This is a genomic window from Pseudomonas bijieensis, assembly GCF_013347965.1.
GTDB classification, from domain to species: Bacteria; Pseudomonadota; Gammaproteobacteria; order Pseudomonadales; family Pseudomonadaceae; genus Aquipseudomonas; species Aquipseudomonas bijieensis.
On sequence record NZ_CP048810.1, the window covers coordinates 1,557,132 to 1,612,330 of the forward strand.

Below are 55,199 nucleotides of genomic sequence, written 5' to 3' on the forward strand. Positions count from 1 at the left end.
GGACTTGGCACTGGTGGACGATTGTCGCGAATTTCTCGGTGCCTTCGCGCCAGGTACGATTACCCTGGTACTGGAGTTGACCGAGCGCGAACTGATCGAACCTACGCCCGTTACCCAGCAACTGTTTGGCCAACTGCGGGAACTGGGCGTCAAGATCGCCCTCGACGATTTCGGCACGGGTCATTCCAGCCTGGCGTACTTGCGTCAGTTCAATGTGGACTTCTTGAAGATCGACCAGAGTTTTGTCGCGATGATCGGTGCCGATACCCTGTCGCGGCACCTACTGGACAGCATTATCGAACTGTCGGGCAAGCTGGGCCTGGACATGGTTGCCGAGGGTGTCGAAACCGTCGAACAAAGCGACTACCTGAGCGCCCATGGGGTGAACTTTCTACAGGGTTACCTATTTGGTCGACCGATTAGCGGGCAGGCGTTCATTGAGACGTTGGCCGGCATTAATGGCAGTTAACCGCCGCCGATCTATTGACGACGATGCGCCAACTGGTAAAAACGTTTGCTGTTGTTACATAACGAAAAAGTTACGATTTACACTTTCCGGATTAACTACTACAATTTTTTCTACCTGTGCCAGATAGCAGGAGAGTCATTAACACTGAGTCGCTTCAAGGCGCTTAGCTTATAGCTTTGTTTGCGGTTGATATCAGCCAAATATTTTGATTGGAGTAACGATTTTGTCCAGACTCGCTGAATTTCGTGCAGCCGAAAAGGCCCTTCAAGAACAGCTCAAGCAGCTGGAGTCGCTGAAGAACGATGCCGGGCTCAAGAAGGAAATCGAATTCGAGGAAAAGCTCCAGGGACTGATGAAAACCTACGGCAAGAGCCTGCGCGACATCGTCGCGATCCTCGACCCGAACCCGTCCAAGGCAAGCCTGCAATCGACCAAACCCACCAAGACCCGCCGTGCGCGAGTGGTAAAGGTTTACCAGAACCCGCACACCGGCGAGTTGATCGAGACCAAAGGCGGCAATCACCGCGGCCTGAAAGCCTGGAAAGAACAATACGGTGCAGCGACCGTCGATTCCTGGTTGCGTGGTTGATAATGCGTGGCTGACAGCCTCCCTGCAAAAGCCCTGAATACACTCAGGGCTTTTTTATGGGCTAAACTTCTGGATTAAATCCCGGGTGTATTACGCTGACGGCGTTATAGTTTCAAACTGTTTCGCACCGACTGTATTTCATCCTGGCTTTCAACAAACACCTGCGCCTGCCCTGCATAGGACAGCACATAAGCCTTGCCCTCATTTAGTGCCGCGACGAGGGCCTGAGACAATACATGTCGCCCGTTTTGCGTGATCGTACAAGTGGTTTCCAATGCAGTTACGCCGCCCAACATGGAAGCATGGATCTTAGTGCACACACTCTGGTAACCGCCCTGGAAAAAATCCTTCTGGATTGATTTGCGCATTTCCAACAATACGCCCTGTAAGTTGACCTGATGATCGGGCTCGACGGTGGTCGTGGTCAGTTCCATGACCATCACGGCATTGCCTGCCGAATCACTCTTGGTTGCACGTTGTCGCTGGGGGGCCGGCGCCGCAGAGGCCGATACATCGGCGGGCAGCGGCTCGACAACCCAACCCTGGGGCCAAGCGACCTGCGGTTCGGCCGCCTGGACGCCACCAACACAGGCAAATAGCAGGACAAACAGCGAAAGGAACGGTCGAATCATTGCGTTGGCACCCAGGGACGAATCGTCAAGTCTGAAGCTCGAGGCAGGACCAGGCAAGAGCCACACGCGGTTTGGCGATGCCGCGCCCCTTGCGTATCATGGGCGCACCTGCAAGGACGCCGTTTGACGCAAGCCCAGGAACCGCCGCAGCAAGGTTGCGGCGTCGTTTGCCCCACTTATTTTCCGGAGGGCCCATGAGCCTGCACGAACTCAATACTTTCCCGGGCGTCACCGCCCAACCTGACGCCGCCACAGCCAAGTTCGTCTTCAACCACACCATGCTGCGGGTCAAGGACATCACCCAGTCGCTGGATTTCTACACCCGCGTGCTGGGTTTCTCGCTGGTGGAGAAACGCGACTTCCCGGAAGCCGAATTCAGCTTGTATTTCCTGGCTTTGGTGGATAAAAGCCAGATCCCAGCGGATGCCGCAGCACGTACCGAATGGATGAAGTCGATCCCTGGCATCCTCGAACTGACCCACAACCATGGCACCGAAAGCGACCCGGCGTTCGCCTACCATAATGGCAACAGCGACCCACGCGGCTTCGGCCACATCTGCATCTCTGTACCGGACATCGTCGCCGCCTGCGAGCGCTTCGAAGCACTGGGCTGCGATTTCCAGAAGCGCCTGAACGATGGCCGTATGAAAAGCCTGGCCTTCATCAAGGACCCGGATGGCTACTGGGTCGAAATCATCCAGCCTGCGCCGCTTTAACACTCACCAGCGCTCCCACATTTGATTGTCAGTGACGTGGACTTTTCGCCCCGCACAAATCCCCTGTGGGAGCGAGCCTGCTCGCGATGACGGCGGCACATTCAGCATTGATGCAGGCTGACCCACTGCTATCGCGAGCAGGCTCGCTCCCACATCGGTTAGTGGTGAGTGCGTGAAATAGCCAATAAAAAACCCCATGAGCCAGGCTCATGGGGTTTTGTTTTTGCTGCTATCGGTTGTTCAAGCCGGCGCAGAGGTACGGATCAGGTGATCGAAGGCGCTCAACGAGGCCTTGGCGCCCTCGCCCACGGCAATCACGATCTGCTTGTACGGCACGGTGGTCACGTCACCTGCGGCGAACACACCAGGGATCGAGGTTTCACCACGGGCATCGACAATGATCTCGCCCCGCGGCGACAGCTCGACGGTGCCTTTGAGCCAATCGGTGTTGGGCAACAGGCCGATCTGCACGAAGATCCCTTCCAGCGCCACATCCCGTACTTCACCGCTCGGGCGGTCCTTGTAGCGCAAGCCATTGACCTTCTGGCCATCCCCCGTCACTTCAGTGGTCTGGGCGTTGGTAATCACGGTGACGTTCGACAGGCTGTGCAGTTTGCGCTGCAACACCGCGTCGGCACGCAATTGCACATCGAACTCCAGCAAGGTGACATGGGCGACGATACCGGCCAGGTCGATAGCCGCTTCGACACCGGAGTTACCGCCACCAATCACCGCCACGCGCTTGCCTTTGAACAGCGGACCGTCGCAGTGCGGGCAGTACGCCACACCCTTGTTACGATACTGCTGCTCGCCCGGCACGTTCATTTCGCGCCAGCGGGCACCGGTCGCCAGGATCACGGTCTTGGCCTTGAGGTTCGCACCGCTGGCGAACTTGATTTCATGCAGCCCGCCGTCCTTGCCCGGCACCAGGGCGTCGGCGCGCTGCAGGTTCATGATGTCCACGTCGTACTGCTTGACGTGTTCTTCCAGGGCGACGGCCAGTTTCGGCCCTTCGGTCTCCTGGACCGAGATGAAGTTCTCGATGGCCATGGTGTCGAGCACCTGGCCGCCGAAACGTTCGGCCGCCACGCCAGTGCGGATGCCTTTACGGGCCGCGTAGATCGCCGCCGAAGCGCCAGCCGGGCCACCGCCGACCACCAGTACATCAAAGGCGTCCTTGGCACTGATTTTCTCGGCCTGGCGTTCGATACCGCTGGTGTCGATCTTGGCGAGAATTTCTTCCAGGCCCATGCGGCCCTGGCCGAAGTTCACGCCATTGAGGTAAATGCTTGGCACGGCCATGATCTGACGTTCATCGACTTCGGCCTGGAACAGCGCGCCGTCGATGGCGACGTGGTGAATGTTCGGGTTCAGCACCGCCATCAGGTTCAGCGCCTGGACCACGTCCGGGCAGTTCTGGCACGACAGCGAGAAATAGGTCTCGAAGTTGAACTCGCCCTTGAGGGAGCGGATCTGTTCGATGACTTCGACACTGGCCTTCGAAGGGTGGCCGCCGACTTGCAACAAGGCCAACACCAGCGAAGTGAATTCGTGGCCCATGGGAATGCCGGCAAAACGCAGGCTGATATCGGCTCCCGGGCGATTCAACGAGAACGAAGGCTTGCGCGCATCGCTGCCGTTGTCGAGCAAGGTAATCTGGTGGGAAAGACTGGCGACGTCTTGGAGTAACGCGAGCATTTCCTGGGATTTCGCACCGTCGTCGAGGGAGGCGACGATCTCGATCGGCTGGGTGACCCGTTCCAGGTATGACTTCAACTGAGCTTTAAGATTGGCGTCCAACATACGGGCGATTTCCATTTTTTGAATTTCAGAAAAAACAACGCCCGAGCGAATCTCGCCCGGGCGTTTTTTGGGGCGAAGCGGCTTACTTGATTAAGAGCGAATCGCCCTCGGATGACTCACAGACTCAGATCTTGCCGACCAGGTCCAGGGACGGAGCCAGGGTGGCCTCGCCTTCTTTCCACTTGGCTGGGCAGACTTCGCCCGGGTGAGCGGCAACGTACTGAGCGGCCTTGATCTTGCGCAGCAGCTCGGAAGCGTCACGGCCTACGCCGCCGTCGTTGAGTTCAACGATCTTGATCTGGCCTTCTGGGTTGATCACGAAAGTGCCGCGGTCAGCCAGGCCAACTTCTTCGATCAGCACGTCGAAGTTGCGGGAGATAACGTGGGTTGGGTCGCCGATCATGGTGTACTGGATCTTGCCGATGGCTGGCGAAGTGTTGTGCCAGGCCGCATGGGCAAAGTGGGTGTCGGTCGACACGCTGTAGATCTCGACGCCCAGTTTCTTGAACTCGGCGTAATTGTCGGCCAGGTCTTCCAGCTCGGTTGGGCAAACGAAGGTGAAGTCGGCTGGGTAGAAGAACACTACAGACCACTTGCCTTTCAGGTCGGCGTCCGATACCGGAACGAATTCGCCGTTTTTGAAAGCGGTAGCGTTGAACGGTTTAACTTGGCTGTTGATGATAGGCATCGATGTTTCTCCGTCAGGGTTGAAAGTTGATGGAGAGGATCTTAACCACTCATCCCCGGGCTGGCTCATTGGCAAACCTCATGTGAATGATTGGTTTTGGCTATCAGCAGCTAAATAGATAGAAGAAAACTTAATATGGCGAGCAGACTCGCTCGCCATCGGTTCGGCAGGGATCAGGAGGCCACGGGGGTACGCATCGTCACGAACTCTTCGGCGGCGGTCGGGTGCACGCCGATGGTTTCGTCGAAGTCGCGCTTGGTGGCGCCGGCCTTGAGGGCAATGGCCAGCCCCTGGACGATTTCCCCGGCATCCGGCCCGACCATGTGGCAACCCAGCACCTTGTCGGTCTTGGCATCCACCACCAGTTTCATCAGGGTGCGCTCCTGGCAGTCGGTCAAGCTCAGCTTCATCGGCCGGAAGCGGCTTTCGAAAATCTCTACCGTATAGCCCTCCTCCTCGGCCTGCTCCTGGGTCAAACCCACCGTACCAATGTTCGGCAGGCTGAACACGGCGGTGGGAATCATCCGGTAATCCACCAGGCGATACTGCTCGGGCTTGAACAGACGTCGCGCCACCGCCATGCCTTCGGCCAGGGCGACGGGGGTGAGCTGGACACGACCGGTCACGTCGCCAATGGCCAGGATCGACGGTTCAGTGGTCTCGTATTTTTCGTTGACCTGGACAAAGCCCTTCTCATCCAGCGTGACACCAGTATTTTCCAGCCCCAGATTGTCGAGCATCGGCCGTCGGCCGGTGGCGTAGAACACGCAATCGGTGATCAACGTCTTGCCATCCTTGAGCTCGACACTGAGGCTGCCATCGTCGAGTTTTTCGATGGATTTGATGTCGGCGTTGAACTGCAGGTCCAGGCCACGGCGGGTCAGCTCTTGCGCCAGGTGCATGCGCACCGCACCGTCAAAGCCGCGCAGGAACAGCTCACCGCGGTAGAGCAACGACGTCTGCGCGCCCATGCCGTGGAAAATCCCGGCGAACTCCACCGCGATGTAGCCACCGCCCACCACGATGACGCGCTTGGGCAGTTCCTTGAGGAAAAATGCCTCGTTGGAGCTGATGGCATGCTCGCGCCCCGGAATGTCCGGGATCACCGGCCAGCCGCCGGTGGCGATCATGATGTGCTTGGCGCTGTAACGCTGGCCGTTGATCTCGACCTCATGGGGCCCGGTGATCCTGGCGTGACCTTCGTGCAGCACCACGCCGCTGTTGACCAGCAGGTTGCGGTAGATGTCGTTGAGGCGATTGATCTCCCGGTTCTTGTTGGCGATCAGCGTGGCCCAGTCGAAACTCGGCTCCCCCGCCGTCCAGCCATAGGCCGACGCTTGTTCGAAGTCTTCGGCGTAATGCGCGCCGTAGACCAGCAGCTTCTTGGGCACGCAGCCCACGTTCACGCAGGTGCCGCCCAGGTAGCGGCTTTCCGCCACGGCAACCTTGGCCCCGAAACCAGCGGCAAACCGCGCCGCCCGTACACCACCGGAACCGGCGCCAATCACATACAAGTCAAAATCGTAGGCCATTTCTATCTCCTTCGGCAGTCCATCAGCATACCCGCTGTTTTCACCTGAGGCAGCGTTGCGATGGTTATGGGGGGCGGAACCTGAAAAGCCAAACGGCATCTTTCGCAGCTTGCCTTAGTGGCGAGGGAGCTTGCTCCCGCTCGGCTGCGAAGCAGTCGTAAAACCTGCTGGCGCGGTCTACCCGAAAGAACGCGTCAGTGAGTTTGGGTCGGCTTCGCCGCCCAGCGGGAGCAAGCTCCCTCGCCACGGGATCTTCAGTGCCTGCGATTTGTAGAAAAAAAACGCCCCGAACCAGTCGGGGCGTTTTTCAAGGCGCGGCGCAGGCTATCAGTAAGCCTTGCCGGTCTTGTAGAAGTTCTCGAAGCAGAAGTTGGTCGCGTCGATGTAGCCTTCGGCGCCACCGCAGTCGAAACGCTTGCCCTTGAACTTGTAGGCCATGACGCAGCCGTTCTGGGCCTGCTTCATCAGGGCGTCGGTGATCTGGATTTCACCGCCCTTGCCTGGCTCGGTCTGTTCGATCAGGTCGAAGATGTCCGGGGTCAGGATGTAGCGACCGATGATCGCCAGGTTCGACGGTGCGTCTTCAGGTTTTGGTTTTTCAACCATGCTGTGGACGCGGTAGATGTCGTCGCGGATCATTTCGCCGGCAATGACGCCGTACTTGTTGGTTTCCTGCGGATCGACTTCCTGGATCGCCACGATGGAGCAGCGGAACTGCTTGTACAGCTTGACCATCTGGGTCAGTACGCCGTCGCCTTCGAGGTTGACGCACAGGTCGTCCGCCAGGACCACGGCGAACGGTTCGTCACCGATCAGCGGGCGACCGGTCAGGATCGCGTGGCCCAGGCCTTTCATTTCGGTCTGGCGGGTGTAGGAGAACGAGCACTCATCCAGCAGTTTGCGGATGCCGACCAGGTATTTTTCCTTGTCGGTGCCCTTGATCTGGTTTTCCAGCTCGTAGCTGATGTCGAAATGGTCTTCCAGCGCGCGCTTGCCGCGGCCAGTCACGATGGAGATTTCAGTCAGGCCCGCATCGAGGGCTTCTTCGACGCCGTACTGGATCAGTGGCTTGTTCACCACCGGCAGCATTTCTTTGGGCATGGCTTTAGTCGCTGGCAGGAAGCGAGTACCGTAACCGGCTGCTGGGAACAAGCATTTCTTGATCATATAAGTCCTTGAAAAGGCGGTGTGTACGAGTTTCGGCGCAGTCTAATCAGGCGACGGGCACCTTACAATGCCCGCACTGGCCAACCGATGCCATCATAGAGAAATAAAAAACGACGGATAGTTCAATCGCCTTTCGTTTCGATGGCTGCAGCGGCCCCACTCTACGCCAGTGAGCGCTGTTTGCGAGCATTTGACGTATCATGGCGGCCTTGATCACGCCAATGAGGCAACTAGATGTCGGCAACAAGAAACGCAAACGGTTATTCGGTCAGCCAGGACAAGGACGGCCAATGGTGGATTATCAACTACCACGGTGAGCAGGTCGCCGGCCCCTTGCCCAGCAAGGCCATGGCCGTGGAAGTGGCCGCGGTTTTCCAGGACGAACGCGCCGCGCCTGCGGCGAAAGAACGCGACACCGCCCCCGCACGCAGCCCCCGCCGCAAGAAGTAAACAGACAAGCCTCAAGTAAATGACGCACGGCATTGAACGGGGCTTTGTTTATCTGTACCGGAATGGCCATTCGCTATATTCTCGCGCCTGCCCTCCCTTCCTGATGACGATTCCATGAAAACACTTTTGGCGCTGTTTGCCGTCCTGGCCTTGGCGGGCTGTGCCTCTGCCGAAAAAACCTACCTGGCAAATGGCGAGCAGGGACTGGCCATCGATTGCTCCGGCGAAGCCAATGACTGGGCCACCTGTTATGAAAAAGCCGATGCGTCCTGTGCCGGCACCGGCTACCGCATCGTCGGCACCGATGGCACACCGCAGGCCAAGGAAAGCGAAAAGACCCTGGGTGTCGACGTCGGCAACTACACCAGCCGCAGTGTCGTGGTGGTGTGCAAGTAAGAACTACATGTGGATCTCGGCGAACTTGATACCCAGGCCGCGTATGGTCTCGATCAGTTCGTCGAGGCTGCTGAAGGATTCGACTTCGTCCTGCTCATCCACCAGGAAAAAGCTGCGCCCGGCGCTTTTCTTGAAGAACACGATCCATTCGCCCGGGCTCGCCGGATTCTGGATCACATGAGTGGCAGATATAAGACCTTCTGCATGGCGCTCACGCACCTGCTCGCGCTTCATCGACTGACTCCATAAATGACAATGCCGCCAACGTTGACCGTGGCGGCATTTTTTGTCGAGGGCAACAGTTTATCCGATGCCCGGCCCGCTCGTCAGGCGCAGCCTGCGATCAGCCGGAAATGCAGGCGTTGGCCGCATCCTGCACGTCGCCCGGACGTACCGGTACGTTGGACATGCTTTCGTGCAACTTGATGCTGCTGCCACTGGAGCGCTCGTCAATGTCGAACACCGCAGCCGGCAGGGTCGACAGTTTGCCCGGGACGATCAGCCGCACACCACCATTCTTGTGCGGCTCCACTTGCAATGGACCACGGCTGCTGGCCAGTTTGTCAGAAACACACTTGGCATATTCGTGGGGTTTCTTTCCGGAAATGACGCTCATGGTGGGCGGCGTCTGGTTGATGTCCGATACCGATGCACATCCACTCATGGCCAATGCCAACACCCACACGCTGCGCTTCATATGATTCCTCCAATAAAGACCCTCCGACAGTGCAGATGCCGTTTTTCTCCGGTACCGCACCGCTTTTTTTATCCCGCTTCCTGCGATAAATGAACAAAGCCTGGAGCGCGGGCCGGATATTAACACTCGGGGCTGATAAACTGCGCATCATTGCCCTTGCTATCGTTTTGATTTGGTAGAAAAAGCCCTCTGGAGGCGCCCCATGAAATTCATTCACCAGCGCGAGCACCTGAACGAAGACGACATCGTCGTCATCGAATGCTCCCAAATGTGCAACATCCGTTTGATGAACGACGCCAACTTCCGCAGCTTCAAGAACGGCGGCCGGCACACTTATCACGGCGGCGCGTTCGACACCTTCCCGGCCAGGATCACCGCCCCTAGCACCGGTTTCTGGAACATCACCATCGACACCGTCAACCGCCGTGCAATCAGCGTCACGCGCAAGCCGAACCTGACTCACAAGATCAAAATCATCCGGCGTTCCAGCTCGAAACTGAGCTGAGCATCGCCCCTTCAAGAAAGGTAAAACCGTGGCCCAGACGACCAAATACGTCATCAAGTACAAGCTCAACGGCGAACGCCGCTTCGAATTCGCGCAACTGGAAAACGGCACCGAGGAAGAAGCCAGGGCCGCGTTGCAGAAACTGCATGGCGAAACCGACGATGTGATCAGCGAAATCGGTGTCAGCAAAGCGCTGTAACGACTCATCCCGATTGATTTCAGCTGATGGCCCCATGGCCAGTGAACGCCATGCTCTTGTGGCGAGGGAGCTTGCTCCCGCTCGGCTGCGCAGCAGTCGTAAAACCTGCTGGCGCGGTCTACCTGAAAGAATGCGTCAGTGAGTTTGGGTCGGCTTCGCCGCCCAGCGGGAGCAAGCTCCCTCGCCACAGGGAATGGCTGCGCACCGCAAGAATCGGAGTGCCCGGCAACGCAGCACTACGCAGACTGAACAGTCCTTCCCAACAGGATTGCTATCGTGCCCCCTACGCCTTCCCTGCCCCAACACCTCGCCGACCTTGACTGGCCCGCCCTGGAACAGAGCCTCGACCAGGACGGCTGTGCAATCATTCGCAACCTGCTGCTGCCAGCGCAATGCCGGCTGCTCAGTGATTTGTACGCCGAACCCGGGCTTTTTCGTTCCCGGGTGATCATGGCCCGCCATGGATTCGGGCGCGGCGAGTATCAGTATTTTCGCTATCCGCTGCCGGACCTCATCCAACAGCTGCGTCAGGCGTTGTATCCGATGCTGGTACCGCTGGCGAACCGCTGGAACGAATGCATGGGCCTTGAGGTGCGATACCCCGACGAGCACGCAGACTTTATTCAACGCTGCCATGTCGCCGGGCAGCAACGTCCTACGCCGTTGTTGCTGCAATACGGCCCCCAGGACTACAACTGCCTGCACCAGGATCTGTACGGCGAGCAGGTGTTCCCACTGCAAGTCGCGATCCTGTTGTCGGAACCGGGCCGGGACTTCAGCGGCGGTGAGTTCGTGCTGACCGAGCAACGCCCGCGCATGCAATCGCGGCCGCAGGTCATCGATCTGAAACAGGGCGATGCAGTGGTATTTGCCGTGCATCAACGGCCGGTCAAAGGCGTTCGCGGTTATTATCGGGTGAACATGCGTCATGGCGTCAGCTGCGTGCACAGCGGCAGGCGGCACACCTTGGGAATCATTTTTCATGATGCGCAGTAGTGACACACCGCTCACATTGGACCTGTTCGCCGACCAGGCGCCCACCACGCCCGGCCAGGTCGAACAGATCGGCCAACAATCCTTCGTGCTACGCGGGTTCGCCCTGCCCTGGCTGGAGCATTTGCTGCCGGCCCTGGAAAGCGTCTTGCAGGCCGCGCCGTTCCGGCAGATGGTCACGCCCGGCGGCTTTACCATGTCGGTGGCCCTGAGCAGTTGCGGCGCGCTGGGCTGGACCACCGACCGCAGCGGCTATCGCTACACCGCCCATGACCCGCAGACCGGCCAGCCCTGGCCCGAGATGCCGGCGGTGTTTCGCGAGCTGGCCCAGGCCGCCGCCCGGCAGGCACAGTTCGAGCATTTCGAGCCCGACAGCTGCCTGATCAACCGCTACGTGCCCGGCGCGCGGATGTCGCTGCATCAGGACAAGAACGAACGTTCCCTCGCCGCCCCCATCGTCTCGGTGTCCCTGGGCTTGCCAGCGGTGTTCCAGTTCGGCGGCTTCGAGCGCAGCGACAAGAGCCTGCGCATCCCGTTGCTGCACGGCGACATCGTGGTCTGGGGCGGCGTGGACCGCTTGCGTTACCACGGCGTGCTGCCCCTTAAGGAAGGACAGCATCCGCGCCTGGGCAGCCAGCGGATCAACCTGACGTTTCGCACCGCCGGATGACGGTGCAGAATTCAACCGCAAGACCCGGAGTGTTGCCACCCCACAGGCTCGCTACTGTAGACAAAACGGGCCAATGGACATAACGACCATGAACAGCACTTCGAACAATCTCGCCCCTGAACTAGATCCGCGCTGGGCCGCCGTGCTCGCCCGGGATCCGCGCGCCGATGGGCAATTCGTCTATGGCGTGAAAACCACCGGCATCTACTGCCACCCCAGCAGCCTGTCGCGGCTGCCCAACCCGCGTAACGTCGAGTTCTTCGACACCCCGGAACAAGCCCAGGCAGCCGGTTATCGCCCCAGCAAGCGCGCGGCCAGGGACCAGACCCAGGTCGCCGCCCAACAAGCGGCCCGGGTCGCGGCGGCCTGCCGGCAGATCGAGGCGGCCGAGGAGCTGCCGGGGCTGAATGAACTGGCAGCCAGCGCCGGCTTGAGCCCCTTCCATTTTCATCGGATCTTCAAGGCCATCACCGGCCTGACCCCCAAGGGTTACGCCGCCGCCCATCGCTCACGCAGGATGCGCGAGCGCCTGGCCGATGGTGGGACGATCACTGATGCGCTGTACGACGCCGGTTTCAATTCCAACAGCCGCTTCTATGAAGCCGCCGACAAAGTCCTCGGCATGAAACCCACCGACTACCGCGCCAAGGGCCAGAACACCGACATCCGTTTCGCCGTCGGCCAATGCTCCCTCGGGGCGATCCTGGTGGCGCAAAGCGAACGTGGCGTGTGCGCGATCCTGCTGGGAGACGACCCGGACACGCTGGTGCGGGACCTGCAAGACAAATTCCGTCGGGCCAATCTCATCGGTGCCGACCGCGAATTCGAGCAGTTGATCGCCCAAGTAGTGGGCTTTATCGAAGCCCCGGCGCTGGGCCTGGACCTGCCCCTGGACCTGCGCGGCACCGCGTTCCAGGAGCGGGTCTGGCAAGCCCTGCGGGACATTCCACCGGGCAGCACCGCCAGCTACGCCGAGATCGCCCAGCGCATCGGCATGCCCAAGGCCGTGCGCGCCGTGGCCCAGGCCTGCGGTGCCAACAGCCTGGCGGTGGCGATCCCTTGTCACCGGGTGGTGCGCAGCGACGGCAACCTGTCGGGCTATCGCTGGGGCGTGGAACGCAAGCGTCAGTTGCTGGCGCTGGAACGCTCGTCCGCGGACTGAACGCCAATGTAGATCGCCACGGATTCGTCGCCGCTGTAGACCTCGAAATCGGTGGTGAAGCGACGCAGTGTCTGCGGGTTATCGGCGAAGTACGCCCAGATCAGGCCCCAGGTCTGGATTACGCAATCGGGCATCGGCCCTTTGGCCGCAAACATCAGGTAGTCCCCGCCTTCGATGTCCACGGCGGGGTAGCCTGCGCTGGTCGCATCCACCTGCACCCCGGCCGTCACGTCGAAATAGCCGGTGGCGTCGGACTCGTAATTGGAATACACCCCGTAGACGAACGACTCCGACTGCCTGGCCGGAATCGTGTCGAACAGCTCTTCGGTGAAGAACTGCTGCCACATCGGACCGATCCTGGCCGTGTCGGGTTGCTGCTCGTCGGTGTTGCGGGTACGCACCTGCAGGCCGGCCACGGTGAAGGGTTCGACGGTCTTGAGTTTCACTTCCATGAGTCAGGCTCCTTGATGAATGAAGCCGCATGGTAACCCTCCCGTTGTGGGGATCAAGTTACGGTGCGCCATTGAAAAACTCGACTGGCCCTGGCCGGGGTACACCTGCTAAAAACGCTGTTTCCTTTCTGCCGTCGGAGACCCGCACATGAGCCAGTGGCCAGATACGCGCATTCTTGACCTGCTCGGAATCGAGCTGCCGATTATCCAGGGGCCGCTGGCCGGGGTGACCGGGCCGGACATGGTGGTGGCGACCTGCAATGCCGGCGGGCTGGGTTCGATGCCGGCGGCGATGCTGGATGTCGAGCAACTGCGCCAGGCACTGACGACCATCGGTGAACAGACCGACAAGCCATTCAATGTGAATTTTTTCTGTCACCAGCCGCCGGCGTTCGATGAACAGCGGGCCGAGGCCTGGAAGCAGCGGCTCAAGCCGTACTACCAGGAGCTGGGCGCGGACTTCGACACGCCGACGCCGGTGTCCAACCGCACGCCGTTCGATGATGCGGCCTGTCGCGTGCTGGAGGAGATGCGTCCGAAAGTGGTCAGTTTCCACTTCGGCCTACCGGAAAAATCCTTGCTGGATCGGGTGAAGGCCACTGGCGCGAAAATCCTTTCGTCGGCCACCACCGTCGAGGAAGCCATCTGGCTGGAACAGCACGGTTGCGACGCGATCATCGCCATGGGCTATGAAGCAGGCGGGCATCGCGGGATGTTTCTCAGTGACGACCTCAATACCCAGGTCGGGCTGTTCGCCTTGTTGCCCCAGGTGGTGGACGCGGTGAAGGTGCCGGTGATCGCTACCGGCGGCATTGGCGATGCGCGGGGGATCGTCGCGGCGTTTGCCCTTGGCGCCTCGGCGGTGCAACTGGGCAGCGCCTATCTGTTCACGCCCGAGGCCAAGATCAGCGCGTCCCATCACCGGGCGCTGCGCACAGCCAAGGAAAGCCAGACCGCCGTCACCAACCTGTTCACCGGCCGCCCGGCCCGGGGCATCGTCAACCGGGTGATGCGCGAAGTGGGCCCGATGAGCCCGCTGGCCCCGGCCTTTCCCCTGGCCGGTGGGGCCTTGATGCCGTTGCGCGCCAAGGATGAAGCGGACTTCAGCAACCTCTGGGCCGGCCAGGCGTTTCCCCTGGGTCGCGAGTTGTCGAGCGCCGAGCTGACCCGGCGGCTGGCCGAGGAGACATTGGCCCGATTGAACAGCCGTGGCAGTTCCTGACTCATCATCGCCTGTCAGGCCGCCATCGCGAGCAGGCTCGCTCCCACAGGGGTTCTGGTGTGGCTGCAAAAGGTATGTTCGCCATAGATTCAATGTGGGAGCGAGCCTGCTCGCGATGGCGGCAGTCCTCTCACACCAATGTCCCCGACAAATTGCCGCGTTCCGTTTGCCAGTCATTCGCTATATATTCTGGTATATAGCGAATATGACCCTATGGAGCCGTCCCCATGCCCTTTCCCCGCTTCGCGCCGTTGCTGCTGACCACACTGTTTACCGTTGGCACCGTCCAGGCCGATGAGGTGCAAGTGGCGGTTGCCGCCAATTTCACCGCCCCGCTCCAGGCCATCGCCGCCGATTTCGAAAAAGACACCGGGCACAAAGTGGTGGCCGCCTACGGTGCGACCGGACAGTTCTACACGCAGATCAAGAACGGCGCGCCGTTCGAGGTCTTCCTCGCTGCCGACGACAGCACCCCGGCCAGACTCGAAAGCGAAGGCGACACCGTCAAGGGCTCGCGCTTCACCTATGCCGTCGGCACGCTGGCGCTGTGGTCGGCCAAGGACGGTTATGTCGACGGCCAGGGCCAGGTCCTCAAGGGCAACGCTTTCCAGCACCTGTCCATCGCCAACCCGAAGGCCGCGCCCTATGGCTTGGCCGCGACCCAGGTACTGGACAAGCTGGGGTTGGCCGCGCAGGTCAAGAGCAAGATTGTCGAAGGCCAGAACATCACCCAGGCCTATCAATTCGTTTCCACCGGCAACGCCGAGCTAGGCTTCGTTGCACTGTCCCAGGTGTACAAGGACGGCAAGGTAACGGGGGGGTCGGCCTGGATCGTCCCGGCCGAACTGCATGACCCGATCAAACAGGACGCGGTGATCCTTGGCAAAGGCCGTAACAATCCGGCCGCCGTGGCGCTGGTGGATTACCTCAAGGGACCGAAAGCCGCCGCCATCATCCAAGCCTACGGTTATCAACGCTAAATGCCACTGACCAGTGCCGACTTCGCAGCGATCTGGCTGACCCTGAAACTGGCGTCGTTGACCACGGTGATCCTGCTGCTCATCGGCACGCCCATCGCCTTATGGCTGTCGCGCACCCGCTCCTGGCTGCGCGGGCCAGTGGGTGCGGTGGTGGCGTTGCCGTTGGTATTGCCGCCCACGGTGATCGGCTTTTACCTGTTGCTGGCGTTGGGGCCTAACGGCTGGATCGGCCAGCTCACCCAGACCCTCGGGTTGGGCACCCTCACCTTCAGCTTCACCGGGTTGGTGATCGGCTCGGTGATCTATTCCATGCCGTTTGTGGTGCAGCCATTGCAGAACGCCTTTTCCGCCATCGGTAACCGCCCCCTTGAAGTCGCCGCCACCCTGCGGGCCAGTCCCTGGGATACTTTCTTCAGCGTCATCCTGCCCCTGGCTCGCCCCGGTTTTATCACCGCGGCGATTCTCGGTTTCGCCCATACCGTCGGCGAATTCGGCGTGGTACTGATGATCGGCGGCAACATCCCGGAGAAAACCCGGGTGGTGTCAGTACAGATCTACGACCATGTCGAAGCCCTGGAATATGCCCAGGCCCACTGGCTGGCGGCGGCGATGCTGGTGTTTTCATTCGTTGTGCTGCTGGCGCTGTACTCCAGCCGCAGAACCCGTGCCGGTTGGAGCTGATCGATGATTCACGCGCGTTTGCAGCTCGACCATGGGGCTTTTTCAATGGACCTGGATGTGCAACTGCCAGGCCGTGGCGTGACCGCACTGTATGGGCCTTCCGGTTCCGGCAAAACCACCTGCCTGCGCTGCATCGCCGGACTGGAGCGGCCGCCCCGTGGTTTTATCGAGGTCAATGGCGACGTGTGGCAGGACAGTGAACACGGTGTATTCGTGCCGCCCCATAAACGGCCAGTGGGGTATGTGTTCCAGGAGGCGAGCCTGTTCGCCCATTTGTCGGTGCGGGCCAACCTGGCGTTCGGCCTCAAGCGCATTGCGCCGGCTCAACGACGGGTGGATATGGACCAGGCGACCGACTTGCTGGGCATCGGCCCCTTGCTCGATCGGCCGCCGCACAACCTGTCCGGCGGCGAACGCCAGCGGGTGGGCATCGCCCGCGCCTTGCTCACCAGCCCGCGGCTGTTGTTGATGGATGAGCCGCTGGCGGCCCTCGATACCCGGCGCAAAAACGAAATCCTGCCGTATCTGCAACGGCTCCACGATGAGCTGGATATCCCGGTGCTGTACGTCAGCCATTCCCAGGACGAAGTGGCGCGCCTGGCCGACCACATCGTGCTGCTCGATGCTGGCCGCGCTCAGGCCAGCGGCCCCATCGGTGAGACCCTGGCCCGGCTCGACCTGCCATTGGCCCTGGGGGATGACGCTGGGGTGGTGATCGAGGGCAAGGTCAGCGGTTATGACCCGACTTATCAATTGCTGACCCTGAACCTGCCCGGCAGCCAACTGAACGTACGTGTGGCCCACACGTCCCTGGCCCTCGGCCAACCGCTGCGCTTCAAGGTCCAGGCCCGGGACGTCAGCCTGAGCCTGGCAAACGACGCCCAGACCAGCATCCTCAATCGCCTGCCAGTGACCGTGGTCAGCGAACAGGCCGCCGACAACGCCGCCCATGTGCTGATCCGTCTGGAAGCCGCCGGCACGCCACTGTTGGCGCGTATCACCCGGTATTCGCGCGACCAGTTGAAGCTGCATCCGGGGCAGGTGTTGTGGGCGCAGATCAAGGCGGTGGCGGTGTTGGCGTAGGACCCTGTAGCCAGATGATGTCACTGTGGGAGCGAGCCTGCTCGCGATAGCGGTGGTTCAGTCAACATTGATGTGGGCTGGTCTGACGCCATCGCGAGCAGGCTCGCTCCCACAGGGGTTCCTGTCCCCTTCAGAAACTTGGCACGACCGCAACCGCCCGTGGTCAATGAATTCACAGGCCACCGGATTCGCTGCCAAGGACTTTTTTCATGCCCGACACCCTGCCCCCGGACGCACTGCCGGCCGACCTGCATTACGTCGACGACACCGCCCCGGGCATCACCCGGCGCAAATTGCGCGGCAAGTTCTGCTACTTCAACCCGCAGGGCCAGCGGATTACCGACGCCGCCGAAATCCAACGCATCAACGCCTTGGCCGTACCGCCTGCCTACACCGATGTGTGGATCTGCACCGACCCACGCGGCCATCTCCAGGCCACCGGTCGCGATGCCCGGGGCCGCAAGCAATACCGTTACCACGCGCGCTGGCGTGAAGTGCGCGATGCGGACAAATACTCGCGCATGCTCGAATTCGGCCGCACCCTGCCGCGCTTGCGCAAACGCCTGGAAGAGATCCTGGCCCAGCCCGGTTTCAGCCGCGACAAGGTCATGGCCACGGTCATCACCTTGCTGGACGTAACCCTGATCCGCGTCGGCAACACCCAGTACGCCCGAGACAATCGCTCCTACGGCCTGACGACCCTGCGCAGCAAACATGTCGAGGTCAACGGCAGCGCCATCGCCTTCCAGTTCCGTGGCAAGAGCGGCGTCGAACACCAGATCACCGTGAAAGACCGGCGCCTGGCACGGATCATCAAGCGCTGCCAGGAGATCCCCGGGCAGAACCTGTTCCAGTATCTGGACGAACACGGCGAGCGCCACGCCATCACTTCTTCGGACATCAACGCCTACCTCAAGACCCTCACCGGTGCGGACTTCACCGCCAAGGACTACCGCACCTGGGCCGGCAGTGCGGCGGCCCTGGCCGGGCTGCGGACGCTGCGTTGGGAAACCGAGACCGAGGCCAAGAAACACGTGGCCGAGATGGTCAGGCACGTCGCCCGGCAACTGGGCAACACGCCGACCGTCTGTCGCAAGTGCTACATTCATCCTGCAGTGGTCGAGGGTTTCCTGCTCGGCGCCCTGGGGGAACTGCCCAAACCCCGGGCACGTAAAGGCCTCAGTGAGGAAGAAGCCGGGTTGACGCTGTTCCTGCAGCGCATGAGAGACGCCGCCCAGGCGTGCGAACAACAGCAACCGGCTTGATGCGTCCATGGGCTGCTAGCCCTGGATGAGGAACATCCGCAGACCGCTGGACTCCCAACTGTACAGCGCCACCGTTGCGCAGGCACGTCAACGGATGAAGTCGACAGGAGTTTCAGATGTCCGAACACATTGTCCATTTCCATTGCCAGATCGATCAGGGCACCACGGAACGCTTCCGGGACAATTGCCTGGAAGCCATCGAAAAAGGCGCCGATTCGCTGATGCTCAATCTCTCCACGGTCGGTGGCAGTACCAACTTCGGTTTCACCCTCTACACCTTCATCAAGTCCCTTCCGGTGCCAGTACGTGCGGTGAACGCCGGCAACATAGAGTCGATGGGCATCGTCATGTACCTGGCCGCCAGCGACCGCACCACCACCCCGCACTCGCGTTTTCTGATCCACCCCATGAACTGGTACTTCGGCCAGAAATCGGTGGACCATTCACGCTTGCGCGAATACCTGTCCAGCCTGGACAACGACGTGGCGCGCTATGTGGAAATCTACGTCAAGGAGACCGCCGGCGCCGCGACACAGCTGGATATCTTCAAATGCCTGTGCGCCGAGGAACGGGTCATTCCGGCGGAAAACTCCCTGGCATTCGGCATTGCCCATCGAGTCGAGCAAGTGGTTTTTCCGACAGATGCCAAGCATTGGAAAGTCAGCGGCGGCGAGGATTAGAACTACACATCCACGGGCTGACCATTCGTCGCCAGCCAGAGAGTTTTTTTAAACTTCCCCCGGCCATTTTCTTTCCCAAATAATGCGAGGCACGTTGCTCGCTCAACCAAAATGAGGATTCTCGAGATGGCCAGTAGCGGAAACAAAAACCCAGGCAACTTCGCAAACGATCGTGAAAAGGCATCTGAAGCCGGCAAGAAAGGCGGACAAGCGTCGGGCGGCAACGTTGCCAACGACCGGCAGAAAGGCACCGGCGCCGGTAACAAAGGCAGTGAACGCGGCCAAGGCGGCGGCAGAAAATCGTAACTCTCCCAACCGCTGGGGCGCAGGCATCCTGCGCCCTGGCGCTATCTGCTCATATCCTCATCACAAATACGAAATTCCATATATTCGATTGTCCGCATATACTCCGGCGCAGCCCTACCTTGCGCTTATCGGAGCCGATCGATGAAAGTCCTCTTCATGTGCACAGCCAACAGCTGTCGCAGCATTCTCAGCGAAGCGATGTTCAACCACCTGGCTCCCGTCGAGTTCGAAGCCGTCAGCGCCGGCAGCTTCCCCAAGGGCCAGGTGCTGCCGCGCAGCCTGAGTACCTTGCAGGAGGCCGGCATCAGCATCAAAGGCTTGCGCAGCAAGGGCAACGACGCCTTCGAAAGCAACCCGCCGGACATCGTCATCACGGTGTGCGACAACGCCGCGAATGAAGCTTGCCCGGTGTACTTTGGCCCGGCGATCAAGACCCATTGGGGCCTGGCGGATCCGTCGGAAATCCAAGGCAGCGACGATCAGATCGGCCAGGCTTTCCACAGCACGCTGGACCGTATCGAAACCCGCTGCAGGGCCTTTTTCGCCCTGCCCTTCGACCAGCTCGACGCCCAGGCCTTGAAAGCCGAGCTCGACCGCATCGGCACCCTCTGAGCGATCAACCTGCGCGATAAGCCTGCTTCAGCGTCTCGATCCAGCTCGGGTCCAGGCGCGACTGTTCAGGATCCAGGCCCAGCGCCTGCATCTTCGCCAAGTGCGCGTCGGCCTCCCGGGCCAGCGAGCCCTGGGCGCTGGAGTTGGCATCCAACTGATGCATCTGGGCCAACCCCAGGTGGTAGAAACGCAGCAATTTCATGGCGGTGGGGTCTTGGGCCTGCACGCCGGCGGTCACCTGATGCATCACGTTGGTGATTTTCATCAGGCTGCGCTTGAGCTGCCAACCGTACACCGCCGCGGCCATCCACGGCTGCGACCAGAAATACAGGCGCATCAGCGCCGCCATCGCCAGCACCGCGACAATCACCCCGCCGAGATTGAAACGAAAGTTATCGCCCCCCGGCGTACCGAACAGCATCACCGCCAGGCTGGACAGCAGCATCGCCAGGGCCAGGAACACCACCGCGATGATCAGGGTGCTGCGGCGGGTCTGCTTGCGGTAGGTGTCGCCATCCCACGGTTTGATCTCGAACATCGCGGTGCAATTTCCTTGTACGGCATCAAAAGAGTCACGCATTATCGCCTGCCCGGTCGATTTAGCTATGCTGGGGCTCATTTTGTAGCGCAACCGACTCGCCGGGTCCGGATCAAAGTCCATGGCGATAGCGCAAGGATCGTGCGATCTTTCTGCGTGGACGTTTTTTTCAAGATGCCGTCGTTGTGTGCATGGCATCGTTTTCAAGGAAAGCTGAATGACTCAAAGACATGTAATCAACGCCTCGGTAAGCCCCAAGGGCAGCCTGGAGACCTTGTCCCAGCGCGAAGTCCAGCAACTGAGCGAAGCCGGTTCCGGCAGTATCTATACCCTCTTCCGCCAGTGCGCCCTGGCCATCCTCAACACTGGCGCCCATGTTGATAACGCCAAGACCATCCTGGAAGCCTACAAGGACTTCGAGATCCGTATTCACCAGCAGGACCGCGGTGTGCGCCTGGAGCTGCTGAACGCGCCAGCCGATGCGTTCGTCGACGGCGAGATGATCGCCAGCACCCGCGAGATGCTCTTCAGCGCCCTGCGCGACATCGTCTACACCGAGAACGAACTGGACAGCCAGCGCATCGACCTGAGCTCGTCCCAGGGCATCAGCGACTACGTGTTCCACCTGTTGCGCAACGCCCGCACCTTGCGCCCTGGCGTGGAGCCGAAAATCGTCGTGTGCTGGGGCGGTCACTCGATCAACACCGAAGAATACAAATACACCAAGAAAGTCGGCCACGAACTGGGCTTGCGCAGCCTGGACATCTGCACCGGTTGCGGCCCCGGCGTGATGAAAGGCCCGATGAAAGGCGCCACCATCGCCCACGCCAAGCAACGCATCCATGGCGGTCGCTACCTGGGCCTGACGGAGCCGGGCATCATCGCGGCCGAAGCGCCGAACCCGATCGTCAATGAGCTGGTGATCCTGCCGGACATCGAGAAGCGCCTGGAAGCCTTCGTGCGCGTCGGCCACGGCATCATCATCTTTCCGGGCGGTGCCGGTACGGCGGAGGAATTCCTCTACCTGCTGGGCATCCTGATGCACCCGGCCAACCAGGACCTGCCCTTCCCGGTGGTCCTCACCGGGCCGAAAAGCGCCGCGCCGTACCTCGACCAGTTGCATGCGTTTGTCGGTGCGACCCTGGGCGAGGCGGCGCAGAAGCACTACCAGATCATCATCGACGACCCGGCCGAAGTGGCACGGCAGATGACCCAGGGGCTCAAGGAGGTCAAGCAGTTCCGCCGCGAACGCAACGACGCCTTCCACTTCAACTGGCTGCTGAAGATCGACGAAGGTTTCCAGCGCCCGTTCGACCCGACCCACGCCAACATGGCCAGCCTGGGCCTGAGCCGCGACCTGCCCGCCCACGAACTGGCGGCCAACCTGCGCCGGGCGTTTTCGGGCATCGTGGCGGGTAACGTCAAGGACAAGGGCATCCGCCTGATCGAAGAACATGGCCCTTACGAGATCCACGGCGACGCCGCCATCATGGAACCCCTCGACCGCCTGCTCCAGGCCTTCGTCGCCCAGCACCGCATGAAACTGCCGGGCGGCGCGGCGTATGTGCCGTGCTATCGCGTGGTGACCTGAGCCGCAAAGTCCTCGCTCCCCCTGTGGGAGCGAGCCTGCTCGCGAAGGCGTCGGCACATCCAATATTGATGCAAGCTGACCCACCGCTATCGCGAGCAGGCTCGCTCCCACAGAGGACTTGTGCGGTTACTGAATCCGTATCAGGCCGGCTTCATTCATCTCAACAGCAAGCCCAAGGTAATCCTTGATCTGCGGATGGTGGGTGACCACCGGGTGCGTATGGGTCGCCGTCACCACCATCACGTCGGCCCCTGATGCCTCGCCAGCGCGGATGCCGGCATCTGCGTCTTCAAAGACCAGACATTCCTGCGACGCCACTTGCAAGCGCTCTGCGGCCAGTCGATAGCAGGCCGGGTTGGGCTTGCCATCGTTGACATCTTCGGAAGTGACCATCACCAAGGGGCGTGGAATCCCGGCGGCGTCCATGCGCCGCAAGGCCAGTGCCATCGGCGCCGAGGTGACAATCGCCCATTGGCTAGGCGGCAGGCCTTTCAGAAACGCAGCCGCACCGGCCACTTGCACCACGCCTTCGACATCCTCGATTTCCTCCCGGGTAATCTGCTCAGCCTCGGCCTGGGCATCCACCCCCGGCAGATGCTGGCGGGCGATGGTGTCGATGGCGCGCACGCCATGGATCGTCGGCAGGAACGTCGCCACGTCCACGCCGTGGCGCAGGGCCCAGCGTGTCCAGATGCGCTCGGCGGCGGCGATGGAATTGAGCAGGGTGCCGTCCATGTCGAAGAGGAAGGCGCGGTAGGAACGGTGGTCTGGCATCGGATCCTCAATGATGAAGGGGTGGATAACAGCCACTGTAACATCGCCAGGCACCGAACCTGTGAGCAGAGCCTGTGGGAGCAAAGCTTGCTCGCGATAGCGGTTTCAAAGCCCATGGGGGGCGTTGTATGTGACGACGTCATCGCGAGCAAGCTTTGCTCCCACAGGTTCGCACACAGGGCGTTTGTGTTGTTTTACAAAACGGCGATCTAAACGAGGCGCTCGATCGGCTGATGCTGCCACACCAGCTTGTAATACAGCGTCTGCAACAACAGCATGCCCAGGTAAGCCACCGGGAACGCCATCCACACCCCTTGCAGCCCGAAGTGAGCGTCCAACAGGTACGCCGCTGGCACCTGCACACCGACAATGCAGAAGATCGAGATGGCGACCGGCACCAGCACCGTGCCGCTGGCCCGCATGATGCCGCCGACAATCGCCTGGAAGCCGAACACCAGCAAGCTCCAGAGCATGATATGCAGCAAGTGTTCGGCCTGGACCCGGGCCGCCGGGTCGGTGATGAACAGCCCCAGCAGCCAGTGGGACAGCAGATAGCCCAGCAGCACCAGTCCACCGGTGAGCCAGAGGTTGAATACAAGCCCCATGCGCAGGATCGGCCCCAGGCGCTCCAGGCGTCCGGCACCGATGGCCTGGGCGCCGAGGATCGAGGCGGTGATGGCAATCGACAGCGCCGGAAACTGCACATAGTTGACGATCTGCGTCACCGCGCCGTAAGCCGCCGTGGCCTGGGAACCGTGGCGGTTGACCAGCGCCAGGATCACCAGCTCCGACAACGAAATCACCACCATCTGCAACCCCGTGGGCAGGCCGATGCGCAGCACCTTGCCAAGGATGTCCATGTCCAGGCGCATCGCCGCGAACAACGCACGGTCCGGTGCCAAGGCGTGCGCGCGACGGTTCAGGCGCCACGCCAGCATCAGCATCGCCGACGTCGTCCCCGCCAGCCCCGCCAACGCCGCGCTCTGGATGCCCATCTGCGGCAGCCCCAGCCAGCCGCGAATCAACGCTGGCGTCAGGATCAACCCGACACTGGTGGACACCAGCAACGCCAACATCGGTGACACCGTATCGCTCACCCCGCGCAGCAGTTGGGTGAACAGCACAAAGACCAGCAACATCGGCAGGATCCACAGCATCACCCGAGCATAGGAAACGGCGTCCTCCAGCACATCGGCCGGCGTGCCGAGCCCTTGCAACGCCTGGCGCGCAAAGACGCTGCCCAGCACCGCCGCCACCAGGCCGATGATCGCCCCCAGCAACAAGGTCGAACCAGCAATCGCCTTCACCGTGCCGGTTTCGCCGGCGCCATAGGCCTGCCCGATCAGTACCCCCGCCCCCGCGCCCAGGCCGATCACCAGAGCGATGAAGAAAAACACGATGGGAAACATGCCCGACACCGACGCCAAGGCCTGGGTGCCAAGCATCTGGCCGATGTAGATGCTGTTGAATGTGCCGGACATGGACTGCAGGAAGTTGGACAGAACCATGGGGATCAGGAACAGGAGATAGGTTTTCCAGAGGGGCTGGGTGGGCATGAGGGCTCTGATGGCAGGTTCGAAATCCAATGCGGGGTAATTTAGCTCAATCCATTGAGTCTGTTTCAAAGAATCAACTGGAGAACACTCTTGTGGCGAGGGGATTTATCCCCGCTGGGTTGCGAAGCGACCCCAAACCCGACACCTCGCTATGACAGATGGATTGCGCTCATCTTGCAGGGGGGCTGCTTCGCACCCCAACGGGGATAAATCCCCTCGCCACAAAGTCACCCGACCTTCGTCGGGTGCATTCGACATTTTCCAGACTGCGTCTAATCTGAAGTAGCACAGTGCCACGTACTGCGTAGGTCAATGCCTACAGCAATACCGGAATCGGACAGCCGGTCTTAAAGTCCGAACGAGGGTCGCAGATAACCAGTTATTCGCAAATAACCTGTTGGCAACACTGTTCAAGGACCGAACCATGACGTCGTATTCTCACGGTCATCCCCTTTCCCAATCAAAACCACGCATCCTCTGGAGTGCTGTGCTAGTGGCCATTGCCGCGAGCATTGGCGTGCTGGCGCTCAATGGTGCGAGTGGGCAAAACATCGGTTTGAGCGTGGCGATCCTGGCCTTGGGCGTCGGTGCTGGCGTATGGGGTGCGCGTTCGCAACGCCAGCAGTTTGACAGCGCCCTGGCCGCCGCCATGGCCCACCACGACCTGCAAGGCAGCGAGCAGCTGGCCCATAAAACCCACGCACAACTCAACGAAGTCATTCTCGGGGCCATGCCGATCTGGGCCAAGCAGGTCGAAAGCTCCCGGCAACAGACCGAAACCGCAATCGTCTCCCTGACCAGCCGCTTCACCGGCATTTCGTCACGCCTGGAAGACACCGTGCAGGCTTCGCAACTGGCCGCCGGTGAACTGGCCGGCAGCAGCAGTGGCGGCGCCGTGCAGGTACTGGCCCAGAGCGAAGGTGAACTGGTCAAGGTCATCGACTCGCTGAAAGCCACCCAGGCCAGCCGCGATGAAACCCTGGCCCAGGTGCGTAACCTGACGGCCTATACCGGCGAGCTGCGGACCATGGCCGCCGATGTCGCGGCGATTGCCGCACAGACCAACCTGCTGGCGCTCAACGCCGCCATCGAAGCCGCCCGTGCCGGCGAAGCCGGGCGTGGCTTTGCCGTGGTGGCCGACGCCGTGCGCAGCCTGTCGAGCAAGTCCAGCGAGACCGGCCAGCAGATGTCGGCCAAGGTCGACATCATCAACACCGCCATCACCCAACTGGTCCATGCCGCGTCCAGCGGAGCCGACCAGGACAGCCATTCGGTCAGTGCCTCCGAGCAAAGCATCCAGCAGGTGCTGGAGCGCTTCAAGAGTGTCACCGGCCGGTTGGCCGACTCGGCCGACATGCTGCAGCGGGAAAGCTTCGGCATTCGCGATGAACTCACCGAAGTGCTGGTCAGCCTGCAATTCCAGGATCGGGTCAGCCAGATCCTCAGCCACGTGCGCGACAACATCGAGGACCTGCATGTGCACCTGCATCAGGCCAGTCAGTCGCCCGACCAGGCCGTCTCCATCGATGCCCGCCAATGGCTGGCGCGCATGGAGACCACTTACGCCACCGACGAGCAACGCCGCAACCACCACGGCGACTCGAGTGCGCAACAGGTTTCACAGGAAATAACCTTCTTTTAGGAGAGCCTTTCATGGCTAAAAGTGTATTGGTTGTCGACGACTCCGCGAGCGTTCGGCAGGTGGTCGGCATCGCGTTGAAAAGTGCCGGCTATGACGTGATCGAGGCGAGCGATGGCAAGGATGCGCTGGGCAAGCTCAATGGCCAGAAAGTGCACTTGATCATCAGTGACGTGAACATGCCCAACATGGACGGCATCACCTTCGTCAAGGAGGTCAAGAAGCTGGCCAGCTACAAGTTCACGCCAATCATCATGCTGACCACCGAATCCCAGGAATCGAAGAAACAGGAAGGCCAGGCCGCCGGGGCCAAGGCCTGGGTGGTCAAGCCGTTCCAGCCGGCGCAGATGCTGGCAGCGGTATCCAAGCTGATTCTTCCCTGATGACCGGAGGCTCCAATGCCGTTGCACTACGAAACACAGGATGACACCGCCCAGGTGCACATCGACGGCGAGCTGACGATCTACACCGCCGCCGACCTGGCCGCGCAATGGTTACCGCACCTGGGCGCAACACCGCGAATGGCCCTCGATCTGTCGCAGATCACCGAGATGGACGGGGCCGGCCTGCAACTACTGCTGATGGTGCAGCGCGAGGCGTCCCGGGCCGGGACCCAGCTGACACTGACCGGCCAAAGCAAGGCCGTTACGCAAACACTTGCCCTGTGCAACCTGGTTGCCTAGGGCTGCAATACGTCGGACACGACAAAGGATATGAGCGTGAGCATCAATCTGGATCAGGCACAGCAGACCTTCATCGTCGAGGCACGGGAACAGTTGCAAGCGATGGAAGAGTCGCTGCTGCAACTGGAAACCGACCCCGGCGACGACGATGCCATCGGCGCGATCTTTCGGGCGGCCCACACCATCAAGGGCTCGGCCGGGCTGTTCGGCCTGGAACCGATCGTCAGCTTCACCCACATCGTCGAAGACGTGCTCGATCGCCTGCGCAACGGCAGCGTCGAGGTGGACGCCGGCCTGATCGCGGTGCTGCTCAAGTCCAGCGATCACATGCTGGAACTGATCAACGTGGCCGCCAACCAGGGTGGAGCGCTGCCGCCACCGGCCCTGCAGCGGGAAGTGGAACTGTGCCAGATCCTGCAGGAGTACCAGGCGCCCTCGCCCGCTGCGGCCCCGACGCCTGCCCATGAAACCGCGACCAGCGAACCCGGCGAAACACGGCTCTGGCACATTTCCCTGCGCTTCGGCCACGACGTGTTCCGCAACGGCATGGACCCGCTGTCATTCCTGCGTTATCTGCAAACCCTGGGTGAAATCGTCGACATCGTCACCTTGACCGACGCCCTGCCCGCCGCCGACGCCTGGGACGCCGAGTCCTGCTACCTGGGCTTCGACATCGAGTTTCGCTCCGCCGCCAGCCATGGGGCGATCAACGAAGTGTTCGACTTCGTCCGGGAAGACTGCGTGATCGAGATCGTTGCCCTGGATGACGACGTCGCCCCCCAAGCCAACACTGGCATGGTGACCACATCGCCGGAACCGGCCGAGGAAACCACCGCGTTGGTCGCCACCGGCGAGTTGCTGTCCGACCAGCGCAAGACGCCGCGCATGCCCGCCCAGATCGCCACCGACAAACAGGCGGTGACCAGCGACAGCAAGGCCAAGGACGGCACCTATGTACGGGTCAATGCCGACAAGCTCGACGAGCTGATCAACCTGGTGGGGGAACTGGTCATCGCCAGCGCCGGCGCCAGCCTGCTGGCCCGCACCTGCCACAACGACCCGTTGCAGGAAGCCACCTCATCCGTGTCCGGGCTGGTGGAAGAAATTCTCGACGGCGCCCTGCGCCTGCGCATGATCCCCATCGGCGAAACCTTCAACCGTTTCCGTCGGGTGGTGCGCGATGTCAGTCAGGAACTGGGCAAGGACATCGACCTGATCATCAGCGGTGCGGAGACCGAGCTGGACAAGACCGTGGTGGAAAAAATCGGCGACCCGCTCATGCACCTGCTGCGCAACGCCATGGACCACGGCATCGAAACCGCCGAGGCGCGGCGGGCGGCGGGCAAACCGGCCAAGGGGCATTTGCACCTCAACGCCTATCACGACTCGGGCAGTATCGTGCTGGAGATCGCCGACGACGGTGCCGGCCTGAACCGCGACCGGATCCTTGAAAAAGCCCAGGAGCGTGGCCTGGTGACGCCCGGGGCCAGCCCCACCGACCAGGAAATCTACAACCTGATCTTCGAGCCCGGCTTCTCCACCGCCCAGGCCGTGACCAACCTTTCGGGGCGCGGCGTGGGCATGGACGTGGTCAAGCGCAACATCACCCTGCTACGCGGCACCGTCGACCTGGACAGCCAACCTGGCAAGGGCACCGTGGTGCGCATCCGCCTGCCGCTGACCCTGGCGATCATCAACGGTTTTCTGGTGGGCATCGGTCAGTCGACCTACGTCATTCCGCTGGACATGGTCCAGGAATGCATCGAGCTGAGCGAAGACGATGGACTCGCCAGCCGCGAACAAGGCTACCTCGACCTGCGCGGCGAGGTGTTGCCGCTGGTTTACCTGCGCGATCACTTCAGCCATGAAGGCCCGGCCGCGCGCCGGCAGAACGTGGTGGTGGTGCGCTACGCCGAACTCAAGGCCGGGCTGGTGGTGGATGACTTGCTGGGTGAATTCCAGACCGTGATCAAGCCGCTGGGCAAGCTGTTCGGCGCCCTTCGCGGCATCAGCGGCTCGACCATCCTGGGCAGCGGCGCCGTGGCGTTGATTCTCGACGTGCCGGCGCTGCTCACCCAGATCGCCCAAGTGGAAAACCGCTACACCCCAACTCAATTACAACAAGCCAACGCTCGCTGACGCTTTAGCAATTCCATGGAGAGGTACTTCCCAATGAAATGGTTCTACGACCTGAGAATCGCCACCAAACTGATCACTTCATTTCTTGTGGTGCTGGCGCTGACAGCCGTCATGGGAGTGTTCTCGATTATCCAACTGGGCCAGGTGAACGACACCGCCCTTGAAATCCGCGAAAACTGGATGCCCTCCATGCGCGCGGCCTCGGGCATGCGCTTCTTTGGCGCAAGCTACCGCCTCAAGGAAAATCGCCACATTACCGCCGACTCCGAGCCGGAGCGCGCGACCCTTGAACAGGAAGCCGACGAAGCCAAAAAGGCATTCGAAACTCGCTTGGCGACGTATGAAAAGCTGTTGTCCAACGCCGAAGACCGCCGGCTGTTCGAAACCACCCGCAACGACTGGAACGCTTACCTGACCATCAGCAAAGACCTGCTCGCGCTGTCTCGGCAAAACCTGACCGAGCAGGCCCACGCGCTGCTCAAGGGCGAGTCGAAGCGTCAGTTCGACCTGGTGACCTCCGACTTGCAAAAACTGGTGGAACTCAATGACGCCGGTGCGGGCGCCGCCAGCGAGAAAGGCACCGCACTGTATGAAAAAGCGCGCCTGTCGATCATCGTGGTACTGGTTGCCGCCTTGCTGGCGGGCCTGGGCCTGGCGCTGTTCATCTCGCGCATCATCTCCCGCCCATTGAGACAGGCCGCAACCGTCGCCGAGCAATTGGCCGAAGGCAACCTGAACGCGAAAATCGAAGGCGGCTCCAAGGACGAAACCGGCATGGTGCTCAACGCCATGCAGAACATGGTCGGCAAGCTCTCGCACATCATCGGTGAAGTGCGCAACGCCGCGGATAACCTGGCCAGTGCTTCGGAACAAGTCAGCGCCACTGCGCAATCCATGAGCCAGGCCACCAGCGAACAAGCGGCCAGCGTCGAGGAAACCAGTGCGTCCATCGAGCAGATGAGCGCCAGCATCAACCAGAACACCGAGAACGCCAAAGTCACCGACGGCATGGCCAGCAAGGCTGCCAAGGAAGCCACCGACGGCGGCGAATCGGTGCAGCAGACCGTGGTGGCGATGAAAAAAATCGCCCAGCGCATCAGCATCATCGACGACATCGCCTACCAGACCAACTTGCTGGCGCTCAACGCGGCCATCGAAGCGGCCCGCGCCGGCGAACACGGCAAAGGCTTCGCCGTCGTCGCCGCTGAAGTGCGCAAACTGGCCGAACGCAGCCAGGTCGCGGCCCAGGAAATCGGCGAGCTGTCGTCCAGCAGCGTCGATATGGCGGAAAAGGCCGGGAACCTGCTCAACGAGATGGTCCCTTCGATCAACAAGACGTCGGACCTGGTGCAGGAAATCAGCGCCGCCTCCGAAGAACAGGCCGCTGGCGTGGCGCAGATCAACACCGCCATGACCCAACTCAACCAGGTGACCCAGCAAAACGCCTCCAGCAGCGAAGAACTGGCCGCCACCGCCGAGGAAATGAGCAGCCAGGCCGAACAGCTGCAACAGGCCATGAGCTTCTTCACCCTGGACACGCCGCCGAAATCGGCCAGCCAGCCCTTGAAGGTGGACAACACGCCGGGGCCGTCCAACCGCAAGCCGGCTCGAGCTGCCGTGCCTGCGCTCCCCAAGGCCTTTGCCTACAGCATGGCCAGCGCTCCGGACGAATCCGAATTCACCCGGTTCTGACGGTCCGTTCCCACAGGCTCGCTTAAAGGAGATAAAGGCATGGGCGCCATCGCGACCACACGTCAAACCGCCATCGCGGTCGAGGAAGAAGCGCAGTACCTGACGTTTATGCTCGGCACGGAGATGTTTGCCATCGGCATCCTGTGCATCAAGGAAATCATCGAATACGGCAACCTCACCGTGGTGCCGATGATGCCGGCCTTCGTGCGCGGGGTGATCAACCTGCGGGGCGCAGTGGTGCCGGTTGTGGACCTGTCGGCCCGTTTCGGCCGACCGAACTCGGCGATCAGTCGGCGCAGTTGCGTGGTGATCATCGAGGCGGCCAGTGCGGACGGCCAGGCCCAGGACATTGGCTTGCTGGTGGACACGGTCTCGGCGGTCCTGGAAATCCCGGCCTCGCAGATCGAGCCGCCACCGAGCTTCGGGGCGAAGATCCGCGCCGATTTCATCAGTGGCATGGCCAAGGTCGATGGCAAGTTCGTCATCGTGCTGGAGGTGGACCGCGTACTGTCCATCGACGAAATGTCCCAACTCGCAGAAACCAGCCCGAACGCGCTGGAAGTGGATGCCCAGTGAACGCCGATACCTGCAAGGAACGCACGGTGAATTCACTGGCGCTCAGTGACCGCGAGTTCGGTCAGTTCCAGTCCTGGCTGTACCAGGCCGCCGGCATCAGCCTGTCCGAAGCCAAGAAAGCCCTGGTGGCCGGGCGTTTGTTCAAGCGCCTCAAGCACTATGGGCTGGACAGCTACGGCGAGTATTTCAAGCTGATCATGAACGGCCAACGCACCGATGAATTGCAGGTGGCGCTGGACCTGCTCACCACCAATGAGACCTATTTTTTCCGCGAACCCAAGCATTTCGATTTCCTGCGCCAACACGTGCTGCCCCACGCGACACCGGGCAAGACCTTTCGCTTGTGGAGCGCGGCCAGCTCATCGGGCGAAGAGCCCTACAGCCTGGCCATGACCTTGGCCGAAGGATTGGGCACCACGCCTTGGGAGGTCATCGGTTCAGACATCAGCAGCCAGGTGCTGGCCAAGGCACGCTCAGGGCACTACCCAATGGAACGCGCCAGCAACCTGCCCCATCCGCTGCTGGTGAAGTACTGTCTCAAGGGCACTGGCAGCCAGCAAGGCACGTTCCTCATCGACCGGGCGTTGCGTAACCGGGTCCACTTTATCCAGGTCAACCTCAACGACACCTTGCCGGAGCTGGGGGAGTTCGACGTGATTTTCCTGCGTAATGTCATGATCTATTTCGACCAACCCACCAAAAGCCGAGTGGTCGCCCGCTTGATCCCCCGGCTCAAGCCCGGCGGCTATTTTATCGTGAGCCATTCGGAGAGCCTCAACGGCGTGTCCGATGCGTTGAAACTCGTATCGCCTTCGATTTATCGCAAACCATGAGCGTCGCGATGAGGGAAGTGGCCGAGATGTACCTGGCGCCGGGGGAGTTTCGCTTCGCCACCTGCCCGACCCGGCTGCGTACCATCCTCGGTTCTTGCGTGGCGATCACGCTGTGGCATCCCGAACGCAGGATCGGCGGCATGTGCCACTTCATGTTGCCCAGTCGGATGCGCTGCTCCAAGGCGCTCAATGGCATGTACGCCGACGAAGCCATCGAACTGTTCCTGCGCCAGGCAAAGGCCCATCACACTGAACCCGAGGACTATCAGCTCAAGCTGTTCGGCGGCGGCGAAATGTTCCCTGAACTGCAACGCCACGTGCCCTACGGCGATGTGGCGCGGATGAACGTCAATGCCGCGCTGGAAATCGCCGCCCTCTATCGCCTGGACCTGATCGCCCAGGACATGGGCAGCACCGGCCACCGCAGCATCATCTTCGACCTTTGCAGCGGCGATGTGTGGGTCAGGCACCAACCGATAAGGACCCGGCATTAACCATGTCAAAAAAGATCAATGTACTGCTGGTGGATGACTCCGCCGTGGTTCGCCAGGTGTTGCTGGCAATCCTCAGCGACACGCCGGACATCCACGTCATGGGCGCGGCGTCCGACCCGATTTTCGCCATGGACAAATTGGCCAAGGAATGGCCCGACGTCATCGTGCTGGACGTGGAAATGCCGCGCATGGACGGCATCACCTTCCTGAAGAAAATCATGAGCGAGCGCCCGACACCAGTGGTGATCTGCTCGTCCCTGACGCCCCGGGGCGCGGAAACCACCTTGCAGGCGATGGCCGCCGGCGCGGTGGAAATCATCACCAAGCCCACCACCGGCCTGAAGAACTTTCTATTGGAATCGGCGCCGGAACTGGTGGCGGCGATCCGCGCCGCCGCCCAGGTCAATGTGCGCAACCTGGGCAAGCGCCCTGCCCCGACCGCACTGACGCCGGCCACCAAACTCACCGCCGACGCCATGCTGCCCGCCGCCAACGGCCACGCCATGGCGCAGACCACCGAACGAATCGTCGCCCTGGGCACTTCCACTGGCGGCACCCAGGCCCTGGAAGCGGTGCTCACCGCCCTGCCACGGGTGTGCCCGGGCATCGTCATCGTCCAGCACATGCCGGAAAAATTCACCGCCTCGTTCGCCGCCAGGCTTAACAGCCTGTGCCAGATCGAAGTGCGCGAAGCCCGCAACAACGACCGCATCCACCCCGGCCTGGCGCTCATCGCCCCCGGTGGCAAACACATGATGGTGACCCGCAGCGGGGCGTTCTACCACGTGCAGGTGGTGGACGGCCCACTGGTCAACCGCCACCGTCCTTCAGTGGATGTGCTGTTCCGCTCCGTGGCCAAATTCGCCGGCCGCAACGCCACCGGCATCATCATGACCGGCATGGGCGACGACGGTGCCCGTGGACTGAAGGAAATGCTCGACGCCGGCAGCAGCACCGTGGCCCAGGACGAAGCCAGCTGCGTGGTCTTCGGCATGCCCAAGGAAGCGATCAAACTCAACGCCGCACAGCGGGTGATGGGGTTGCAGGAGATTGCGCAGGTGATTTTGCATAAGTAAGGAGCTGAGGACTGTTCCCCCCGATCCACACAGAACTCATTGTGGGAGCAAGACTTGCCCGCGATGGCATTGGCACATTCAACATGAATGCAAGCTGACCCACCGCTATCGCGAGCAAGCTTTGCTCCCACAAATAAATCCCCTTGCCACAAAAACAGTTGAGTTCACATCCATTCGCCCGACACACCAATCACCTGTGGCGAGGGGATTTATCCCCGCGGGCTGCGAAGCAGCCCAAGAGGCTTGCAGCTGATCGACCGGTGGATCGGGGGATGAGCTTTAGGGCTGCTTCGCTGCCAACGGGGATAAATCCCCTCGCCACAGGGTTCGCTTCAGTATTGGGTTGCCTTGTCTGTGGGCCGGTGGCTACACCGGCGAAATCGTCGCCAGCACGCCGATCAAAAGAGTCAGGGCCAAAAACCCACCTAGAAAAATCGCCATCTTCGCCATGAGCACTCCTGAAGCAAAAAATTGCAGTACACGGGCGGTCTGATAGGCAAACCGCGCGGTTATTCTGGGCTGGGGATTGGGTTCATTACAGAGGCAGCTGTAACAGCAAAATACAGATCAGACGAAAAAACCTAGCCCTCGCCGCGCAGCTTTTTGTGAGCCAGTCTGGCCTGCGCGACTCCGGTTTTCTACATGGTTTTTCATCGACGCTGAATCACCACGTCGCGGGTACTCATAGGAAAAAGAAGTTGCCTCATCTCAAAATCATCGACTTTTTGCAATCACACCACTCATGTACTGATTTAAATCGCGCAAGCTCTCAACCCCCCAGGCGTGCGGCGGTAGTTTTATACCATTCTCTCGCAAAGTTCTTGGAATCAAGTCTCCATTTGGACGAAGTATTATCGAGGACACGATTACACCCGGATAATCATTCAGCCGCTTCTTGAAAACGGACGTTGTAAGATCAGGCGTGGGAGGATTGCTTTTATTAGCCAACGGCCCTGTTCCCTTGAGATCCGCTCCATGGCACATGGCACATCTTTGCAAATAGAGTTTTTTCCCATTGGCATTATCGGCGAGGGATAACGATATTTGAATGAGCGATAACATTCCTAGCGAAACGATGAATAATTTTTTCATTTTCGTTTTCATGTGGCCTTGGTGTAAAAATCAGATCTGAATCAGGGGCAGCAGACGCTTGAGCAAAGCCTGCGACCGTGGTTAGAAGTCGGCATTCTCTCTTCGGGAGGCCCTTGCTTGCAAGGATCGTCCAGAAAGGCCAATGAACAATTTCGGCTAGAACCAAGGGACCTTAAACCAAGGGAACTTACCCTCCGATATACCAAAGTATATTTCCATGTCCCAAGGCATTCTGGCGATCTTCGAAGACGTCCCTTAATCTAGCCGGACATTTAACGCGCCAGGTCGAGCACACTTTAATTTCATGACTTCCAATGACTGCTGGCGAGGTCGCAGCCCTGGCTTTTAATCGTGTAAACAGAGGTGTTCAATGCGCCCTTCGTTCCCTGCGCCGGCACTTACTTCCCTGAGAAACAGGGAGCAAGCCGCAACCACTTCCTGGTGGGCGGATATTGCGCTATTCAGCATTCTGCTGCTCTTGGCGGCGTTTATAGTGTATGGCCTCGATCAAATGAGCCAGCCCCTCGGCGCCCTTGATTCCTCGCCGTTGTCCCTGGATCTGGTCCACCTGCCGGAATACACCTTGCGCACCACTCTGCGCATGTTCATTGCCTTGTTCGCTTCGTTTGTTTTTTCCTTGGTCGTCGCCACGCTGGCCGCAAAAAGCCGCAAGGCGGCAATCGTTATCCTGCCCGCGTTGGATATTCTCCAATCGGTGCCAGTACTTGGGTTCCTCACGTTTACCGTCGTGTTCTTCATGGGGCTTTTCCCCGGCAAGGAAACGGGCGTGGAATGCGCGGCCATCTTCGCCATCTTCACCAGCCAGGTCTGGAACATGACCTTCAGTTTCTATCAATCGTTGAGAACTGTGCCCAACGATCTTTACGACGTCAGCCGACAGTTCTCGTTTTCCCCATGGCAACGCTTCATCAGGCTGGAGCTGCCCTTCGCCACGCCGGGCCTGGTGTGGAACATGATGATGTCGATGTCGGGCGGCTGGTTTTTCGTGGTCGCTTCCGAGGCCATCACCGTCGGCGATACCACCGTCAGCCTGCCAGGTATCGGCTCATGGCTGGCACTGGCAATCGAGCAGCAAAATATCGCCGCGATTGCCTGGGCAGTGCTGGCCATGGTCGGGGTGATCATTGCGTATGACCTGCTGTTTTTCCGGCCGATCGTCGCCTGGGCGGACAGGTTTCGCTTCGAACAGACCGCCTCCCAGAAGCGCCCACGGTCCAGGGTCTACGACCTGCTGCGTTCGACGCGTCTTGTGCCCTGGGTGCTGCAAGCACTGGCCGGCATCAAGACTTCGTTATTCCTGGACAAACTTCCCCGGATGCCTCGGATCGGGTTCAAGAGCAGTGCCCGCTTCAACCGTGCATCTGACTTGATCTGGATCGCCCTGGTCATCGCGGCCTGTATGGCTGGCATCCTGCAACTGTCGCGCTTCATTGGCAGCACCCTGGGTTTGGAGGACGTGATCAGCACCTTTGGCCTGGGCCTGGCCACCCTGCTGCGAGTCGCCGTGCTGATCGTCCTGGCCAGCGTGCTTTGGGTGCCCATCGGTGTCTGGATCGGCTTGAACCCGCGCTGGGCCGAGCGCTTGCAGCCCGTCGCACAGCTGCTGGCGGCGTTCCCGGCCAACGTCCTGTTTCCGTTTGCGGTGATCGCCATCGTCGCCCTGAAGCTCAACCCGGATATCTGGCTGTCGCCGCTGATGGTGTTGGGCACCCAGTGGTACATCCTGTTCAACGTGATCGCCGGAGCCAGCGCGTTGCCCACCGATTTGCGCGAGGCGGCGCGCAGCTTCCACGTGCGCGGCTGGCAGTGGTGGCGCCAATTCGCCCTGCCCGGCATTTTCCCCTACTACATCACCGGCGCCCTCACCGCAGCGGGCGGCTCGTGGAACGCCAGCATCGTCGCCGAGGCGGTTTCCTGGGGCAACGAGCATCTCTACGCCTCCGGGCTGGGGTCCTATATCGCCCAGGCCACCGCGGCGGGGGATCTGCAACGGGTGGCGCTGGGGGTTTCGGTCATGTCGATTTTCGTGGTGGGTTTCAACCGGTTGCTATGGCGTCCGCTGTACGGTTTTGCCGAGCGTCGGCTTCGAATTGATTGAGGGTCAAGCAATGGAAGTGATAGACAAGCGTTGCCTCGTCGACGTGCAGCAACTGGGACACGTCTATGGCACGGCGGGCGGTGCCGAGCGAGTAGTGTTAGACAACGTCTGCATGCGCCTGGACGACGGGGAAATCGTCGGCCTGCTGGGGCGTTCGGGGTCTGGGAAGTCGACCCTGCTGCGCTCCATCGCGGGCCTGATTTCACCCACCACCGGCATGGTTGATTTTCCGGCCAACGCTCAAGGGGTTTCGAGCTCGGTACGCATGGTATTCCAGAGTTTCGCCCTGTTCCCCTGGCTGACCGTACTGCAGAACGTCGAGATCGGCCTCGAGGCCCTGGACGTGGCGGCCCCGGAGCGCCGGCGTCGGGCCTTGGCCGCCATCGACATGATCGGTCTCGATGGTTTCGAAAGCGCTTTCCCGAAAGAATTGTCCGGCGGTATGCGCCAACGCGTCGGCCTGGCCCGGGCCCTGGTGGTCGCCCCGGATGTGCTGTTGATGGACGAGCCGTTCTCCGCGCTCGACGTATTGACCGCCGAAACCCTGCGCACTGACCTGCTGGATTTGTGGGGCGAAGGACGGATGCCGATCAAATCGATATTGATGGTCACCCATAACATCGAAGAAGCCGTACTGATGTGTGATCGGATCCTGATTTTTTCCTCCAACCCGGGACGGGTCATGCAAGAAATCAGCGTGGACCTGCGTCAGCCGCGCAATCGCACGGACCCGGCCTTCCAAGCCTTGGTCGAACACATCTATGTACAAATGGCAGGGGGAACGAACGTCGGTTCACCACGCCAGGGCATGTTTGCCGGCACCGGCACGGGCATGGTCTTGCCGGCGATTTCCACCAACGCCCTGGCCGGGCTGATCGAGGCGGTGCAGGCTCAGCCGTTTGCCGGCCAGGCGGATCTGCGCGAGCTCGCCGGAGTGTTACGCTACACCGCCAGTGATTTGTTTCCGGTGGCTGAGGTACTGCAACTCATGCGTTTGGCCGACATGCAGGACGGCCACATAACGCTGCTGCCGGCCGGGCAACGCTACGCCGATTCAACAGTGGATGAGCGCAAGCAACTGTTTGCCCAGCACCTGCTTAAATACGTGCCGCTGGTGGGTCATATCCGCAGGGTGCTGGACGAGCGCCCTACCCGCACGGCACCGGCCAGGCGTTTCCGCGATCAGCTGGAAGATTTCATGTCCGAGCACGACGCCGCCCATACCCTGGATTGCGTCACGCAATGGGGACGCTACGCCGAGTTGTTCGCCTATGACGAAGTGGCCGATCTGTTCAGCCTCGACAATCCATCCTGAGTGGGCGGTATAAACTGCGTGGATCAGGCCCAAGCGTTGGAGCGATGCGAGATGAACACCCCATGAGAAGCACCCGGATGACGCTTCGCCTGCTGCTGTTACTGGGCTTGGCGCTGGGCATTGCCGCGATCGATACCGTCACCGATCTGGAAATTGCGGTCGGGGTGTTCCAGATCGCCGTGGTGCTGATCGCCGTGCGGATCCTGCCGACGCGGGCGGTGGCCGGCGTCTCGATCGTCTGCATGATTTTGACGATCCTGAGTTATCGGTTCACCCGTTTTGGCGACACCGAGGCCGGACTGATCAATGTCTTGATCAGCCTTGCGGCGATCGCCGGCACGACGTATCTGGCGCTGCGCCTGTCCGCCGCGATCCGTACGGTGCATCAGACCCGCGCCCACCTGGCGCACATCACCCGCATCAACATGCTCGGCGAACTCGCCGCCTCGATTGCCCATGAAGTCAACCAGCCATTGGCTGCGGTGGCCACCAGCAGTGGCGCCTGCCTGCGCTGGATGGCCACCGAGCCGCCCAACCTGATCAAAGCCCAGCAAGCGCTGGAGCGGATCATCGCCGACACCCACCGGGCCAGCGACATCATTGCCCGCTTGCGCGGCATGGCTCGGCATCAAGCGCCGACCAAGCAATGGCTGAACGTCGCTGACACGCTCAACGCCGCGCTGCGGCTGTTGGCGGGAGAGCTGAACGAACAGAACGTCACCTTGCGCGTGCATGTCGAGGAAGGCCTGCCGCCGATGCTCGCCGATGAGGTGCAGATCCAACAAGTCATCCTCAACCTGGCGATGAACGCGGTCGAGGCGATGCGCCAGGTAGACCTCGAGCGTCGGATCCTGCAATTTGATGTGGCGCTGGAGTCACGCCAGCAACTGCTGTTTTCGGTTTCCGACCAGGGCAGCGGTCTGTCGGCAAGTGATCGCGAGCGAGTGTTCGAGGCCTTCTACAGCACCAAGCGGGATGGCATGGGCATGGGGTTGGCGATCAGCCGTTCAATCATCGAAGCCCATGACGGTCGTCTCTGGGCCTCAAGCGACCCACAGACCGGCGCGACTTTCCACTTCACCCTGCCAGCCGTCACAAGGGAAACCGATGAGCCAAACTGACGTTCAAGACCTGGCCGAATCGATGATCTACATCGTCGACGATGACAGCTCGGTGCGCGAATCGCTGCAAGACCTGTTGGCCTCCGTAGGCCTGGCGAGCCGGGCATTCGGCTCGGCCCGCGAGTTCATGGACGCCGATCTGCCGGATGTCCCGGCGTGCCTGATCCTCGATGTGCGGATGCCGGGTTTGAGCGGGCTGGATTTCCAACAGGAAATGACCCGATTGAATATTCGCGTCCCGGTTGTGTTCATCACCGCCCATGGCGACATCCCCATGTCGGTCAAAGCCATGAAGGCCGGGGCCCTCGAATTCTTGACCAAGCCATTCCGTGAACAGGACCTGCTCGATGCAATCAGCCTGGGCCTGGGCCGTGACAAGGAACGGCGCAAGGCCTCGGCGCTGGTCGACGACTTGAAACGCCGTCATGCCGGGCTGACTGACGGCGAACGCGAGGTGATGGAGTTAGTCGTGTCAGGGCTGCTGAACAAACAGGTGGCCGGCCAACTGGGTTTGAGCGAAGTGACCGTGAAAGTGCGCCGCGGGTCGTTGATGCGCAAGATGAATGCGGACTCGTTGGCAACGCTGGTGAAGATGTCGGAAAAACTCAAGGAAGCAGATCGCTAGCGGCCCCTGATCACGGCTATCATTGCCGTTCGCCCAGTTGACGGGCGATGTCGCAGCCCCCCTCAAGGACTCAGGTATGACTCTTCTGCCGTCACGCTCCACCCTCTTCGTCTCCAGCCTCCTGCTAAGTTCCCTGTGCTTTGCCGAAGGCGAGCCGGCGGACGGCAGCCTCATCAAGGACTCGACCAAAGCAGCCGTCTCAACGTTCATTACTGCCGGCAAAAACCTGCTTGGCGGTGTCAGCGAGGGCGTGCTCGATGGCCGCGAGTCGGCCCAAGGCACCGATGGCGCCGCGATCATTTCCTCCGGCGAGCAAATGAAAGACCGCATCGCCGTTGAAGTGTTGAAGCTCGAACCCAGCGACGATAACGTCAGCATTACCCTCGGTTTCAAGAACAGCACCGACACCCAACTGCGCGTGGTCAACCTCGGCCAGACCGGCGTGCTGCTGGCCATCGACCAGGCGGGCTACGCCAACCGCCTCACCGGCCTGGACAACCCGGACGAAGTCACCATTCCGCCGAAGACCGCCGTGCGGCAGAAATTCGTGTTCGAAGGCATGAATGAGGCGGTCAGCACCGTACGGGTGTGGGGGCAGGATTACCCGGTCAAGAAATAGTGCGCCGGGCAGCCGAAAACATTGGCGGCGTGCTCCAAGGCCTTGGCATATGGGATTTCAGGCATCGATCTGTCCTCACGATATAAAACGAAGCTGAGCATGCCGGATACCACACGGAGCACCGAGGCAACGCCAGATCGTAAGTGCGGTACTTCCGAAGGCCAACCCTAAAAAGTTGTCAGAGATTTCCTCGACTTTCCCCAAAGTGATCACCTGTCCGTAGGACAGGGTTTCGTGGCACTCCGTGTGGCGACAACATCCAACGTCATTGCCCATATACACGACAGAATCAACCGACTTTTGCCCCACTCCCCGGCTCAAGCCTCAACGCCAGCACGCTCATCAACACAATCACCGCCCCAACAACAACCATCATTGACGGGCGCTCGGCCAGCACCAAAGAAGCCATCAACATCGCCGTGGGCGGTATCAGGTACAGCGCCATGGAGGCGCGGCTCACGTTGCTGTGTGCCAACACGTAGGCCCAAGCAAGGTACGCCAGCGCGCTGGGAAAAATACCCAGGATCAACACCGCCAGATTCACCGAAGCCGAAGCCTGTCGCGCCGCGCTCAATATCCCCGGCGCGGAAATGAACAACAGGAGTGTGCCCGACCAGACGGTGTAACAAACCACGGTCAAACCGTCGTAGCGATGGGAATGGCGCTTTTGCAAAGAGAAATACAAACTCCAGGACAGCGCCGCCAGCAGGATCAATAGTCCATGGGCGTCCATGTCACCCACGCCACGATCCCCCGCGACGACCACACCAGCGCCAAGCAAGCCGCACAGTACACAAACCCATTGCCAACCGCTGGCTCGGTCCTTGAAAACAAAATGCGCCAGTAACGTGCTGAACAAAGGCGTGGACTGAGCCAGCACACTCGCCGCCCCAGCACTGACGCCCCGCTGACCGTAATTGAGAGCGATGTGGTGCAGGCTGACGGCAAAGAAACCCAACACCGCCAGCCATGGCAGATCCCTGAGACGCGGCCGGGAAATGCCTTTCAGCAACGCGATGAGGGCCATGAACACCGAAGCAATGAGAAACCGCATCAGCGCCAGTTGACCGGGCTCGTAAGCCTGCAAGCCGATGCGAATGCCAATTGGCGAATAGGCCCAGCAAAGAACCACGAACATCGTCGCCAGGACAACTTTCGCACCGGGTTTGCTGACGGAACCTTCAAAAGGCACGCAACGCACTTCCATCTAGAGTTCCTGCTCACTGAGCGTCTGGCCGATGTGCCTGGAAGTATCGAAACCACCTCCCCTCAGCACAAGTGACTTAAACTCAGTTCATCATTCACTTTTGGTGAGCCATGGAACTGTCTCAACTGCGCATGCTCAAGACGGTCTGCGACACCGGCAGCATCGCCCGCGCTGCCGAAGTGCTGCACTGTGTGCCGTCCAACATCACCGCACGCCTCAAGTCCCTGGAACGGGAACTCGGCACGCCGCTGTTTTTTCGCGAAGGTCGCGGGCTGCGAGTCAGCCCGGCGGGCGAAGTGTTTCTGGAGTACGCGACAAAAATACTGAGCCTGACGGAAGAGGCCCGCCGCGCAGTAGCCCCCACCCGCGCACCGAGTGGCCCACTGCGCATAGGCGCGATCGAGTCCAGCGCCACCGGCCGCCTGCCTCAGTTGCTCGCCAAATACCACGCGCAGTACCCGCAAGTGTCGCTGGAACTGAGCACCGGCACCTGGGCGCAGTTGCTGGACGATATCCAGCATCACCGGCTCGATGGAGTGATCGTGGCGGTGGACATAGAACGGCCAGGGCTCAAGCGAGCCGTGATGTACCGCGAAGACCTGGTGCTCATCGCCTCCGAGTCCCACGGCCCGCTACGCAGCGCCGCCGATTTGCAAGGCAAAGCGATCTTCATGTGGCCCACAGGCTGTCCGTACCGGTTAGCGCTGGAGCAATGGCTGCTGCGTCATGACCAAGTGCAACCGATCATCAGCATCGCCAGCTATGGCGCCATCGTCGGCTGCGTCAGCGCGGGCGCAGGCGTCTCGCTGGTGCCCCGGGGGATCTATGAACAATACCGCCAGGGGGCGGGTTGGACGGGGTATGAATTCCCTGAGTTGACGGGGATCGATAACCTTTTCTACTGGCATGAAAACGCCGGGAGGCATCCTGCCCGGGAGGCGTTTTTGGCGATGTTGCAAACGGAGTTCGAAGGCTAGCCGCATCACCCTCCCCTGTGGCGAGGGGATTTAGCGAAACGTCCTACCGTCCCCACTGGATTGCGAAGCAATCCCAAGATGCTGCTAGGTGATCGACTGCTAAATCGAGATGTAAGCTTTAGTCGCATGTAAGCCCAAACCGCAGGATGACAGGGAGTCCATTTTGGAATTAGCTCTTTAAGTGAGAGAGTCATGACAATGCTTGATAAACACGACGAGGATGCCGAACAGCAAGACGCCCCAACCGATAGCGCGCAATCCAGCAGCCTGCTTCGATCCTGAATCCTCTGAAGACTGCTCTATCCACTCAAAACCACAGACAAGTCGGGGTATCTGGCGCATATGAAATCCACGAATGCGCGGAACTTTGGAGGCGCAAGGCGCCTGGAGGTATGCAATACCCAAAGCGCGGGATTAGCCAACTGCCCCCTGGCTCGGCGAAATCGTCAGTAAAGCGTGCTCGCGATACGCCCTGGCAAGGCCTTGTCGTACGCGTCGCCATCCACTTTCGATGGGCAGATGCGCTTGAACACCTCGCCTGCGGTGGGCAGTGCACTGCGTTCGATCTGCCGCGTCACATCCCACAGCCCCGCCCTGATCACAGCCCTGCTGCACTGGAAGTAAACGCTGGCTACGGTGATCTCCAGCACCGTTCGAGGGAGTTGCCCATTTACCGCGAACCGAGCCAACAGCGCTGGCTCGACCGATATCCTGGCCGTGCCGTTCACGCGCAAGGTTTCCCCTACGCCAGGCACAAGGAAGAGCAGTGCAACCCGGGGATCCTCGACGATATTGCGCAGCGAATCGATGCGGTTGTTGCCACGGCGGTCGGGCAAATACAGGGTCTTGCTGTCGTGGACATGAACGAACCCGTTCGCGTCGCCCCTCGGTGAGGCATCCAGCCCTCCAGGGCCTGAGGAAGCGAGGATCACAAAGGAAGCAGCCTCTATGAAGGGCTGGTAAACCGGATGAATATGGTCGACTTCCTTGAGAATCGAGGGCGCCGCGACGGGGCCGTAAAGGCTTTCCAGCGCTTGTGTGGTCGTGATGTAGGCGCTGCTGTCGTTATCGCGTTCCATGCTCATCTCCTCTGTAGATGTCTAAAAACCGCATTCAGGGATTGGATTTCATCCGGCCCTGGATCGCCGTGCGCAGGCAACCCCAGGCGACGACGCCGACGATCAATACCTCGGCGATGCCCACAAACAGGTTGAGTGAAAAGCTCAACGGTTGCTCGGCCCAGTAGAAGGTCGTCGAGCGATAGCCACCGACACCCAGCCGTCCGGCAAACAGAGCCGGAACCAATGCGATAACCTGGCTCAGCTCCAGCACAGCCAGGAAAGTGCCCACCAGCAAGAGCAAGACGCGCGCGGGAATGCCGAACTTCTCGGTCGGCTCAGGCGCCGGCGTAGCCCCCTTTCCTCGGCGCTGCCTGGCTTCCCTCACCGCCTTACCGCTGGTGGGCGCTGGGGCAGGCCTATAGGGTGCCTTCACACCAGGCGCCAACCCCTCGATGACCTCGGCGGGCACCGCCACGTTCAGGTAGTCGGCCAACTCGCGCAACCATAAGGCGGTGCGTTGACTTCCCGGCACGACCGGAACGTTGTCGGACGTTAAGCGGTGCGCAGTGCCGTCGCGCAGCATCAGCCACAGCTGGGTGTGGGCTCGCTCAGCCTGTGGACGGCGGCGTAGCTCGAGGTACTTGGCGGCATCGATCCGAAAGACCGACTGCACCCGCTCGCGGCGTCCAAAAAAGTTTCGAGTGAGGCGCTTGCCCTCACCGTCGACTCGCGACAACACCAAGGTCTCGCGGATGCCGGTGTAAACCAGCAGTAAAAGGCCAAGGGCAGGAATCAGCAGCAGCCCGAGAACAATCAGCAGAGAGGACAGCGGATCCGCGTCAGCCAACGGCGAGAGACCATCAGCCATCACAAATACGGCGAACGCCACCGGCAAGATGAAGGCCAACGCGCCCGTCAGCAGCACGAATATGCTCTGCACCAGGTTGCGCGAGTGGATGTGCAGGTCGTCCTGCGCGGTGCGCTCGAACCGATATCCAATCAATATGCAAGCCTCCTGGGGCGCCGCTTTCAGACCGTTCGAGGGCTGAGACAGGCGATTTGCATGCCGCAGGCCGGGATGGTGTTTGAGGGCGGAGAATACCTGATGTCAGGGAGCTTGGGGGTTGGGGCTGAGTTCGAAGGCTAGCCACACCACCCTCCCCTGTGGCGAGGGAATTTAGCGAAACGTCGCACCGCCCTCTGGCCGGCGAAGCCGACCGCAAACCAACACCACGGTCGATCTGTCGATGGTTTGAATAAGTCGATTCGACCCTGTCAGATCCCTCCGGCAAAAGACGATCACAGCTCCTACGAAGCTTTAGGAACCCATCACCTTCCCCGCCCAATCCGACAAAACCTATAGTGATGCCCATCGCTCAATGGCGATCAGGTTTGGCGACCTGAGGATCGAGTGCGAAAGTGCTGCGTTTTTTGCAGAGGCTTTGGCACACTTGCACGGCTGCCCGTTACGGCAGTTGTGCGTGGGAGACCTTCGGGTCTGCCGGTTTCCGATCCCGGTTCGCCAACCTGCGTACAACTGCCACCCAATTGTTTGGCGACGATTGAGTGGTTAAAACCTCATTAGATCGGAGTTTTTAACATGGAAAGATACGTCCCTATCACTGGCATCGACTGCACCCCTGCTTCCCTCCTCATTGATACCCAAGCCCCGCTGGACGTCCTGCACGCCACCGCCGATTACCGCATCCGTGTGGTGACTCAGGTACTGGAGAACATTGCATTCCGCTCTGAAATCACCAGCGATACGGTGGTGCTTTCGGACTTTGCACAGCTTTTGGTGATCCCGTTGCGAGATGGGTGTGATTTGCTGGAGGTGATTGGTCGGCGGCTTCAGGCGCAGGTTGAAAGTTGATAGCGCTTCGGGCGCATAAAGCGCCCGTTTCTGCTTATCTACCAGATAGGTTCTGCACGGACTTCCCCTGCGGCGTTAATTCGACCTTACCTGCCATTTGTATCGGACTTGACCACCTATGACCGGCAGAGAGTGGCTATGTGCAGACGTTCGTCAAAGTCTGCTTTCGGCCGATTCTGTTGAAAAAGTCGGTTTTCCCAAAGCGCTCGAATTTTGATGGATGAAAACACCTCTTTTGCACGCTGCTACGTGAAATCCGAGTCCTGAACCTTCTGCCCAAAACTCAGACTTCAATCTCAGGTGCGTACTTTTCTGCAGTGGAATTCGAAGCCGACTTTTTCAACAGAATCAGCCAATAGCGGCCGTTCTGGAATGGCAGGAAACGACCGATAACTGTCTTCGATACGCAACTTTCGCCCGGAAGCGGCTCGTTCGTAAGAATATGGCGGAGAGCTGCAAAACCGCCTACGCTTATAGAATGATTCCTCGAACGCCTTGCCCATCTGGTGGTATAGAGCCGAGAGATCTGACTTCCTTTGACCGGCCGCTTAACACCCACCCGGACCAACCCGCGCCTATCGCCAGCAACTGGCCCCTGAATCCGGTCCACACGACCAGCAGTACGGCGCAACGGGTAAAAGCCAGACCCAGTTCCCCCACCTGTCGTTCAAAAGCGACCGATGCCGCAGCACCGCTGGAAACGGGGGCGCTGTTCACGTTCTGTCATGAGGTCAATCCGTATGTATCGGCCGAGCACGATTCCTTACCAGCAGCATAAAGGGTTCAGCCGAACCTTCACTCAGGGGCATTTGAGCCTTGGATTATTCTTTCCCATGGAGGCGTTCGACGGGGACACTCCGAGCATGCTCAACCAGGTCACACTGGCTAAACAAGCCGAGGCGCTGGGCTTCTGTGCGCTCTGGTTTCGCGACGTGCCGCTTCGCGACACTGGCTTCGGCGATGTCGGCCAAGTCTTCGACCCCTGGGTTTACCTGGGTTATATGGCCGCCCATACCTCGGAGATTGCACTTGGCACCGCCTCCATCGCCATCCCGCTGCACCATCCCCTGCACACGGCCAAGGCGTCAGCCAGCGTCGATCAGTTGAGCACTGGTCGCTTGATTCTGGGGGTTGCTTCGGGAGATCGGCCAGTGGAGTTTTCGGCGTTTGGCGTCGATCCCGAAAAGCGTGGAGAGATCTTTCGAGAACACTACGAGGTGATTCGCCGCGCCCACAGCACCAGTTTTGAGCCCATCCACTGGAGCACTGGTGAAATGCAAGGCGCAGACCTGATTCCGAAACCCACCACCCAATTCATTCCAATGTTCGTTACCGGCAACAGTCGCCAGTCACTGGATTGGATCGCGCGTGAGAGCAACGGATGGATCAACTATCCACGCATACCGAATATGCAGCGGCTGGTCGTGGAAGATTGGCGGCTGGAGGTCACCAGGCAATGTGGCTCTGTGTACAAGCCCTTTACTCAGTCGCTGTACATCGATCTCGATGAGAATCCATCCACGCCACCCACACGTATCCATTTGGGGTTCAGACTTGGACGTTACCATCTACGGTTTTTGCTGGAGTCGCTTGAGGAAATCGGCGTGGACCACGTCATTCTCAATCTCAAATATGGCAAGCGCCCTGCGGCGGAGGTTATTGAGGAATTGGGTACGCACATCGTTGCGCAGTTCGGAGTGCAGCCGCGTCCGGCAGCGCATTGAACATCGGTCACTGCTACGCCGACGAAGCTCACTTGACGAAACCATAAGGTGTCACGGCGCGGATGACCTCCGGATCTATATCAATGATGGAGATCTTCGCGCCATGAGCGACCGGTGCCCGGCAAGCAATCTACCCTACCCGGCCTAAACCAATGATGAGCACATTGCCTTGCAGATTCTGTGCGGCTTCCACGCCGTCCATGGACACGATTTGCGCGCGCATCCTTTCACTTATACCGAGCGCGCAAGCATGGCATGAATCCTGGACACGGCACTTTAGCCATGACATTTATCTTAAATACAAGTGTTTTAATTGATCACCGCCCGGGACAGCAGCAGGCCCAGGCGATCCCGATTTTCATACAAGACATCGTAAGCCTCCCCGAACTGAATGGAACTTCCTGTTGGATTTGCTTAACCGGGCAGCTTGGCCGCAAGGACGTCAACCTTCTCGATTGATGGCGGTTCGGCAAACAGCTCGGCAGCGTTTGCCATAAGCGCCGCCGCGACCTTGCCCGAAAGATGAGCCTGCCGGCCCGCTTCATCCGGGAATGCGTCAAAGATGCCAAAGGTGGACGGCCCCAAGCGGATTCCAAACCAGGCTGTAGTGGCTGGCTCCTCCTCCACTAATGGAAGGCCGCTCAAGAGAAAGCGCTCCACCTCTTTCTCTTTCCCAGGTTTTGCTTCCAGACGAACGAACAACGCTACTTTGACCATGACGCGGCTCCTGTCGTTACGATGCGGCTGGTGCTATCTGGTCGCAATAGCTAAAAGGGGCATCCGGCTATTAACTATGGTCGACGACACCAGGATTACAAACCCAAAGAGACCAAGGGTAGCGTCGCATGTCGCTCGGACACTGAGAATGACGTAGTGGGCAGCGCGCAAGCCGCAGACCAGCCGCTTGATCACTTTTCCCGAGCTGTGGCCTGATAATAAAGACTCAACGATATCTGAAATTCAGGAGAACATAACAGATCATGGTTACTGTCAGGCCGACCAATATGTACTCGACACGCGGTAGAAATATAACTAACCCACCTAAAGAAAACACGATCAAGGTGTTTTGTAGTATGTATTTCCTTATTCGACTCACAGCTATGAAATAGCCATATTGCTTCCCCAGGAAAAACAATGCCATGCCGATGATCGACATGATCTGGAAATCGCGCATCGCAATGTCATTCAGGATCGCATGCCTGATCAAATTTGCCAGGAGTGCCAGCCCCATAAAAAGAAAAAGGTGCGAGTAGATCAAGGCGTGCCCACTCATACTGCTGTGATTTTTGCTCAGCAGGTAAAAGCTATCGAAATAGATCCACCAGATACTGCAAATCATGATGAATCCGGTGATTGCCGCCGTCACATTATAACGATCCCATTGAATGTTAGATAAACCTCCAGAAAGACTGATCACTGACTCACCCAACAAGATGAGGGTGAGCAAGCCTATGCGTTCAACCAAGTGTTCTGTATGGGCTGGCAGTGGCTTGAGTTTAGTCCAGAAAAATACAGGAAACAGAATATCGAGAATAATTCCAACATAAGCGACAAGGTAACGCACGGGCGGGTCAAAAATAACCGATGAGAGACTAATGACTGCGCTAATTAACAGGGCGAAGCCGAGCCTGGAGGAGAGCTCGCCGCGGGAATCGAATTTACTTATGGACGAAATGTACATGATGCTGATGATGGCACGTATGCCAAAATAGCAGGCAATAATAAGCGGGTAGTTCACTTCCAGGTCTTCCCCGATCCGTGCCGATAGCACAATGAGCAGGAGCATTATGAATAATGTTGCCAAACGGTGAATATTGCTGTCTGTATCAAACCTGTTGGAGTAAATCGTGTGACTGGACCAGATCCACCACAACGGTACAAAAAGCAGTAAGAATATCCATAATTGCTTATGTTCAAAGTGGCCTTCATGAACATGTCCGAGAGTATGCGTAACCTGGCCTATCGTAACAACGAAAGTCAGGTCGAAAAACAACTCCAACCATGTGGCGTGTCGATTTTTTTCATAATACTTCAAAGATTTCATTAGCTGCCGGCTCCGTGTACACCTCTTTAATGTAGAAGGAAGCTAACGCTGGTTTGCCCTCGGCTCTGGTGTGGGTGATGCCAGGCCGATGTGGCTATCTAGCGATTTCGTCCGCGCACTAACAGAAGCTCAATCATCTGACTCATCTCGTTGAACTCTGGGACCCCGTCATAGCGAAGCCCTTTAGCTCACGCAGCGACAACTGTTGATCAGGGGTTGCGTGAAGAGTGAAGTCGGGCGCGACAGTGCCGGCCGGCAGCGGACCCTGAACCAGGTCGCCATTGGTTTTTTGTGCATCATCGAACTCTAAAGTATTCATTGCTTGAACCTTGATAGATGGGTGGTTGGGACGTGCTCAGTGGGATACGACGTGCCCGGCGGGATAACTCCATCCACCATCAATGGGTTCAAAAAAAGACAACGCTGCCTCGATCTCAGCCTGAGCCTGAGTGATTTCGGCAGCGAAACGTTCACGTTCCGCATCAAGGAACACAAGAAGATCCGCCGTGTAATCGCGGAATTGGATTAGGCCAGGTTGGCAGGGGAATGGTCGGATTCGCTCTGGCTCACCAATGACTATAGTCGTTGATGACGCTTACCGTAGTAGCTGAGCGAATTTTCGGTACCCTCCAGTGCCAACAACACTCACGCGCTTATCTTGCTGCCATTTCAGGCGGCGTTTTAACACGATGATTTTGGCAGCTATTTCGCCACTTCAGACAAATCTACATCTGCTTTCTGGACGACAACTGCTGCCCGTTACGACAAGCAGAAATCGACCAGAGGCAGACACTGAAACCGCCTTCAGGTCGACAGAGTGAAGGTTGATATGGGAAATGCTCTGGACAAACGAGTCGTTGTCATTAGTGCCGGCATCGTGGGCGCTTCGCTGGCGTATCACCTGGCTGATAAAGGCGCGAATATCACCTTGGTTGAGGCTGAAGGTATCGCGTCGGGAGTGATTGGAGGTTCACTCGCATGGATCAACATCCTATGCGGATAACGTGACCCCATTGCAGCACTGCGCGGAGCAGCAATCAAAGATGCGGCTCGTGCAGCGATGGTGCTGTACTTAACGAATAGTCGAGATCGGTCTTCGGGAAGCTGAGCGGTAGCCTTTGCGAATATTGTCACTGACCGCTTCTGGCCGAAATCGGCTATGGCTCCCGATTGCTCCAATGACGCAGCCCACCCACCGATAGCACATGACTACTTGCTTGATGCGACCTGCCTCACCACATCGCAAGAATCAACTGCCCCTCTCACATCCGATGATGCTCCAGCAAAAAATCCACAAACAGCCGCACCCGCGCCGGCATTGCCGAGCCCCCTACGAACACCGCATGAATCGGTTCCCGGTCACCGGGGTTCCAGGCTTCCAGCAGCGGTATCAGGTCGCCGCGCTGCAGGTCCTCGCTCACGGTGAACTCGCCAATACGCGCAATGCCGGCACCTACTCGCGCGAGTTGTGCCAGGGCTTCGCCACTGCTGCATTCGATGTTGCCGCTGACCTTCAGGGAGAACTCTCGTCCGTCGCGGATGAATGGCCAGTTGGGTTCGGCACGTCGGAAGTTGAAGCGTAGGCAGTTGTGCCGTAGCAGGTCTTCCGGTTCCTGGGGGGTGCCGTGGCGCTGCAGATATTCGGGCGACGCCACCACTACCTGGCCGGTGTCGCCGATCCTGCGCGCGGTCAGTGGACTGTCGGGCAGGTGGCCGAAGCGTACCGCCACGTCGGCCTGGCCGCCGAGAATGTCGACCACTTCGTCGCCGAGGGTGAGGTCGACGACGATGTTCGGGTAACGGGCGCTGAATGCTGCCACCAAGGGAACGATGGCCAGCCGTCCATGACCAAGGGCGGCGCTGACCCGCAAACGGCCCCTGGGTACGCCCTGGTCGGCGATGGCTTCTTCGACCTCGGCCATGTCGGCCAGGATACGTCGGGCGCCGCGCAGGAACGCCTCACCCTCGGCGGTGAAAGTGATCGCTCGGGTGGTGCGCAACAGCAGGCGGGTGCCAAGACGCTGTTCGGTCCGCGCGATGATCCGGCTGACCGCCGAGGGCGTCAGCCCCAGTGCACGTGCGGCGGCCGACAGGCTGCCCTCCCGTGCCACTGTGACGAACACGTCCATTTCACCTGACCTGCCGTTGAAGTCCATTTGTGCCTCTTACGCAAAGGTGATTGCCAAAAACGCTATCTACCGCCTGAAAAGGTTGGATCGTAGCATTTACGGCATAGATAAGGAGCCTTCCATGCGTATCAATCCACCACTTGTCGCACTCGCCATTGGTGCCTTTGGCATCGGCGTTACTGAGTTCGCCCCCATGGGCATGTTGCCGGGCATCGCTGCCGATCTCGGCGTTTCCATTCCCGCCGCAGGTCTGTTGGTCAGTGCTTACGCCCTGGGCGTACTGCTTGGCGCGCCGCTGATGACCCTGACCACCGGCAGGATTCCCCGGCGCTATCTGCTGATCGGACTCATGGCGATTTTCACCCTGGGTAATCTGATGTCAGCCTTGGCTACCGATTACTACAGCCTCATGGTCGCCAGGGTGGTGACCTCACTAAACCACGGTGCCTTCTTTGGCGTTGGCTCCATCGTCGCCGCCAGTGTGGTCGCCCCGCAGAAACGTGCCGGGGCGGTTGCGGCCATGTTCATGGGCCTGACCCTGGCGACCATCGGCGGTGTGCCGCTGGCCGCCTGGTTTGGCGAACTGTTCGGCTGGCGCACCGCATTCTGGGGAATTACCGGCCTCGGCGTGTTGACCATGGCCGCATTGTGGTTCGCCCTGCCCAACCTGCCGGCGCCGCAAAGCGTCGGCGTACTGGCCGAAATTCGGGTACTGGGTCGTGGCCCGGTGCTGGGGGCGCTGGCCCTGACCGTAGTAGGCTCCGGTGCGATGTTTACCGTCTTCACCTACATCGCGCCGATCCTCAGCAGCGAGACCCATGCGTCCACCGCGTACATCACCGCCATGCTGGTGCTGTTCGGTGTGGGGTTGACGCTGGGCAACATGTGGGGCGGCAAGGCCGCCGATCGCTCGATAGACCGCACTCTGATCGTTTCACTGAGCGTGCTGATTCTCGTCTTGCTGGCGTTCACCGCACTGATGCGTTGGCCGCTGCCCGCCGCCGTTGCCATCCTGATATGGGGTATCGCCAGCTTCGCCCTGGTGCCGCCGCTACAGATGCGCGTCATGGAAGCGGCCAAGGACGCGCCCAACCTGGCCTCGGCGGTGAACATCGGCGCCTTCAATCTCGGCAACGCGATTGGTGCGGCGCTGGGCGGAGCGGTGATCAAAGCGGGGTTGGGTTATCCGGCGATTTCCCTGGCCGGGGCGGCAATGGCGGGGTTGGGGCTGCTGATGGTGCTGGCCTTTGCCTGGCGCTCCAGAACGATTGCAACTGCGGTGGCATGACGATGATGTGAGGGGGGCTGTTAGTCGCCATTGAGGTCGCTACCCGAGATATTCAACCAGCCCTTTTGAAAGGACAATCGAGCGCTCCCATCTCGGTGCAAGCGGCTGCGGGAAGCCCGCTTGCACGTATCCCCTCTTAGGAGAGAGCTCCAGATGAAGCTCCCGGGAGAGCAAGCCGCCGATCAGCGCTGCCCGGGCGCGGATACCTGCACACGGGAGCGCCACTCACACGAAAAAGGGGCGGATTTATTTAGAGCAGCCAGTCCGCTCTCGGCCGAGAGTGTGTAAAAACGTCAGATTGGGTTTCTATATCGACGCCAGGAGACCGTGCTCACGTTTCGCAAACGGATCAAGGTCACGACGTTTCCAGGAACAGTTAAAACGGCTCAGCAACCTCTTAAAGTCTTTTGGATGGGGTAAAAAAGACCGGTTTTCACGCCGTTAACGCTTTCATCAAGCCAGTGGTGCCGATGATTTTCATAACCCTTTTCAGATTGTAAGCGAGCACATTCAGGCTCATCTCTGCACTCACCCCGTTAAGCTTTCCTGCGAGACCTGCTGCGATGATCCGCATCGACTTCATCTGGCTCGCCACCGAGCCCATGGACATGCGCGCCGGCACTGAAACCGCTCTGGCGCGAGTTGTCGCGCCAATCGCATGAAAGTGCTGGATGCGGTTGAGATAACCGTAGATGTAGATCTTCAGCAAGACCGAGGGATGGTAAGCAGGCCGGCCAGCATCGGCAGGGATGACACCTTCAAAACGCAGATTGACCAGGTCGAGTTCATCGACAAAGACGTCGACTACGCGCACCGGGTTGGTATCGCTGATTTAGTCGTCGAGACTCTCGGGAAATAAGGTGCCTTGGCCTCGCTGTTCGCCTTGAATAAAGCGCTTCATGGGCGATCCTTGCGATGAAATCCTCAGAAATCATAGCAAGGGTTTCGGGCTGGATAGATACTCAATCGTAGACTTATTGAACCAGCTGCCGGATCCCTAGAGACAAAATCAAACCACCGCATAATCGATCAATAGCTTTTTTCCTCTTTCGATACGCTGAAGCAATCTCAGGTAGCGAAAGAGCGATTGCGACCACCCCATACCAAGTCATCGAAACCACCACTACGACTGCCAGCATCGACAAAAACGTGCTTGGTGAAACGTGGGTGGGGGCTGCTGCTGAGAAAATAGCAGCATAGAAGGCCATGGATTTAGGGTTGCCAATGTTCGTAACAACCCCCTGAATGAATGACTGCCGAAAGTTTCCGACGACAGAATTATTGCAGGGGGCAAGCGCGCTCTTCCCGGCCTTGAGCAGCAGTCGGAATCCAAACCACATCAGATAGGCAGCCCCCAGAACTTTTACGATCAGCGCCGCCCAAGGGAACGCAGCAAATACAACGCCGATACCTGCGATTGCACAGGTGGCCCAGAACAAATTGACCAATACGATGCCTGCTACCAAGGCCAAAGCTTCTGACCGCGTAGCAGCTACCGCTTTGTGGACTACTGCAACGAAATTTGGCCCTGGAATAACGACACCGGCCAGGTAAACCAAAAAGACTGTCAAAACGGCGGAACCATCGATCATGTGCATTCCTTTGCGAGTGTTGTGGCCGGGGACGGTCATCATTCAGTTCAAAGCCGTCCGCGGCTTCAACGTACAACGAAATAAAAATTCGATACAGGGCTTTTGAGCGTAGTTGTGTTTTTACACACTCTGGGCCAGGAGGGGACAGTCAAATCAAGCAGCTTGGCTGTGAGCATAAACGTCCAGCAGGGCTCTCTGCGAGCTTGACCCATCCCTCTTACGGATGATATGCCGGTACCAGGGATTGCCATCGATAGGACCTGCTCTATGACCTACCTGTCTTCGTTGCTGCTCGATATCCCCGGCGTGGATCATGGTTTCGAGACTTCTGGAAACTTAACGCTGCCGGAAGGAACACGTTACTGTGCTCAGGCTCACGGAACGCACATCATCGATGCTGACGTGGAAGGGCGAGATGAACGTCCTGTCGCCGATGCACTGTTCTCGAGAGGAGTCCGGGGTGCGGTAGCGGTCATCACTGCCGATTGCTTGCCGGTTCTGGTTGCGTCGGTTGATCAACCATTTGTAGCGGCAATCCATGCCGGATGGCAGGGTTTGAAAGCAGGCATCCTCGGTAATTCGATAGGCCGGTTAGAGAAAGAAGGTGCTTCTCTTGCTGGATTGCGAATAGTGATAGGCCCATCCATCGGCCCCTGTTGTTATGAGGTGAACAGGAAGTTTGTCGAGGGTATTGAACATGCCGACAGCCATCTTTGGCAAAACGATTCTCCGCCGTGGACGCCCCACAGAGTGCCACCCGCAAGTGCGCCTTGGGTCGAACCTGAGGTCACACATAATGAAGCCTGGTTCGATCTACGAAAATATGCGCTGCACCACTTGGTTGCGAGTGGTGTGAGTATTGAACAGATTCAG

57 protein-coding genes and 5 pseudogenes (2 of these 62 cut by a window edge) are annotated in these 55,199 nt (G+C 59.8%); 40 read left to right on the forward strand and 22 right to left on the reverse strand.

The features are described from left to right. Both GN234_RS06435 and GN234_RS06440 read left to right on the forward strand, forming a co-directional pair. On the forward strand, positions 1-469 hold the 3' portion of the coding sequence (locus GN234_RS06435) for an EAL domain-containing protein (RefSeq protein WP_176688110.1). It extends 1,076 nt beyond the left edge of the window; 469 of the gene's 1,545 nt are visible here — the last part of the coding sequence; its start codon lies beyond the left edge, outside the window; it ends in the stop codon at positions 467-469. A gap of 223 nt (positions 470-692) precedes the next feature. Next, positions 693-1,058, forward strand: a complete 366-nt coding sequence (locus GN234_RS06440; RefSeq protein ID WP_058544518.1) for a histone-like nucleoid-structuring protein, MvaT/MvaU family — start codon at positions 693-695, stop codon at positions 1,056-1,058. A 104-nt stretch (positions 1,059-1,162) separates the two neighbouring features. On the opposite strand, the gene GN234_RS06445 is transcribed toward GN234_RS06440, so the two are convergent. Continuing rightward, positions 1,163-1,690: a DUF4946 domain-containing protein gene (locus GN234_RS06445; RefSeq protein WP_176688111.1), complete on the reverse strand. Its 528-nt coding sequence runs from the start codon at positions 1,688-1,690 to the stop codon at positions 1,163-1,165. A 194-nt stretch (positions 1,691-1,884) separates the two neighbouring features. On the opposite strand from GN234_RS06445, the gene gloA reads away from it, so the two are divergent. Then, complete coding sequence (gene gloA / locus GN234_RS06450) at positions 1,885-2,406, forward strand: lactoylglutathione lyase (protein WP_109755190.1); 522 nt, start codon at positions 1,885-1,887, stop codon at positions 2,404-2,406. A gap of 240 nt (positions 2,407-2,646) precedes the next feature. Here gloA and ahpF read toward each other — a convergent pair whose 3' ends face one another. The 4 genes from ahpF to galU all read right to left on the reverse strand — a co-directional run bounded on the left by ahpF (position 2,647) and on the right by galU (position 7,596). Then, the gene (ahpF, locus tag GN234_RS06455) at positions 2,647-4,209 is read right to left on the reverse strand and encodes an alkyl hydroperoxide reductase subunit F (RefSeq protein ID WP_109755192.1); all 1,563 of its coding nucleotides are present in this window, start codon (positions 4,207-4,209) and stop codon (positions 2,647-2,649) included. A gap of 124 nt (positions 4,210-4,333) precedes the next feature. Then, positions 4,334-4,897 (reverse strand): alkyl hydroperoxide reductase subunit C, encoded by a 564-nt coding sequence (gene ahpC, locus GN234_RS06460; protein WP_025213143.1) that lies wholly within the window; start codon positions 4,895-4,897, stop codon positions 4,334-4,336. A 173-nt stretch (positions 4,898-5,070) separates the two neighbouring features. Next, on the reverse strand, positions 5,071-6,429 hold the full coding sequence (gorA, locus tag GN234_RS06465; RefSeq protein WP_109755193.1) for a glutathione-disulfide reductase: 1,359 nt from the start codon (positions 6,427-6,429) through the stop codon (positions 5,071-5,073). Between the two features lie 327 nt (positions 6,430-6,756). Further along, entirely contained in the window at positions 6,757-7,596 is an 840-nt protein-coding gene (galU, locus tag GN234_RS06470) for a UTP--glucose-1-phosphate uridylyltransferase GalU (RefSeq protein WP_003182953.1), read from the reverse strand. A 234-nt stretch (positions 7,597-7,830) separates the two neighbouring features. Here galU and GN234_RS06475 point away from each other — a divergent pair, with 234 nt between their 5' ends. Continuing rightward, on the forward strand, positions 7,831-8,046 hold the full coding sequence (locus GN234_RS06475) for a hypothetical protein (protein ID WP_109755194.1): 216 nt from the start codon (positions 7,831-7,833) through the stop codon (positions 8,044-8,046). Positions 8,047-8,160: 114 nt separating this feature from the next. Next, the gene (locus GN234_RS06480) at positions 8,161-8,442 is read left to right on the forward strand and encodes a hypothetical protein (RefSeq protein WP_109755195.1); all 282 of its coding nucleotides are present in this window, start codon (positions 8,161-8,163) and stop codon (positions 8,440-8,442) included. Between the two features lie 3 nt (positions 8,443-8,445). Here the strand turns inward: GN234_RS06480 and GN234_RS06485 are convergent, their stop codons facing one another. Both GN234_RS06485 and GN234_RS06490 read right to left on the reverse strand, forming a co-directional pair. Then, complete coding sequence (locus tag GN234_RS06485) at positions 8,446-8,676, reverse strand: hypothetical protein (RefSeq protein WP_109755196.1); 231 nt, start codon at positions 8,674-8,676, stop codon at positions 8,446-8,448. A gap of 109 nt (positions 8,677-8,785) precedes the next feature. After that, on the reverse strand, positions 8,786-9,139 hold the full coding sequence (locus tag GN234_RS06490) for a hypothetical protein (protein ID WP_109755197.1): 354 nt from the start codon (positions 9,137-9,139) through the stop codon (positions 8,786-8,788). 202 nt (positions 9,140-9,341) lie between these two features. Here GN234_RS06490 and GN234_RS06495 point away from each other — a divergent pair, with 202 nt between their 5' ends. The 5 genes from GN234_RS06495 (at position 9,342) to ada (ending at position 12,668) form a co-directional block, all read left to right on the forward strand. Next, positions 9,342-9,644, forward strand: coding sequence for a DUF1883 domain-containing protein (locus GN234_RS06495; protein WP_109755198.1), 303 nt, complete (start codon positions 9,342-9,344; stop codon positions 9,642-9,644). 28 nt (positions 9,645-9,672) lie between these two features. Then, the gene (locus tag GN234_RS06500; protein WP_162893818.1) at positions 9,673-9,843 is read left to right on the forward strand and encodes a hypothetical protein; all 171 of its coding nucleotides are present in this window, start codon (positions 9,673-9,675) and stop codon (positions 9,841-9,843) included. A 276-nt stretch (positions 9,844-10,119) separates the two neighbouring features. Continuing rightward, on the forward strand, positions 10,120-10,839 hold the full coding sequence (locus GN234_RS06505; RefSeq protein WP_176688112.1) for a 2OG-Fe(II) oxygenase: 720 nt from the start codon (positions 10,120-10,122) through the stop codon (positions 10,837-10,839). After that, a complete protein-coding gene (gene alkB / locus GN234_RS06510) occupies positions 10,826-11,506 on the forward strand; it encodes a DNA oxidative demethylase AlkB (RefSeq protein ID WP_109755200.1) in 681 nt (226 codons plus the stop codon). The genes GN234_RS06505 and alkB overlap by 14 nt, the downstream gene beginning before the upstream one ends. A gap of 88 nt (positions 11,507-11,594) precedes the next feature. Continuing rightward, the gene (gene ada / locus GN234_RS06515) at positions 11,595-12,668 is read left to right on the forward strand and encodes a bifunctional DNA-binding transcriptional regulator/O6-methylguanine-DNA methyltransferase Ada (protein WP_116832091.1); all 1,074 of its coding nucleotides are present in this window, start codon (positions 11,595-11,597) and stop codon (positions 12,666-12,668) included. Here ada and GN234_RS06520 read toward each other — a convergent pair. Continuing rightward, positions 12,632-13,120 carry a GyrI-like domain-containing protein gene (locus GN234_RS06520; RefSeq protein ID WP_109755202.1) on the reverse strand — a complete coding sequence of 163 codons (489 nt, stop codon included), beginning with the start codon at positions 13,118-13,120 and terminating at the stop codon, positions 12,632-12,634. The two genes, ada and GN234_RS06520, sit on opposite strands and share 37 nt — an antisense overlap. 148 nt (positions 13,121-13,268) lie before the next feature. On the opposite strand from GN234_RS06520, the gene GN234_RS06525 reads away from it, so the two are divergent. The 8 genes from GN234_RS06525 (at position 13,269) to GN234_RS06560 (ending at position 19,949) form a co-directional block, all read left to right on the forward strand. Then, positions 13,269-14,342, forward strand: a complete 1,074-nt coding sequence (locus tag GN234_RS06525; RefSeq protein ID WP_176688113.1) for an NAD(P)H-dependent flavin oxidoreductase — start codon at positions 13,269-13,271, stop codon at positions 14,340-14,342. Positions 14,343-14,569: 227 nt separating this feature from the next. Beyond that, the gene (modA, locus tag GN234_RS06530) at positions 14,570-15,322 is read left to right on the forward strand and encodes a molybdate ABC transporter substrate-binding protein (protein WP_109755204.1); all 753 of its coding nucleotides are present in this window, start codon (positions 14,570-14,572) and stop codon (positions 15,320-15,322) included. Next, complete coding sequence (modB, locus tag GN234_RS06535) at positions 15,323-16,003, forward strand: molybdate ABC transporter permease subunit (RefSeq protein ID WP_163854155.1); 681 nt, start codon at positions 15,323-15,325, stop codon at positions 16,001-16,003. 3 nt (positions 16,004-16,006) lie between these two features. Next, positions 16,007-17,086, forward strand: a complete 1,080-nt coding sequence (gene modC / locus GN234_RS06540) for a molybdenum ABC transporter ATP-binding protein (protein ID WP_116832089.1) — start codon at positions 16,007-16,009, stop codon at positions 17,084-17,086. 209 nt (positions 17,087-17,295) lie between these two features. Beyond that, positions 17,296-18,351 (forward strand): DNA topoisomerase IB, encoded by a 1,056-nt coding sequence (locus tag GN234_RS06545; RefSeq protein ID WP_176688114.1) that lies wholly within the window; start codon positions 17,296-17,298, stop codon positions 18,349-18,351. 116 nt (positions 18,352-18,467) lie between these two features. Beyond that, entirely contained in the window at positions 18,468-19,031 is a 564-nt protein-coding gene (locus GN234_RS06550) for an ATP-dependent Clp protease proteolytic subunit (protein ID WP_057450977.1), read from the forward strand. Positions 19,032-19,157: 126 nt separating this feature from the next. Next, on the forward strand, positions 19,158-19,337 hold the full coding sequence (locus GN234_RS06555) for a con-10 family general stress protein (RefSeq protein ID WP_109755208.1): 180 nt from the start codon (positions 19,158-19,160) through the stop codon (positions 19,335-19,337). Between the two features lie 141 nt (positions 19,338-19,478). Beyond that, the gene (locus GN234_RS06560; protein WP_163854157.1) at positions 19,479-19,949 is read left to right on the forward strand and encodes an arsenate reductase ArsC; all 471 of its coding nucleotides are present in this window, start codon (positions 19,479-19,481) and stop codon (positions 19,947-19,949) included. Positions 19,950-19,953: 4 nt separating this feature from the next. On the opposite strand, the gene GN234_RS06565 is transcribed toward GN234_RS06560, so the two are convergent. After that, the gene (locus GN234_RS06565; protein ID WP_163854159.1) at positions 19,954-20,487 is read right to left on the reverse strand and encodes a DUF3087 family protein; all 534 of its coding nucleotides are present in this window, start codon (positions 20,485-20,487) and stop codon (positions 19,954-19,956) included. Between the two features lie 217 nt (positions 20,488-20,704). Between GN234_RS06565 and ppnN the strand changes: the two genes are divergently transcribed. Beyond that, the gene (gene ppnN, locus GN234_RS06570; protein WP_025213122.1) at positions 20,705-22,078 is read left to right on the forward strand and encodes a nucleotide 5'-monophosphate nucleosidase PpnN; all 1,374 of its coding nucleotides are present in this window, start codon (positions 20,705-20,707) and stop codon (positions 22,076-22,078) included. A gap of 126 nt (positions 22,079-22,204) precedes the next feature. On the opposite strand, the gene GN234_RS06575 is transcribed toward ppnN, so the two are convergent. Together GN234_RS06575 and GN234_RS06580 are read right to left on the reverse strand one after the other, a co-directional pair. Further along, positions 22,205-22,852 (reverse strand): HAD-IA family hydrolase, encoded by a 648-nt coding sequence (locus GN234_RS06575; protein WP_176688115.1) that lies wholly within the window; start codon positions 22,850-22,852, stop codon positions 22,205-22,207. Between the two features lie 209 nt (positions 22,853-23,061). After that, a complete protein-coding gene (locus tag GN234_RS06580; RefSeq protein WP_109755212.1) occupies positions 23,062-24,408 on the reverse strand; it encodes an MATE family efflux transporter in 1,347 nt (448 codons plus the stop codon). A gap of 697 nt (positions 24,409-25,105) precedes the next feature. Here GN234_RS06580 and GN234_RS06585 point away from each other — a divergent pair. From GN234_RS06585 to GN234_RS06625, 9 genes and pseudogenes are all read left to right on the forward strand, one after another. Further along, positions 25,106-26,050: pseudogene (locus GN234_RS06585) on the forward strand (methyl-accepting chemotaxis protein); the annotation flags it as partial. 11 nt (positions 26,051-26,061) lie between these two features. After that, on the forward strand, positions 26,062-26,430 hold the full coding sequence (locus GN234_RS06590; protein ID WP_003203044.1) for a response regulator: 369 nt from the start codon (positions 26,062-26,064) through the stop codon (positions 26,428-26,430). A 15-nt stretch (positions 26,431-26,445) separates the two neighbouring features. Next, the gene (locus tag GN234_RS06595; protein WP_109755214.1) at positions 26,446-26,730 is read left to right on the forward strand and encodes an STAS domain-containing protein; all 285 of its coding nucleotides are present in this window, start codon (positions 26,446-26,448) and stop codon (positions 26,728-26,730) included. Positions 26,731-26,766: 36 nt separating this feature from the next. Next, positions 26,767-28,869 carry a chemotaxis protein CheA gene (locus tag GN234_RS06600; protein WP_109755301.1) on the forward strand — a complete coding sequence of 701 codons (2,103 nt, stop codon included), beginning with the start codon at positions 26,767-26,769 and terminating at the stop codon, positions 28,867-28,869. Between the two features lie 33 nt (positions 28,870-28,902). Beyond that, positions 28,903-30,561, forward strand: coding sequence for a methyl-accepting chemotaxis protein (locus GN234_RS06605; protein WP_176688117.1), 1,659 nt, complete (start codon positions 28,903-28,905; stop codon positions 30,559-30,561). A 39-nt stretch (positions 30,562-30,600) separates the two neighbouring features. After that, the gene (locus GN234_RS06610) at positions 30,601-31,137 is read left to right on the forward strand and encodes a chemotaxis protein CheW (protein WP_109755216.1); all 537 of its coding nucleotides are present in this window, start codon (positions 30,601-30,603) and stop codon (positions 31,135-31,137) included. Then, positions 31,134-31,970 (forward strand): CheR family methyltransferase, encoded by an 837-nt coding sequence (locus GN234_RS06615; protein ID WP_162893817.1) that lies wholly within the window; start codon positions 31,134-31,136, stop codon positions 31,968-31,970. Before GN234_RS06610 ends, GN234_RS06615 begins: the two co-directional genes overlap by 4 nt. After that, the gene (gene cheD, locus GN234_RS06620) at positions 31,967-32,464 is read left to right on the forward strand and encodes a chemoreceptor glutamine deamidase CheD (RefSeq protein WP_109755217.1); all 498 of its coding nucleotides are present in this window, start codon (positions 31,967-31,969) and stop codon (positions 32,462-32,464) included. The genes GN234_RS06615 and cheD overlap by 4 nt, the downstream gene beginning before the upstream one ends. A gap of 2 nt (positions 32,465-32,466) precedes the next feature. Beyond that, positions 32,467-33,540 carry a protein-glutamate methylesterase/protein-glutamine glutaminase gene (locus tag GN234_RS06625; protein ID WP_109755218.1) on the forward strand — a complete coding sequence of 358 codons (1,074 nt, stop codon included), beginning with the start codon at positions 32,467-32,469 and terminating at the stop codon, positions 33,538-33,540. Positions 33,541-34,254: 714 nt separating this feature from the next. On the opposite strand, the gene GN234_RS06630 is transcribed toward GN234_RS06625, so the two are convergent. Next, a complete protein-coding gene (locus GN234_RS06630; RefSeq protein WP_176688118.1) occupies positions 34,255-34,632 on the reverse strand; it encodes a c-type cytochrome in 378 nt (125 codons plus the stop codon). 370 nt (positions 34,633-35,002) lie between these two features. On the opposite strand from GN234_RS06630, the gene GN234_RS06635 reads away from it, so the two are divergent. From GN234_RS06635 to GN234_RS06655, 5 genes are all read left to right on the forward strand, one after another. After that, the gene (locus GN234_RS06635) at positions 35,003-36,751 is read left to right on the forward strand and encodes an ABC transporter permease (RefSeq protein WP_163854167.1); all 1,749 of its coding nucleotides are present in this window, start codon (positions 35,003-35,005) and stop codon (positions 36,749-36,751) included. A 10-nt stretch (positions 36,752-36,761) separates the two neighbouring features. Beyond that, positions 36,762-38,066 carry an ABC transporter ATP-binding protein gene (locus GN234_RS06640; RefSeq protein WP_109755221.1) on the forward strand — a complete coding sequence of 435 codons (1,305 nt, stop codon included), beginning with the start codon at positions 36,762-36,764 and terminating at the stop codon, positions 38,064-38,066. A gap of 77 nt (positions 38,067-38,143) precedes the next feature. Then, positions 38,144-39,187, forward strand: a complete 1,044-nt coding sequence (locus GN234_RS06645) for a sensor histidine kinase (protein WP_176688119.1) — start codon at positions 38,144-38,146, stop codon at positions 39,185-39,187. Beyond that, complete coding sequence (locus GN234_RS06650) at positions 39,174-39,812, forward strand: response regulator transcription factor (RefSeq protein WP_176688120.1); 639 nt, start codon at positions 39,174-39,176, stop codon at positions 39,810-39,812. The genes GN234_RS06645 and GN234_RS06650 overlap by 14 nt, the downstream gene beginning before the upstream one ends. 76 nt (positions 39,813-39,888) lie before the next feature. After that, on the forward strand, positions 39,889-40,431 hold the full coding sequence (locus tag GN234_RS06655) for a hypothetical protein (protein ID WP_176688121.1): 543 nt from the start codon (positions 39,889-39,891) through the stop codon (positions 40,429-40,431). A 289-nt stretch (positions 40,432-40,720) separates the two neighbouring features. Here GN234_RS06655 and GN234_RS06660 read toward each other — a convergent pair whose 3' ends face one another. Continuing rightward, positions 40,721-41,638 (reverse strand): DMT family transporter, encoded by a 918-nt coding sequence (locus tag GN234_RS06660; protein WP_176688122.1) that lies wholly within the window; start codon positions 41,636-41,638, stop codon positions 40,721-40,723. Between the two features lie 110 nt (positions 41,639-41,748). Between GN234_RS06660 and GN234_RS06665 the strand changes: the two genes are divergently transcribed. Then, positions 41,749-42,615: a LysR family transcriptional regulator gene (locus GN234_RS06665; protein ID WP_109755226.1), complete on the forward strand. Its 867-nt coding sequence runs from the start codon at positions 41,749-41,751 to the stop codon at positions 42,613-42,615. A 299-nt stretch (positions 42,616-42,914) separates the two neighbouring features. Here GN234_RS06665 and GN234_RS06670 read toward each other — a convergent pair. From GN234_RS06670 to GN234_RS06680, 3 genes and pseudogenes are all read right to left on the reverse strand, one after another. Further along, positions 42,915-43,049 (reverse strand): annotated as a pseudogene (locus GN234_RS06670) (LysR family transcriptional regulator); the annotation flags it as partial. 12 nt (positions 43,050-43,061) lie between these two features. Next, positions 43,062-43,694: a pyridoxamine 5'-phosphate oxidase family protein gene (locus tag GN234_RS06675; protein ID WP_025569623.1), complete on the reverse strand. Its 633-nt coding sequence runs from the start codon at positions 43,692-43,694 to the stop codon at positions 43,062-43,064. Between the two features lie 34 nt (positions 43,695-43,728). Continuing rightward, positions 43,729-44,682 carry a hypothetical protein gene (locus GN234_RS06680; RefSeq protein WP_176689562.1) on the reverse strand — a complete coding sequence of 318 codons (954 nt, stop codon included), beginning with the start codon at positions 44,680-44,682 and terminating at the stop codon, positions 43,729-43,731. A gap of 594 nt (positions 44,683-45,276) precedes the next feature. Here GN234_RS06680 and GN234_RS06685 point away from each other — a divergent pair. Together GN234_RS06685 and GN234_RS06690 are read left to right on the forward strand one after the other, a co-directional pair. Next, the gene (locus GN234_RS06685) at positions 45,277-45,549 is read left to right on the forward strand and encodes a hypothetical protein (RefSeq protein ID WP_025569626.1); all 273 of its coding nucleotides are present in this window, start codon (positions 45,277-45,279) and stop codon (positions 45,547-45,549) included. 740 nt (positions 45,550-46,289) lie between these two features. Continuing rightward, entirely contained in the window at positions 46,290-47,273 is a 984-nt protein-coding gene (locus GN234_RS06690; RefSeq protein WP_176688123.1) for an LLM class oxidoreductase, read from the forward strand. Positions 47,274-47,310: 37 nt separating this feature from the next. Here GN234_RS06690 and GN234_RS30005 read toward each other — a convergent pair. The 3 genes and pseudogenes from GN234_RS30005 to GN234_RS06700 all read right to left on the reverse strand — a co-directional run. Then, a pseudogene (locus tag GN234_RS30005) lies at positions 47,311-47,493 on the reverse strand (monovalent cation:proton antiporter-2 (CPA2) family protein); the annotation flags it as partial. A 194-nt stretch (positions 47,494-47,687) separates the two neighbouring features. Next, positions 47,688-47,990, reverse strand: coding sequence for a putative quinol monooxygenase (locus GN234_RS06695; RefSeq protein WP_025569629.1), 303 nt, complete (start codon positions 47,988-47,990; stop codon positions 47,688-47,690). A gap of 226 nt (positions 47,991-48,216) precedes the next feature. Further along, on the reverse strand, positions 48,217-49,317 hold the full coding sequence (locus tag GN234_RS06700) for a low temperature requirement protein A (RefSeq protein ID WP_176688124.1): 1,101 nt from the start codon (positions 49,315-49,317) through the stop codon (positions 48,217-48,219). A 358-nt stretch (positions 49,318-49,675) separates the two neighbouring features. On the opposite strand from GN234_RS06700, the gene GN234_RS06705 reads away from it, so the two are divergent. Together GN234_RS06705 and GN234_RS06710 are read left to right on the forward strand one after the other, a co-directional pair. Continuing rightward, on the forward strand, positions 49,676-49,846 hold the full coding sequence (locus GN234_RS06705) for a hypothetical protein (protein WP_176688125.1): 171 nt from the start codon (positions 49,676-49,678) through the stop codon (positions 49,844-49,846). Between the two features lie 300 nt (positions 49,847-50,146). Next, positions 50,147-50,317: pseudogene (locus GN234_RS06710) on the forward strand (FAD-dependent oxidoreductase); the annotation flags it as partial. 262 nt (positions 50,318-50,579) lie between these two features. On the opposite strand, the gene GN234_RS06715 reads toward GN234_RS06710, so the two are convergent. Next, positions 50,580-51,473: a LysR family transcriptional regulator gene (locus GN234_RS06715; RefSeq protein WP_025569634.1), complete on the reverse strand. Its 894-nt coding sequence runs from the start codon at positions 51,471-51,473 to the stop codon at positions 50,580-50,582. Between the two features lie 94 nt (positions 51,474-51,567). On the opposite strand from GN234_RS06715, the gene GN234_RS06720 reads away from it, so the two are divergent. Continuing rightward, positions 51,568-52,734: an MFS transporter gene (locus tag GN234_RS06720; RefSeq protein ID WP_176688126.1), complete on the forward strand. Its 1,167-nt coding sequence runs from the start codon at positions 51,568-51,570 to the stop codon at positions 52,732-52,734. Positions 52,735-53,401: 667 nt separating this feature from the next. On the opposite strand, the pseudogene GN234_RS06725 reads toward GN234_RS06720, so the two are convergent. Both GN234_RS06725 and GN234_RS06730 read right to left on the reverse strand, forming a co-directional pair. Further along, positions 53,402-53,635 (reverse strand): annotated as a pseudogene (locus tag GN234_RS06725) (transposase); the annotation flags it as partial. 73 nt (positions 53,636-53,708) lie between these two features. After that, on the reverse strand, positions 53,709-54,326 hold the full coding sequence (locus GN234_RS06730) for a LysE family translocator (protein WP_116832070.1): 618 nt from the start codon (positions 54,324-54,326) through the stop codon (positions 53,709-53,711). A 267-nt stretch (positions 54,327-54,593) separates the two neighbouring features. Here GN234_RS06730 and GN234_RS06735 point away from each other — a divergent pair, with 267 nt between their 5' ends. Continuing rightward, positions 54,594-55,199, forward strand: partial view of a polyphenol oxidase family protein gene (locus GN234_RS06735; RefSeq protein WP_116832069.1) — the 5' portion only. Its footprint extends 126 nt past the window's final position; 606 of the gene's 732 nt are visible here — the first part of the coding sequence; the start codon lies at positions 54,594-54,596; the stop codon falls past the right edge of the window.

Excerpts from the sequence above, each read along its gene's own strand:
- ahpF (WP_109755192.1), bottom strand. The coding sequence starts at position 4,209 with ATGTTGGACGCCAATCTTAAAGCTCAGTTGAAGTCATACCTGGAACGG.
- GN234_RS06675 (WP_025569623.1), bottom strand. The coding sequence starts at position 43,694 with ATGGAACGCGATAACGACAGCAGCGCCTACATCACGACCACACAAGCG.
- GN234_RS06475 (WP_109755194.1), top strand. The coding sequence starts at position 7,831 with ATGTCGGCAACAAGAAACGCAAACGGTTATTCGGTCAGCCAGGACAAG.
- GN234_RS06550 (WP_057450977.1), top strand. The coding sequence starts at position 18,468 with ATGTCCGAACACATTGTCCATTTCCATTGCCAGATCGATCAGGGCACC.
- GN234_RS06665 (WP_109755226.1), top strand. The coding sequence starts at position 41,749 with ATGGAACTGTCTCAACTGCGCATGCTCAAGACGGTCTGCGACACCGGC.
- GN234_RS06715 (WP_025569634.1), bottom strand. The coding sequence starts at position 51,473 with ATGGACTTCAACGGCAGGTCAGGTGAAATGGACGTGTTCGTCACAGTG.
- GN234_RS06520 (WP_109755202.1), bottom strand. The coding sequence starts at position 13,120 with ATGGAAGTGAAACTCAAGACCGTCGAACCCTTCACCGTGGCCGGCCTG.
- GN234_RS06525 (WP_176688113.1), top strand. The coding sequence starts at position 13,269 with ATGAGCCAGTGGCCAGATACGCGCATTCTTGACCTGCTCGGAATCGAG.
- gloA (WP_109755190.1), top strand. The coding sequence starts at position 1,885 with ATGAGCCTGCACGAACTCAATACTTTCCCGGGCGTCACCGCCCAACCT.
- GN234_RS06495 (WP_109755198.1), top strand. The coding sequence starts at position 9,342 with ATGAAATTCATTCACCAGCGCGAGCACCTGAACGAAGACGACATCGTC.
- GN234_RS06480 (WP_109755195.1), top strand. The coding sequence starts at position 8,161 with ATGAAAACACTTTTGGCGCTGTTTGCCGTCCTGGCCTTGGCGGGCTGT.
- galU (WP_003182953.1), bottom strand. The coding sequence starts at position 7,596 with ATGATCAAGAAATGCTTGTTCCCAGCAGCCGGTTACGGTACTCGCTTC.
- GN234_RS06545 (WP_176688114.1), top strand. The coding sequence starts at position 17,296 with ATGCCCGACACCCTGCCCCCGGACGCACTGCCGGCCGACCTGCATTAC.
- GN234_RS06590 (WP_003203044.1), top strand. The coding sequence starts at position 26,062 with ATGGCTAAAAGTGTATTGGTTGTCGACGACTCCGCGAGCGTTCGGCAG.
- GN234_RS06490 (WP_109755197.1), bottom strand. The coding sequence starts at position 9,139 with ATGAAGCGCAGCGTGTGGGTGTTGGCATTGGCCATGAGTGGATGTGCA.
- GN234_RS06575 (WP_176688115.1), bottom strand. The coding sequence starts at position 22,852 with ATGCCAGACCACCGTTCCTACCGCGCCTTCCTCTTCGACATGGACGGC.
- GN234_RS06635 (WP_163854167.1), top strand. The coding sequence starts at position 35,003 with ATGCGCCCTTCGTTCCCTGCGCCGGCACTTACTTCCCTGAGAAACAGG.
- GN234_RS06580 (WP_109755212.1), bottom strand. The coding sequence starts at position 24,408 with ATGCCCACCCAGCCCCTCTGGAAAACCTATCTCCTGTTCCTGATCCCC.
- GN234_RS06485 (WP_109755196.1), bottom strand. The coding sequence starts at position 8,676 with ATGAAGCGCGAGCAGGTGCGTGAGCGCCATGCAGAAGGTCTTATATCT.
- GN234_RS06445 (WP_176688111.1), bottom strand. The coding sequence starts at position 1,690 with ATGATTCGACCGTTCCTTTCGCTGTTTGTCCTGCTATTTGCCTGTGTT.
- GN234_RS06565 (WP_163854159.1), bottom strand. The coding sequence starts at position 20,487 with ATGTTCGAGATCAAACCGTGGGATGGCGACACCTACCGCAAGCAGACC.
- GN234_RS06695 (WP_025569629.1), bottom strand. The coding sequence starts at position 47,990 with ATGGTCAAAGTAGCGTTGTTCGTTCGTCTGGAAGCAAAACCTGGGAAA.
- GN234_RS06730 (WP_116832070.1), bottom strand. The coding sequence starts at position 54,326 with ATGATCGATGGTTCCGCCGTTTTGACAGTCTTTTTGGTTTACCTGGCC.
- alkB (WP_109755200.1), top strand. The coding sequence starts at position 10,826 with ATGATGCGCAGTAGTGACACACCGCTCACATTGGACCTGTTCGCCGAC.
- GN234_RS06630 (WP_176688118.1), bottom strand. The coding sequence starts at position 34,632 with ATGAAAAAATTATTCATCGTTTCGCTAGGAATGTTATCGCTCATTCAA.
- GN234_RS06660 (WP_176688122.1), bottom strand. The coding sequence starts at position 41,638 with ATGGAAGTGCGTTGCGTGCCTTTTGAAGGTTCCGTCAGCAAACCCGGT.
- modC (WP_116832089.1), top strand. The coding sequence starts at position 16,007 with ATGATTCACGCGCGTTTGCAGCTCGACCATGGGGCTTTTTCAATGGAC.
- GN234_RS06650 (WP_176688120.1), top strand. The coding sequence starts at position 39,174 with ATGAGCCAAACTGACGTTCAAGACCTGGCCGAATCGATGATCTACATC.
- ahpC (WP_025213143.1), bottom strand. The coding sequence starts at position 4,897 with ATGCCTATCATCAACAGCCAAGTTAAACCGTTCAACGCTACCGCTTTC.
- GN234_RS06655 (WP_176688121.1), top strand. The coding sequence starts at position 39,889 with ATGACTCTTCTGCCGTCACGCTCCACCCTCTTCGTCTCCAGCCTCCTG.
- GN234_RS06685 (WP_025569626.1), top strand. The coding sequence starts at position 45,277 with ATGGAAAGATACGTCCCTATCACTGGCATCGACTGCACCCCTGCTTCC.
- modB (WP_163854155.1), top strand. The coding sequence starts at position 15,323 with ATGCCACTGACCAGTGCCGACTTCGCAGCGATCTGGCTGACCCTGAAA.
- GN234_RS06625 (WP_109755218.1), top strand. The coding sequence starts at position 32,467 with ATGTCAAAAAAGATCAATGTACTGCTGGTGGATGACTCCGCCGTGGTT.
- GN234_RS06595 (WP_109755214.1), top strand. The coding sequence starts at position 26,446 with ATGCCGTTGCACTACGAAACACAGGATGACACCGCCCAGGTGCACATC.
- GN234_RS06645 (WP_176688119.1), top strand. The coding sequence starts at position 38,144 with ATGACGCTTCGCCTGCTGCTGTTACTGGGCTTGGCGCTGGGCATTGCC.
- GN234_RS06560 (WP_163854157.1), top strand. The coding sequence starts at position 19,479 with ATGAAAGTCCTCTTCATGTGCACAGCCAACAGCTGTCGCAGCATTCTC.
- ada (WP_116832091.1), top strand. The coding sequence starts at position 11,595 with ATGAACAGCACTTCGAACAATCTCGCCCCTGAACTAGATCCGCGCTGG.
- ppnN (WP_025213122.1), top strand. The coding sequence starts at position 20,705 with ATGACTCAAAGACATGTAATCAACGCCTCGGTAAGCCCCAAGGGCAGC.
- modA (WP_109755204.1), top strand. The coding sequence starts at position 14,570 with ATGCCCTTTCCCCGCTTCGCGCCGTTGCTGCTGACCACACTGTTTACC.
- cheD (WP_109755217.1), top strand. The coding sequence starts at position 31,967 with ATGAGCGTCGCGATGAGGGAAGTGGCCGAGATGTACCTGGCGCCGGGG.
- gorA (WP_109755193.1), bottom strand. The coding sequence starts at position 6,429 with ATGGCCTACGATTTTGACTTGTATGTGATTGGCGCCGGTTCCGGTGGT.
- GN234_RS06700 (WP_176688124.1), bottom strand. The coding sequence starts at position 49,317 with ATGAAATCTTTGAAGTATTATGAAAAAAATCGACACGCCACATGGTTG.
- GN234_RS06690 (WP_176688123.1), top strand. The coding sequence starts at position 46,290 with ATGTATCGGCCGAGCACGATTCCTTACCAGCAGCATAAAGGGTTCAGC.
- GN234_RS06605 (WP_176688117.1), top strand. The coding sequence starts at position 28,903 with ATGAAATGGTTCTACGACCTGAGAATCGCCACCAAACTGATCACTTCA.
- GN234_RS06555 (WP_109755208.1), top strand. The coding sequence starts at position 19,158 with ATGGCCAGTAGCGGAAACAAAAACCCAGGCAACTTCGCAAACGATCGT.
- GN234_RS06640 (WP_109755221.1), top strand. The coding sequence starts at position 36,762 with ATGGAAGTGATAGACAAGCGTTGCCTCGTCGACGTGCAGCAACTGGGA.
- GN234_RS06720 (WP_176688126.1), top strand. The coding sequence starts at position 51,568 with ATGCGTATCAATCCACCACTTGTCGCACTCGCCATTGGTGCCTTTGGC.
- GN234_RS06610 (WP_109755216.1), top strand. The coding sequence starts at position 30,601 with ATGGGCGCCATCGCGACCACACGTCAAACCGCCATCGCGGTCGAGGAA.